General features: G+C 67.1%; 55 protein-coding genes and 1 riboswitch (2 of these 56 running past the window's edge). Of the genes, 27 read left to right on the top strand and 28 right to left on the bottom strand.

What is annotated here, in order from left to right; genetic code table 11:
* Positions 1–804, bottom strand: partial view of an AraC family transcriptional regulator gene (locus tag ACFWPH_RS31435; protein WP_378755862.1) — the 5' portion only. 129 nt of this gene lie to the left of the window's left edge; only the first 804 of its 933 coding nucleotides appear in the window; it begins with the start codon at positions 802–804; the stop codon falls past the left edge of the window.
* 121 nt (positions 805–925) lie between these two features.
* Between ACFWPH_RS31435 and ACFWPH_RS31430 the strand changes: the two genes are divergently transcribed.
* Positions 926–1,618 carry an NAD(P)H oxidoreductase gene (locus tag ACFWPH_RS31430; RefSeq protein WP_378755861.1) on the top strand — a complete coding sequence of 231 codons (693 nt, stop codon included), beginning with the start codon at positions 926–928 and terminating at the stop codon, positions 1,616–1,618.
* 43 nt (positions 1,619–1,661) lie between these two features.
* Here the strand turns inward: ACFWPH_RS31430 and ACFWPH_RS31425 are convergent, their stop codons facing one another.
* Positions 1,662–2,348 (bottom strand): TetR/AcrR family transcriptional regulator, encoded by a 687-nt coding sequence (locus ACFWPH_RS31425; RefSeq protein ID WP_378755860.1) that lies wholly within the window; start codon positions 2,346–2,348, stop codon positions 1,662–1,664.
* Between the two features lie 142 nt (positions 2,349–2,490).
* Here ACFWPH_RS31425 and ACFWPH_RS31420 point away from each other — a divergent pair, with 142 nt between their 5' ends.
* From ACFWPH_RS31420 to vph, 4 genes are all read left to right on the top strand, one after another.
* Entirely contained in the window at positions 2,491–3,582 is a 1,092-nt protein-coding gene (locus ACFWPH_RS31420) for a homogentisate 1,2-dioxygenase (protein ID WP_378755859.1), read from the top strand.
* Positions 3,583–3,681: 99 nt separating this feature from the next.
* Complete coding sequence (locus tag ACFWPH_RS31415) at positions 3,682–4,857, top strand: serine aminopeptidase domain-containing protein (RefSeq protein WP_378755858.1); 1,176 nt, start codon at positions 3,682–3,684, stop codon at positions 4,855–4,857.
* 12 nt (positions 4,858–4,869) lie between these two features.
* Complete coding sequence (locus ACFWPH_RS31410; RefSeq protein ID WP_378755857.1) at positions 4,870–6,081, top strand: CaiB/BaiF CoA transferase family protein; 1,212 nt, start codon at positions 4,870–4,872, stop codon at positions 6,079–6,081.
* A 79-nt stretch (positions 6,082–6,160) separates the two neighbouring features.
* A complete protein-coding gene (vph, locus tag ACFWPH_RS31405; RefSeq protein WP_378755879.1) occupies positions 6,161–7,024 on the top strand; it encodes a viomycin phosphotransferase in 864 nt (287 codons plus the stop codon).
* A gap of 163 nt (positions 7,025–7,187) precedes the next feature.
* Here vph and ACFWPH_RS31400 read toward each other — a convergent pair whose 3' ends face one another.
* Positions 7,188–8,360: an acyl-CoA dehydrogenase gene (locus ACFWPH_RS31400; protein WP_378755856.1), complete on the bottom strand. Its 1,173-nt coding sequence runs from the start codon at positions 8,358–8,360 to the stop codon at positions 7,188–7,190.
* Between the two features lie 129 nt (positions 8,361–8,489).
* On the opposite strand from ACFWPH_RS31400, the gene ACFWPH_RS31395 reads away from it, so the two are divergent.
* From ACFWPH_RS31395 to ACFWPH_RS31360, 8 genes are all read left to right on the top strand, one after another.
* A complete protein-coding gene (locus ACFWPH_RS31395; protein WP_378755855.1) occupies positions 8,490–9,272 on the top strand; it encodes a hypothetical protein in 783 nt (260 codons plus the stop codon).
* Between the two features lies 1 nt (position 9,273).
* Positions 9,274–10,371: a hypothetical protein gene (locus ACFWPH_RS31390; RefSeq protein ID WP_378755854.1), complete on the top strand. Its 1,098-nt coding sequence runs from the start codon at positions 9,274–9,276 to the stop codon at positions 10,369–10,371.
* A gap of 25 nt (positions 10,372–10,396) precedes the next feature.
* Positions 10,397–11,875 carry a hypothetical protein gene (locus ACFWPH_RS31385; protein ID WP_378755853.1) on the top strand — a complete coding sequence of 493 codons (1,479 nt, stop codon included), beginning with the start codon at positions 10,397–10,399 and terminating at the stop codon, positions 11,873–11,875.
* A gap of 76 nt (positions 11,876–11,951) precedes the next feature.
* Positions 11,952–13,250, top strand: coding sequence for an AAA domain-containing protein (locus ACFWPH_RS31380; RefSeq protein WP_378755852.1), 1,299 nt, complete (start codon positions 11,952–11,954; stop codon positions 13,248–13,250).
* A 126-nt stretch (positions 13,251–13,376) separates the two neighbouring features.
* Complete coding sequence (locus ACFWPH_RS31375) at positions 13,377–14,693, top strand: S8 family serine peptidase (protein ID WP_378755851.1); 1,317 nt, start codon at positions 13,377–13,379, stop codon at positions 14,691–14,693.
* A gap of 9 nt (positions 14,694–14,702) precedes the next feature.
* Positions 14,703–14,942: a hypothetical protein gene (locus tag ACFWPH_RS31370; RefSeq protein ID WP_378755850.1), complete on the top strand. Its 240-nt coding sequence runs from the start codon at positions 14,703–14,705 to the stop codon at positions 14,940–14,942.
* 101 nt (positions 14,943–15,043) lie between these two features.
* On the top strand, positions 15,044–16,933 hold the full coding sequence (locus ACFWPH_RS31365) for a protein kinase (RefSeq protein WP_378755848.1): 1,890 nt from the start codon (positions 15,044–15,046) through the stop codon (positions 16,931–16,933).
* Between the two features lie 404 nt (positions 16,934–17,337).
* On the top strand, positions 17,338–18,498 hold the full coding sequence (locus ACFWPH_RS31360; RefSeq protein ID WP_378755847.1) for an FAD-dependent oxidoreductase: 1,161 nt from the start codon (positions 17,338–17,340) through the stop codon (positions 18,496–18,498).
* Positions 18,499–18,581: 83 nt separating this feature from the next.
* Here the strand turns inward: ACFWPH_RS31360 and ACFWPH_RS31355 are convergent, their stop codons facing one another.
* The 9 genes from ACFWPH_RS31355 to ACFWPH_RS31315 form a co-directional block, all read right to left on the bottom strand.
* Positions 18,582–20,156, bottom strand: coding sequence for a polyamine aminopropyltransferase (locus tag ACFWPH_RS31355; protein ID WP_378755878.1), 1,575 nt, complete (start codon positions 20,154–20,156; stop codon positions 18,582–18,584).
* Between the two features lie 38 nt (positions 20,157–20,194).
* Entirely contained in the window at positions 20,195–20,620 is a 426-nt protein-coding gene (locus tag ACFWPH_RS31350) for a DUF350 domain-containing protein (protein WP_378755846.1), read from the bottom strand.
* Positions 20,621–20,661: 41 nt separating this feature from the next.
* Positions 20,662–21,087 (bottom strand): DUF4247 domain-containing protein, encoded by a 426-nt coding sequence (locus tag ACFWPH_RS31345; RefSeq protein ID WP_378755845.1) that lies wholly within the window; start codon positions 21,085–21,087, stop codon positions 20,662–20,664.
* A gap of 49 nt (positions 21,088–21,136) precedes the next feature.
* Positions 21,137–21,721, bottom strand: a complete 585-nt coding sequence (locus ACFWPH_RS31340; protein ID WP_378755844.1) for a DUF4178 domain-containing protein — start codon at positions 21,719–21,721, stop codon at positions 21,137–21,139.
* Positions 21,722–21,838: 117 nt separating this feature from the next.
* Entirely contained in the window at positions 21,839–24,172 is a 2,334-nt protein-coding gene (locus ACFWPH_RS31335; protein ID WP_378755843.1) for a hypothetical protein, read from the bottom strand.
* 105 nt (positions 24,173–24,277) lie between these two features.
* Entirely contained in the window at positions 24,278–24,595 is a 318-nt protein-coding gene (locus ACFWPH_RS31330) for a hypothetical protein (RefSeq protein WP_378755842.1), read from the bottom strand.
* A gap of 111 nt (positions 24,596–24,706) precedes the next feature.
* A complete protein-coding gene (locus ACFWPH_RS31325; protein ID WP_378755877.1) occupies positions 24,707–25,030 on the bottom strand; it encodes a hypothetical protein in 324 nt (107 codons plus the stop codon).
* Between the two features lie 52 nt (positions 25,031–25,082).
* Complete coding sequence (locus ACFWPH_RS31320) at positions 25,083–25,421, bottom strand: hypothetical protein (protein ID WP_378755841.1); 339 nt, start codon at positions 25,419–25,421, stop codon at positions 25,083–25,085.
* A gap of 197 nt (positions 25,422–25,618) precedes the next feature.
* A complete protein-coding gene (locus tag ACFWPH_RS31315) occupies positions 25,619–26,287 on the bottom strand; it encodes a class I SAM-dependent methyltransferase (protein WP_378755840.1) in 669 nt (222 codons plus the stop codon).
* 104 nt (positions 26,288–26,391) lie between these two features.
* Between ACFWPH_RS31315 and ACFWPH_RS31310 the strand changes: the two genes are divergently transcribed.
* Positions 26,392–26,937: a TetR/AcrR family transcriptional regulator gene (locus ACFWPH_RS31310; RefSeq protein ID WP_378755839.1), complete on the top strand. Its 546-nt coding sequence runs from the start codon at positions 26,392–26,394 to the stop codon at positions 26,935–26,937.
* A 47-nt stretch (positions 26,938–26,984) separates the two neighbouring features.
* Here ACFWPH_RS31310 and ACFWPH_RS31305 read toward each other — a convergent pair whose 3' ends face one another.
* Genes ACFWPH_RS31305 through ACFWPH_RS31290 form a run of 4 tightly spaced genes read right to left on the bottom strand, consistent with a single transcriptional unit; the run spans position 26,985 to position 30,725 of the window.
* The gene (locus ACFWPH_RS31305) at positions 26,985–27,929 is read right to left on the bottom strand and encodes an LLM class flavin-dependent oxidoreductase (RefSeq protein WP_378755838.1); all 945 of its coding nucleotides are present in this window, start codon (positions 27,927–27,929) and stop codon (positions 26,985–26,987) included.
* Entirely contained in the window at positions 27,926–28,681 is a 756-nt protein-coding gene (locus tag ACFWPH_RS31300; protein WP_378755837.1) for an ABC transporter ATP-binding protein, read from the bottom strand. Before ACFWPH_RS31300 ends, ACFWPH_RS31305 begins: the two co-directional genes overlap by 4 nt.
* Entirely contained in the window at positions 28,681–29,715 is a 1,035-nt protein-coding gene (locus ACFWPH_RS31295; protein ID WP_378755836.1) for a FecCD family ABC transporter permease, read from the bottom strand. Before ACFWPH_RS31295 ends, ACFWPH_RS31300 begins: the two co-directional genes overlap by 1 nt.
* On the bottom strand, positions 29,712–30,725 hold the full coding sequence (locus ACFWPH_RS31290) for an ABC transporter substrate-binding protein (protein WP_378755835.1): 1,014 nt from the start codon (positions 30,723–30,725) through the stop codon (positions 29,712–29,714). The genes ACFWPH_RS31295 and ACFWPH_RS31290 overlap by 4 nt, the downstream gene beginning before the upstream one ends.
* Positions 30,726–30,772: 47 nt before the next feature.
* A riboswitch (adenosylcobalamin (AdoCbl) riboswitch) is annotated at positions 30,773–30,850 on the bottom strand.
* A gap of 166 nt (positions 30,851–31,016) precedes the next feature.
* Here ACFWPH_RS31290 and ACFWPH_RS31285 point away from each other — a divergent pair.
* Entirely contained in the window at positions 31,017–31,214 is a 198-nt protein-coding gene (locus ACFWPH_RS31285; RefSeq protein ID WP_378755834.1) for a helix-hairpin-helix domain-containing protein, read from the top strand.
* A gap of 19 nt (positions 31,215–31,233) precedes the next feature.
* On the opposite strand, the gene ACFWPH_RS31280 is transcribed toward ACFWPH_RS31285, so the two are convergent.
* The 3 genes from ACFWPH_RS31280 to ACFWPH_RS31270 all read right to left on the bottom strand — a co-directional run bounded on the left by ACFWPH_RS31280 (position 31,234) and on the right by ACFWPH_RS31270 (position 33,004).
* Positions 31,234–31,539, bottom strand: coding sequence for a hypothetical protein (locus ACFWPH_RS31280; protein ID WP_378755833.1), 306 nt, complete (start codon positions 31,537–31,539; stop codon positions 31,234–31,236).
* Positions 31,540–31,738: 199 nt separating this feature from the next.
* Positions 31,739–31,954 carry a DUF4287 domain-containing protein gene (locus ACFWPH_RS31275; RefSeq protein ID WP_280415792.1) on the bottom strand — a complete coding sequence of 72 codons (216 nt, stop codon included), beginning with the start codon at positions 31,952–31,954 and terminating at the stop codon, positions 31,739–31,741.
* Between the two features lie 105 nt (positions 31,955–32,059).
* Positions 32,060–33,004 carry a helix-turn-helix transcriptional regulator gene (locus ACFWPH_RS31270; protein WP_378755832.1) on the bottom strand — a complete coding sequence of 315 codons (945 nt, stop codon included), beginning with the start codon at positions 33,002–33,004 and terminating at the stop codon, positions 32,060–32,062.
* Between the two features lie 93 nt (positions 33,005–33,097).
* Between ACFWPH_RS31270 and ACFWPH_RS31265 the strand changes: the two genes are divergently transcribed.
* The 3 genes from ACFWPH_RS31265 (at position 33,098) to ACFWPH_RS31255 (ending at position 35,972) form a co-directional block, all read left to right on the top strand.
* Positions 33,098–33,463, top strand: a complete 366-nt coding sequence (locus tag ACFWPH_RS31265) for a VOC family protein (protein ID WP_378755831.1) — start codon at positions 33,098–33,100, stop codon at positions 33,461–33,463.
* Between the two features lie 242 nt (positions 33,464–33,705).
* Complete coding sequence (locus ACFWPH_RS31260; RefSeq protein ID WP_378755830.1) at positions 33,706–35,184, top strand: ABC transporter substrate-binding protein/permease; 1,479 nt, start codon at positions 33,706–33,708, stop codon at positions 35,182–35,184.
* A complete protein-coding gene (locus tag ACFWPH_RS31255; protein ID WP_378755828.1) occupies positions 35,181–35,972 on the top strand; it encodes an amino acid ABC transporter ATP-binding protein in 792 nt (263 codons plus the stop codon). The genes ACFWPH_RS31260 and ACFWPH_RS31255 overlap by 4 nt, the downstream gene beginning before the upstream one ends.
* Positions 35,973–36,088: 116 nt before the next feature.
* Here the strand turns inward: ACFWPH_RS31255 and ACFWPH_RS31250 are convergent, their stop codons facing one another.
* From ACFWPH_RS31250 to glnA, 5 genes are all read right to left on the bottom strand, one after another.
* A complete protein-coding gene (locus tag ACFWPH_RS31250; protein ID WP_378755827.1) occupies positions 36,089–36,937 on the bottom strand; it encodes an alpha/beta fold hydrolase in 849 nt (282 codons plus the stop codon).
* Positions 36,934–37,668, bottom strand: coding sequence for a DUF899 domain-containing protein (locus ACFWPH_RS31245; protein ID WP_378755825.1), 735 nt, complete (start codon positions 37,666–37,668; stop codon positions 36,934–36,936). The genes ACFWPH_RS31250 and ACFWPH_RS31245 overlap by 4 nt, the downstream gene beginning before the upstream one ends.
* Before the next feature lie 151 nt (positions 37,669–37,819).
* On the bottom strand, positions 37,820–38,377 hold the full coding sequence (locus ACFWPH_RS31240) for a PIN domain-containing protein (RefSeq protein ID WP_378755824.1): 558 nt from the start codon (positions 38,375–38,377) through the stop codon (positions 37,820–37,822).
* Between the two features lies 1 nt (position 38,378).
* Positions 38,379–38,837, bottom strand: coding sequence for an excisionase family DNA-binding protein (locus tag ACFWPH_RS31235; RefSeq protein WP_378755823.1), 459 nt, complete (start codon positions 38,835–38,837; stop codon positions 38,379–38,381).
* Positions 38,838–39,081: 244 nt separating this feature from the next.
* Positions 39,082–40,518, bottom strand: coding sequence for a type I glutamate--ammonia ligase (glnA, locus tag ACFWPH_RS31230; RefSeq protein WP_378755822.1), 1,437 nt, complete (start codon positions 40,516–40,518; stop codon positions 39,082–39,084).
* A gap of 258 nt (positions 40,519–40,776) precedes the next feature.
* Here glnA and ACFWPH_RS31225 point away from each other — a divergent pair, with 258 nt between their 5' ends.
* Positions 40,777–41,307 (top strand): RDD family protein, encoded by a 531-nt coding sequence (locus ACFWPH_RS31225; RefSeq protein ID WP_378755821.1) that lies wholly within the window; start codon positions 40,777–40,779, stop codon positions 41,305–41,307.
* Between the two features lie 213 nt (positions 41,308–41,520).
* On the opposite strand, the gene ACFWPH_RS31220 is transcribed toward ACFWPH_RS31225, so the two are convergent.
* On the bottom strand, positions 41,521–42,255 hold the full coding sequence (locus ACFWPH_RS31220; protein ID WP_378755820.1) for a DUF4191 domain-containing protein: 735 nt from the start codon (positions 42,253–42,255) through the stop codon (positions 41,521–41,523).
* A 157-nt stretch (positions 42,256–42,412) separates the two neighbouring features.
* Here ACFWPH_RS31220 and ACFWPH_RS31215 point away from each other — a divergent pair, with 157 nt between their 5' ends.
* The 4 genes from ACFWPH_RS31215 (at position 42,413) to ACFWPH_RS31200 (ending at position 47,445) form a co-directional block, all read left to right on the top strand.
* Positions 42,413–43,831 (top strand): M20/M25/M40 family metallo-hydrolase, encoded by a 1,419-nt coding sequence (locus ACFWPH_RS31215; RefSeq protein WP_378755819.1) that lies wholly within the window; start codon positions 42,413–42,415, stop codon positions 43,829–43,831.
* A gap of 686 nt (positions 43,832–44,517) precedes the next feature.
* Positions 44,518–46,203 carry a sodium:solute symporter family protein gene (locus ACFWPH_RS31210; protein ID WP_378755818.1) on the top strand — a complete coding sequence of 562 codons (1,686 nt, stop codon included), beginning with the start codon at positions 44,518–44,520 and terminating at the stop codon, positions 46,201–46,203.
* Positions 46,200–46,328 carry a putative transporter small subunit gene (locus ACFWPH_RS31205; RefSeq protein WP_378755817.1) on the top strand — a complete coding sequence of 43 codons (129 nt, stop codon included), beginning with the start codon at positions 46,200–46,202 and terminating at the stop codon, positions 46,326–46,328. Before ACFWPH_RS31210 ends, ACFWPH_RS31205 begins: the two co-directional genes overlap by 4 nt.
* A 232-nt stretch (positions 46,329–46,560) precedes the next feature.
* Positions 46,561–47,445, top strand: a complete 885-nt coding sequence (locus ACFWPH_RS31200) for an alpha/beta hydrolase (RefSeq protein ID WP_378755816.1) — start codon at positions 46,561–46,563, stop codon at positions 47,443–47,445.
* A gap of 110 nt (positions 47,446–47,555) precedes the next feature.
* Here the strand turns inward: ACFWPH_RS31200 and ACFWPH_RS31195 are convergent, their stop codons facing one another.
* Positions 47,556–48,119 carry a TetR/AcrR family transcriptional regulator gene (locus ACFWPH_RS31195; RefSeq protein ID WP_378755814.1) on the bottom strand — a complete coding sequence of 188 codons (564 nt, stop codon included), beginning with the start codon at positions 48,117–48,119 and terminating at the stop codon, positions 47,556–47,558.
* Positions 48,106–49,632: an MFS transporter gene (locus ACFWPH_RS31190; protein WP_378755813.1), complete on the bottom strand. Its 1,527-nt coding sequence runs from the start codon at positions 49,630–49,632 to the stop codon at positions 48,106–48,108. The genes ACFWPH_RS31195 and ACFWPH_RS31190 overlap by 14 nt, the downstream gene beginning before the upstream one ends.
* A gap of 202 nt (positions 49,633–49,834) precedes the next feature.
* Here ACFWPH_RS31190 and ACFWPH_RS31185 point away from each other — a divergent pair, with 202 nt between their 5' ends.
* The 4 genes from ACFWPH_RS31185 to ACFWPH_RS31170 are packed head-to-tail and all read left to right on the top strand — an operon-like array spanning position 49,835 to position 54,934.
* Positions 49,835–51,508 (top strand): Mu transposase C-terminal domain-containing protein, encoded by a 1,674-nt coding sequence (locus ACFWPH_RS31185; RefSeq protein WP_378755812.1) that lies wholly within the window; start codon positions 49,835–49,837, stop codon positions 51,506–51,508.
* A complete protein-coding gene (locus tag ACFWPH_RS31180; protein ID WP_378755811.1) occupies positions 51,502–52,416 on the top strand; it encodes a TniB family NTP-binding protein in 915 nt (304 codons plus the stop codon). Before ACFWPH_RS31185 ends, ACFWPH_RS31180 begins: the two co-directional genes overlap by 7 nt.
* Positions 52,413–53,798: a TniQ family protein gene (locus ACFWPH_RS31175; RefSeq protein ID WP_378755810.1), complete on the top strand. Its 1,386-nt coding sequence runs from the start codon at positions 52,413–52,415 to the stop codon at positions 53,796–53,798. Before ACFWPH_RS31180 ends, ACFWPH_RS31175 begins: the two co-directional genes overlap by 4 nt.
* Positions 53,795–54,934, top strand: a complete 1,140-nt coding sequence (locus ACFWPH_RS31170; RefSeq protein WP_378755809.1) for a TniQ family protein — start codon at positions 53,795–53,797, stop codon at positions 54,932–54,934. Before ACFWPH_RS31175 ends, ACFWPH_RS31170 begins: the two co-directional genes overlap by 4 nt.
* On the opposite strand, the gene ACFWPH_RS31165 is transcribed toward ACFWPH_RS31170, so the two are convergent.
* Positions 54,931–56,020, bottom strand: partial view of a recombinase family protein gene (locus ACFWPH_RS31165; protein WP_378755808.1) — the 3' portion only. 218 nt of this gene lie beyond the right edge of the window; 1,090 of the gene's 1,308 nt are visible here — the last part of the coding sequence; its start codon lies beyond the right edge, outside the window; it ends in the stop codon at positions 54,931–54,933. The two genes, ACFWPH_RS31170 and ACFWPH_RS31165, sit on opposite strands and share 4 nt — an antisense overlap.

Below are 56,020 nucleotides of genomic sequence, written 5' to 3'. Positions count from 1 at the left end.
ATCGGCCAGGAGTTCTTCGGCTTCGTCCATCCGGCATTCGGTGAGGTAGGCCAGCGGTGACTGGCCCATGACATCGGTGAAGCGTTTGGCGAACAGCGCCCGGGACACACCGGCTTTCGATGCCAGGGTCGCCACCGTCCAGCCCGCGGCGGGGTGACTGTGCATAGCTTCCAGGGCGGGGCCGACCACCGGGTCGGCGGGGCCGCGGTACCACCCCGGTGCGTCGGTGTCCTGACCGTCGAACCAGTCGCGCAGGGTGCACACCAGTGCCCAGTCGAGCAGGCGGTCCATCATGGCCTGGGCGCCGGCGGGGCGGGCGGTCGCGTCGGCGGCGATGGAGGCCATCCAGGCGCAGGTCTCGGCATCGTCGGTGACCACCAGGACGGGCGGTAGCGCGCGCAGAAGGCGTTCGTGCCGGCGACCCGAGGCGCGATAGGCACCGACGATCAGGGCGGTTTCCCCTGCGGGATCGTTACCCCACTGCCCGTCGCCCAGGGCGGCTTCGCATACGGGGTCCCCGGTGAAGCAGGCGATCTCGTATTCGGCGTGCGGGAGCGCGACCGAATCGGCGCGGTCGGCGAGCAGGAAGGGTTCGCAACCGCGCACTATCGCGGTGTCCCCGGCGGTGATCCGGCGTTCGGTGCCGTCGGGCAGGAGCAGGGTGCCGCCGCCGCGCAGTACGGTCATCATCGTCAGGGGCGCGCGGTCGGCGAAGCGGATGGTCCACGGCGCCTCCAGGACCGCGTGGGTGAGTACGGCGCCTTCGGCCCGGATACCGCCCAGCAGTTTGCTCAATGGGTCCACACCGTGGAGCGTAGACGAATTCCTATCGAATGTGGATCTTCAGCCATAGATCGTCCAGCTGTTTCCGGGTGGAATGGAACCGACCGAACAGCCGAGAAATCGGATCACCCTGGAGGATTCCGTGCCACACACCCCGCCCGAGGACACCGCGACCGCTCGCACCGCACTGGTCGTCGTCGCCCACCCGCGACCCGATTCGCTGACCGCCCATATCGCCCGCCGAACCGCCCGCCGGCTCACCGACGCGGGCTACCGGATCGACCTGCTCGACCTGACCGCCGAGAAGTTCGATCCCCGGATGACCGACGCCGACCTGCCGGACTGGAACAACCGGGAAAAGGCCTACTCCCCCGAGGTCGAAGCCCATATGCGTCGCATCCTCGCCGCCGATGTGATCGTCGCGGTGTTCCCGGTGTACTGGATGCAGGTCCCGGCAATCCTCAAAGGCTGGATCGACCGGGTGTGGAATTACGGGTTCGCCTACGGTCGCAGCAAGCCCCGGCTGGCGGGTAAGCGGATGCTGTGGCTCGGCCTCGCCGGCGCGGCCGACGACGACGAGGTGGTCGGCCTGATGCAGCAGGCGCTGAGCGCCCAACTCGACGACGGTATCGCCTACTACTGCGGGCTGACGCATTCCTCGGTGGGGCTGCTGCCCGGCGCGGAGGAGAAACCGCAGCGGTTGGATGCCGACGGCAACTTGCTGCTGGATGAAGCCCTCACCGGCGCCGCGCGCGACGCTCATTACGCCGCGCTGGAGGCCAGGGCGACCGGTTTCGTCGACGATTTCCTCGCCGGCGACCGGGTCGCCGCCTGACCCCGGATCGCGCGACCGGCCTCGCCCCGGAGGTGCCGCGAAATCACGGCGACTCATCCGCTCGCGCGATCCGGGCTTCGATGCCCGCGACAATGGTGTCGGCGACCAGCCTCGCGTGCCGGCGCACCGCGGCTTTCCCGAGCGGGTCCGACGGGGACATCCGGGTCGCCAGCGGGAGGGCAGCGTACGGCGCCGTGGCACCGTGGGCGATGAGGAAGTGCAGCGAGCGCAGATCGTCGCGGCGCAGGATCTTGCGTTGCAGCAGCGGTTTCAGGGGTTCGGCGAGCAGGACCGATATCGGCTGGATGTGCCGGTCGTAGAGGTAGGTGAGGCGGGGGCTTTCGATTGCCGCTTCGGTGCTGATCAGGCGCACCACGTCGGGGTAGCCGGCCTGTAGTTCGAGGAACCGCACGATTCCGGCGTGGAATTCTTCCAGCGGGGACAGGTCGGTGCGTTCGGGGCGGATCTTCAGCAGGGTGACCGCGTGGGCGAAGATCCAGTCCGCGACCGCGTACCAGAGCGCCTCCTTCGATCCGAACCGCTGGTGGATCAGGTTGTGGCTCACGCCGAGTTCCCGGTTGATCGCCGCGACGGAAGCGCCGGTGAACCCGTCGCGGGCGAAAACCCGCAGCGCGGCCGCCAGGATCTCGTCCACCGAGGCGGGTGTTTCCCCGGCCGGGGGTCTACCCCGTCCCTTGCGCGGCCCCCGCGGCTCCGGTGCGATATCCATGGCCGCGATTATATTGACTGCAATCAATTTATCTGCGACTGTGAGCCCAGCCACTTCGCGCTACGGGGACAAGGGATCGCGGCGGCTCCGCCCGGCCCGCGCCCGCCTCCGCCGCAGCGCCCGACGAGGACTGGATGCTGCTATGGAATCCTTTGTGCACCTGCGGAAAGGCACTACTCCCGACCGGCTGCACGCCGATCTCGGCGGGCTCAAGGACGACGAGCTGGGGCGCGGCGGTTTCACCGGGCGTACCGCGCAGTTGTATCGGCGCAACGATCCGGTGAACTACACCGCGACCGGCCCGCTCGCCCCGGTGGATGTGCTCGCCGACGCACTGAAACCCACCGACTCGGCCGATGCCGCCGGGTCCCCGTTGCTACTGTTCTCCAACGCCGACTGCCGGATCTCGCTGAGCCGGCGCGCCCAGGAGATGCCGTTCTTCGTCCGTCACGTCGACGGCGACCTGCTCTCGTTCGTGCACAAGGGTTCCGGACTGCTGGAAACCGAATTCGGGCCCCTTCGCTACCGCGAAGGAGACTGGGTGTACGTGCCGAAGGCATGCACATTTCGGCAGGTGCCCGACAGCGAGACGACCCTGCTCATGGTCGAGGCGACCGAGGAGTTCCGCGTTCCGCCTGCGGGGCCGCTGGGCCGGCACTTCCCGTTCGACCCGAACCGGATGACGATCCCCGAGCCCGCTGCCATGGACGACGACGGGCGCGAAGCATACGAGGTACGCCTGATCCACGACGGTGGCCCGACCTCGCTGTTCTACTCGCATCATCCGCTGGATGTGGTGGGCTGGCAGGGCGACAATTTCCCGTTCACGTTCAATATCGCCGACTACAACGTGGTCCTCTCCGATACGGTGCACCTGCCCGCCACGGTGCATCTGTTCATGCAGGCCACCGGCGTATACGTGATGAACTTCCTGCCGAAACGGGCCGAATCGGCGCCGGGTACCGAAACGATTCCCTGGTATCACCGCAATGCCGACTACGACGAGATCGCGTTCTTCCACGGCGGCGATATGTACGGCGTGCCGATGCCGCCGGGGCTGATCTCGCATGCACCGCAGGGCGTGCACCACGGGGCGCCGGAGAAGATGCGGGAGCGGGCGCGCCGTAAGCGGGAGGAGATCAGCCATATCGGCTGGACCACGATCGCCGTCGATACCCGCCGGCGTCTCATCCCCTCCCCGGAAGTACTGGCGAACAACCTCGGCGCGCACTGATACCGCACCGGACCTCTCTCCTCCCGGCCGCAGTCGACCGTGCCCGTAACGCAGGCCCCGGCGGGAACTCTCGTATCGAAAGACGAAGGCAGGCACCCAATGTCGCACCATGTCGAACGCACCCCGTACGTGATCGCCTACGCGAACACCTCGGGCACCCGGGACGCCTACGGCGGCCTCACCGAAATGGTCACGCTCGATTCGATTCTGGTGAAACCGGCCGGCCTGGACTCGGAGACCGTGCTGGTGCTCATGCACCCGGTCTCCAGCGGCACCTACCTGCCGATCGTCACCTCGCTGGCCAAGGCCGGCCACCACATCATCGTCTGCAACAGCCGTTACCGGGGCGCCGATTCGGCACTGCTCATGGAGAAGGTAGTGCAGGATCTCGGCGAATGTATTCGTGACGCGAAGCAGCGGCTCGGCTACCGGAAGGTGGTGCTGGCGGGCTGGAGTGGCGGCGGATCGCTGTCGGTGTACTACCAGCAGCAGGCCCAGCATCCGACGGTGACCGCGAGCCCCTCCGGCGACGGCCCGGACCTCACCGAACTGGATCTGCCGCCCGCCGACGGGATCCTGCTCATGGCCGCCCATATCAGCCGCCACCACACACTCACCGAATGCATCGACCCGTCGATCCTCGACGAAGCCGACCCCACCCGGCGCGATCCGGAACTGGACCTCTACCACCCCGACAATCCCAACCAACCGCCGTACAGCCCCGAATTCGTGGCCCGGTTCCGCCAGGCGCAGCACGACCGCAACCGCCGGATCACGGCCTGGGTGAAGGAGAAACTGGCCACCATCCAGGCCTCCGAACGCCCGCAGGACGAATACTGTTTCGTCGTCCACGGCACGATGGCCGACCCCACAGTCCTCGACCCGGCGCTGGACCCCAACGACCGCACGCCGGGCGAGTCGTATCTCGGTGAACCGCAGGAAGTGAATATGGGCGCGTTCGGTCTCGCCCGGTTCAGCACGCTGCGCAGCTGGTTGTCGCAGTGGAGTATCGACGATGCCCGCGGTGACGCCGTGGCCTGCGGCCCGGATATCGCCGTGCCGGCACTGGTGCTCTACAACGCGGCCGACAATGTCTGCACCCCCTCGCACGCCCACCGCATCTACGAGGCCCTCGGCTGCACGGACAAGGAACTGCACGAGATCCCCGGCGCCAACCACTACTACCTGGGCCCGGACCAGCGCGAACCGCTGGCGAAAGCGATCGGCCTGGTCGACGGCTGGCTACGGGCCCGCGATCTCGGTCCAGCGGAATGAGATAATTCCGTGATGGACTCCGCGACAACCGGCGCATTGGACGGTATCCGCGTACTCGAGATCGGCACCCTGATCTCCGGGCCCTTCGCCGGGCGGCTACTCGGCGATATGGGCGCCGAGGTGATCAAACTGGAACCGCCGGACGCCCCCGACCCGCTGCGCACCTGGGGCCAGGCCGAACTCGACGGCCACCATTTCTTCTGGACCGTGCATGCCCGGAACAAGAAGGCCGTCACCCTGAACCTGCGCGAGGACGCCGGCCGCGATCTGTTCCTGGAGCTGGCGGAAAAATCCGACATCATCGTGGAGAACCTGCGGCCGGGGACGCTGGAACGGTGGGGTCTCGGTTACGACGTGCTTCGGGAACGTAATCGCGGCATCATCCTGGTGCGGGTGTCCGGTTACGGGCAGACCGGCCCGGACGCGCAGAAAGCCGGGTACGCCTCCGTCGCCGAAGCCACCAGCGGGCTGCGCCATATGAACGGTTTCCCCGGCGGCCCGCCCCCACGCCTGGCGCTGTCCCTCGGCGACAGCCTGGCCGGGATGTTCGCCGCGCAGGGCGCCCTGGCGGCGCTGTACCGCCGGACGGTCACCGGCGAGGGCCAGATCGTCGACGCCGCCCTCACCGAGGCCTGCCTGGCCGTCCAGGAATCCACCCTCCCCGACTACGACGTCGGCGGCGTGGTCCGCGGCCCCTCCGGCACCCGCCTGGAAGGGATCGCCCCATCGAATATCTACCGCACCGCCGAGGGCAGCTGGGTGGTGATCGCCGCCAACCAGGACACGGTCTTCCGCCGCTTGTGTGCGGCCATGGGACGTCCGGAACTCGCCACCGACGAACGTTTCGTCGACCACACGGCACGGGGTCGTCACCAGGACGAACTCGACAAGATCATCGGCGAGTGGGCGGTGCAGCGGCAGCCTCGGGAGATCATCGACCTGCTGAACGAAGCGGGTGTGATCAGCGGCCCGATCAACACGGTCGCCGAAGTGGTCACCGACCCGCAACTCAACGCCCGCGGGATGATCGCCGACCACTACGATGAGCGCATATCCCGGAATGTGAAGGGTCCGGGCGTGATTCCCGTCCTGTCGGCGACGCCGGGGACTATTCGCAATGCGGGCTCGGCGCGGCCGGGTCAGCACAACGAGGACGTCTACACCGGTTTACTCGGCAAGGCCGTCGACGAACTGGAAGTGTTGCGGGCGGGCGGCATCATCTAGTGTCGAGCAGCCCATCGGCCCACGAGCCCCGAACCACACCGCGCAGCAACACCACCCGACCGGACCTCGAGGACGCATGATGAACGTCCTTACGACGCATCATGTCCTATTGAGTCGCCTGCTACCTGACGACGAGCGCAACGGTCTTGTCCTGCGCCAAGGCCAATTCCACGATGTCGTCATCGGCTCTGATCGCGTGGTGTGCCTTCCCCGCAGTCGGGCAGCGGCCGCACGACTGCCCGAACGGGCGGACACTCTGCGCGCACTTGCCGGGCTCGACCTCGGCGTCCGCACACCTGAGCCGCTGACGCACGACGGAATCGACAGCACCGACGAGACGCCGTTCCTGCTGCTCAGCCGCGTTCCCGGGGAGCCGTTGGAAACCGCTGCGCTGGACGATTCTCATGTGGCCGGAACCGTAGCGGAGCAGTATGCGACACTGCTGGCCAGGTTCGTCCGTGCCGGCACAGACGAAAAAGTGCGAGCAATTCTGCCGCGCGCATCAGAAGGCCGATGGCGGCGGTTCGCGGAAGACGCCCGCGCAGAGTTGTTCGGGCTGATGTCGGACAGCGGGCGCCGTCGGGCCGAACAGGAACTCGCCGTGCTCGGCGGCCTGCCCGACATCACCCGAGCAGTGGTGCATGGTGACCTCGGGGCCGAGAACGTCCTGTGGAAGTGGGAACATGGCCTGCCGCAACTCGTCGGAGTGCTCGACTGGGACGATATCGCGCTGAGCGACCCGGCCGAGGACCTCGCAGCCATCGGCGCAAGCTACGGAAACGAGCTCCTGGACCGAGTGCTCACCCTGGGCAATTGGCCGGATAGCGGACTCGCCGGCCGCATCGCCGCGATCCGCGGCACATTCGCGCTACAACAAGCCCTGTACGCCGTACGCGACGGCGACGAAGAGGAACTGGCAGACGGCCTGAGTGACTACCGCTGAGGCATATCGGCAGAGTGCCGGCATGACCAGGCGCTGCGAGCGCTGCACCGGCGGCGGCAATGCCGGTGGCACCGATCCTGTGCGAATTCGTGGAGCGGGTCGTTTCCCAGCCGATGCACTTGCTGACCGGGCTGCCTGCCGGCCGACCCTGGTGAGACCGCGCTCAGAGGAGTGCGGTGCGGGGGGCTTTCAGGCCGAGGGCGGTCGCGCCGGCGAGTTCACAGGTGGTGTCGTAGTCGAAGACCACGTGGCCGCTCAGTACGTCCACATCGCGTTTCAGGCGTTGCATCGGGTGGTCGGTGAAGTGGACGCTCGCGCCGGAAGCGTGCAGGAGATCGGCGATGATCGTGCGGGATTCGCGGACGATATAGGCGGCGGCGAGGCGGGCCTGGGCGCGAACCGGGACCTGAACGGGGGTGCCGGCGTCGAGGAGGGATTCGATTTCGGTGACCGTATCGTCGAGCAGGCCGCGGAGGGCGCGTAACCGCACCCGCGCGTGGGCCAGGTGGGCTCGGGCCATGGGTTTGTCCTGCTGGCGGGCACCGCCTTCGTAGAGGAGGATGCGGCCTTCGAGGCGGTCGGCGTAGATATCGGTGGCTCGTTCGGCGGCGCCGAGGGCGGGCATCGAGGCAGCGAGCGCCAGGGCGGGGACCAGGGGCCAGCGGTAGGTCGTGGCGTCGTGCAGGGCGGCGCCGGGGGCCGATCCGCTGTTGATATCGAACGAGCGGACCAGCCGGTGGTCGCCGACGTGCGCGCCCTGGATCACGACATCGTTGGAGCCGGTGGCGCGCATACCTTCGGTATGCCATACGTCGTCGATCGTGATGTCGGCGGCGGGCAGCAACGCCAGGGCCGGGTAGAGGCCGTCGTCGGGACCGCACAGTGCGCCGACCATGATCCAGTTCCCGCCCATCACACCGGTGGCCCAGGACCAGCGACCGGACAGGGTGATACCCCCGTCGGCCGGGATCCCGCGACCGGTCGGCGCGAGCGGAGCGGGGCACAGGAACGGGCCGCTGCCGTACGCCTCGACCTGCGCTTGTTCGGGGAACAGGGCCAGTAGCCAGTTGTGCAGGGTGTAGAAGCCCAGCGTCCAGGCGCTGGAGACGCAGCCGTGCGCCATCCGGCGGATCGGGTCGAGGATGGCGGGGAATTTCTCCTCGCGGCCGCCGAATCGTTTCGGTACCAGATATTCGAGGAATCCGGAGGCGACCGCATCGGCGAGAGTCTGGTCCGGTAGGCGGCGCAATTGTTCTGCGGCCTGGGCTCTTTCGGCCAGCGCATCGACGAAGTTCTGGGTGATTCCGGGTGTGCTGTCCGGCTCGGCCGCAACCATGGTCGCGACCGTAACATACCCAAAAGTATGGAGTAGGCAGCTTCCGGAATCCGGTAATTCGACCGACATACCGCGGCAAATACTGGCATTTACTGGACTTCCCTGGAAACGCGCCCTAGATTCTCCTCCATGCCCACCGCCGAGGCGCTGGAACAGCGCATAGCCGAGCTGCGCACCCAGGTGCGCCGCGCCGCCGGGTCCGGTGACCGGACGGCGGCGCGTCGGTTGCGCGCCGAATTACGTACCGCCGAAGCAGAATGGGACGCAGCAGTTCTCGGAACACCCGGCCCCGCCGTGCCCCCGCGGCAGCAATCCGGCGCGGTGCCGGTGCGCGAACATGTGCACCGCGCGCTCACCCTGCTGTCGGTGCCGGCCGCCCCGAAACTCGTGCTGGCGGTGCACGAGGCGTTCTTCTCGGGCGACCTCGTCGCGGCCCGCCTCACCAGCCTGCGCCGGGACGAGGAGCGGTCCTTCCGCGCGGCCCCGTACGCCCGCCCGTACTACATCTGCGCGGCCCTCACGACGGATCTGCTGGCGCCGGCGCGGGGGCTGCTGGCGGTGAGCACCTGGCCGGCGGCGCAACGTATGGTCGGGCCGCTGAGTCCGCGAGTGGATCTGCTCACCGCCGCGACCCGGCTGGCCCGGCACCTGGCCGATCACGGCGATACCGCCGCGGGACAGCGGGTGCTGTGGCAGCTGGCGGTTTCCATCCCGGGCGCCACCGACGGGACCGCGATCGACCCGGATGTGGTGCTGGCGGCCGCGGAACGCGAACTCGAGGTGCACAGAGAAGACGACATACAGCAGCGGGCCGACGCCGCGGAGCGGGCACAGCGGCAACTGGCGGACCCCGCGGCGCAATTGTTCGGCACACGGCTGGCCGTGGCCGGACGGCGAAGGAACGAGGCCTGAGATGACGCTTGCGCAGAATTCCCTGACCGACCGCCTGGACGAGCTGCGCGGCGCGGCCCCGGCCAGCCGGCACAATGCCCGCACCATCGCGGCGCTCACCGCGAATCCGGGGTGCGCGCGCCGGGCGCTGCTGGACGCCGCGGCCGTGGACAAAACGGTGATCGCCCGCGAACTGGGGTTCCCGCCGCAGTTCGGCCAGTCGCCGTTCGCGATCACCCGCGGCAATTCGTTCGAGGCGATGGTGAAATCGCACGGTTGCGCCGAACTGCTCCGGCTGCTGCGTGAAGAACTGGGACTGAGCATTCCGGAAGTCGGCTACCACGATCTGGCGACCGTGGGCGATAACGCCACCAACTCCATCCGCTACCAGCGCACGAAACAGCTACTGGGGCAAGCGCTGAGCTCGGGGCAGGGCACGCTGTTCGACCATCCGATGCTGCGCCTGGAGATCGCCGGCGCCACCGCCTATCTGGAACCCGATGTGGTGGCGTTGCAGATCGGCGGAAAGTTCTACGTCGTGGAAATCAAATCGTTCGCCATCGTCGACGGCCAGGCCGATCCCGCCCAGGTGGCCTCGGCGGCACGGCAATCGGCGGTATACGTGCTGGCGATGCGGGAACTATTGCGCGAGCTGGGATATTCACCCGACGATGTGGCGCACGAATCGATCCTGGTGGCCGCGCGAGATTTCACGAACCGGCCGGTCGCGGCGAAACTCGATCTGCGTAAACAGCTCGCGGTGATCGGGCGGCAGCTGTCGCGGCTCACCACCATCGACTCCCTGCTGGATCTGGTGCCCGCCGGCGCCTCGTTCACACCGGGTGAGGGGCTGTCGGATACCGTCTCGGCGATTCCGTCCCGGTACGCGCCGGAATGTATGTCCAGCTGTGAGCTCGCATTCGCCTGCCGCGCCGAGGCCCGGGCACAGGGGTCGGTGGATACGCTGGGCCGCGGGGTCTGCGACGATCTCGGCGGGATCGACAACCTGGACACCGTGCTGGCGCTCGCCGAGGGCACCCTCGACCCCGCCCCGGAGCACGCCGATATCGCGGAGATGCTGCGCCAGGCACAGACACTGCGCCTCGAGGTCGCGGGATGAGCGGGTCGAGCCCGGAGGCGGCAGTATGAGCGTGCTGAGCGCGCTGGCCAAGGCGACCGCGGCGCGGACCGGCCGGGCCGAGCCCATTGCCGCCCGGCGGCATTACCACCTCGCGGACCGTCCGCTGGTGCTTGTTCCGTTGCGGCTGGCCGGTGAGGCCGCGGCGCCGCTGGCGGTGATGCTCGGTTCGGCGCCGGAGGATTCGACGGTGCTGCTCGTGGCGCAGCCGCGCGACCGGATTCTGCGCCTGCGTTTCATCGAACAGCTGGCCGACCGTGTGCTGCCCTATATTTCGGCGTTCTGCGAGGACGCCGAGGAGCTGACGGTCAAATCGACCGGCGAAACCTATCTGCGCTATCTGGATGCCCCGCAGCTGCTGGTGCCCAATCTCGGTGGTGTGCAGTTCCTGCGGCTGCTGGGGCGTTCGGTGCGGTTCCATCGCACCGAGGGTGAGAACGCCGTCCCGGAATCGCTGCCGCTGCTGGGTCGCTGGCTCACCTGGTTCGGTGACCGCTCGGATTTTCCGGGATCCAGTGTGTGCCTGGCGATGACCTCGGTGCTCACCGCGCATTGGGCGTCGGGCCAGTCGGCGCTGGAGGATGCGAACCTGGCCGCCCTGCTCGGCTGGATCGACCCGCCCGCCGGGCTCACCGGCGCACAGGCCGCCGCCCTCGCCGAGGATCCGCTCGCCTCACCGCCCGCCGGGCCCGCCACCGATCCCGGATTCGACAACGAAGAGCTGGCACCGCTGATCGCCGCCTACGACAGTGCGGAACACGAGTGGGCGAAAGTCATTGCCACCGAACGACTCGAGCAGGCGTTGCGTGGCCAGCTGGAACCCACCTGGCGGCTGATGTGGCGGGCGGTGGAGCTGCTGCGTGAACTACCCGAGGGCGCGAGCGTGGACCGGCGCTGGACCGACGATCGGTCGGCGTTCTCCTGGTTCGTCTCCGATATCCCGGAGGGTTATCCGCAGGCCCGCCGCGACTCCGCCGTCTCGGCGACCCGGCGGCTGCTCAAACAGGAACAGGCACTCGACACCTTCCAGGCGCAGCGGGCGTTCGACGATCCGCGCGTGCTGATCGAATACCGGCTCGTCGGCGAGGCGTTCCAGGGCACGGTCACCGACTGTGAGCCGCAGCGGCGGGCGAAACCGAAGTCGCGGGAGGTACCGCGGCCTTACGTCTGGGTGCATACCACCGATCCGTTCCGCGGCCGCGTCGGCGAAACCCTCTTCCGGATCGACCGGCCCGCGCAGAAAGCCGAAGTGGTCGCGGTCGAAGACGATGTGGTCCAGCTGGAGCTGGTGAGCGGGATGGGTCAGGGCAAGAATCCGGCCGTGGGCAGCGTGCCCGAAGAGGGCGACCCGATCGGTTTCGCCCGCTTCTCCCCCAGCGGATTCGGCGGGCCGCCCGCCAAACTCCCGCCGCGCGAGGAGACACCGTGGACGCACGGCGGCCCCCCGCCCGACCCGTCGGCCGAACACCAGGAGGAGTGGTCTTGAACGAGCGACGGCGGGGGAACCATCAGCACAGCGCGCACGTGCGCACGAGGGAACCGAGCGCAAACGAGGCGCAGTCATGAGTACTGCCGACGCGGTGATCGGCGCGATTCTCACCGATCTCGACAACACCGCGCACCGGGCGCTGGTGGTGGATTCACCGCCCGGCGCCGGGAAGTCCACGCTGGTGGTGCGCGCGGCCCGGCAGCTGGCGGCCGCCGACGACGAGCAGCGGATGATCGTCGCGCAGACCAACGAACAGGTCGACGACCTCATCGATCGCCTCGCCACGGCCGATCCCGAACTGCGGATCGGGCGCCTGTCCGCCGGCGACTACCGGCCCAGTGCCCGGATCGACCGCGCGAACGTGGATGTCGCGAACCGCCCGGCCGACCTGGAGCGCTGCGCGATCGTGATCGGCACGGCCGCGAAATGGGCCACCCTGGACGAGGGCCGCTGGTCGTACGCGATCGTCGACGAGGCGTACCAGATGCGTTCGGATATGTTGCTGCGTATCGCGAACCGGTTCGACCGTGGACTGTTCGTGGGAGATCCCGGTCAGCTCGACCCCTTCGCCACGGTCGATTCCGACCGCTGGGCGGGCCTGTCCTGGGATCCGACCATGAGTGCGGTCGCGGTGATGCTCAACCACAACGACGGTATCCCCGTGCACACACTGCCGGTGTCGTGGCGGCTACCGCCCTCAGCGGCGTCGGTGGTCTCCGCCGCGTTCTACCCCTTCGCCCCGTTCCAGGCCGGGACCCGGCCGGAGCAGCGGCGGATGGAATTCGGCACCCGCGGTCTGCGGGGTCCGGTGGACGAGGTGCTGGACGAGGCCGCGGTCCACGGCTGGGCCTATTACGAACTGCCCGCCCGGCACACCCTGCGCACCGATGCCGAAGCGGTGGCCGCCATCGCCGACCTCACCTGCCGGTTGCTGGAACGCGGGGGTATCGCCCATTCCGAACAGGGCACCCGGGAGATCGACGCGACCCGGATCGCCGTCGGCACCGCGCACCGCGACCAGGCCCAGGCGGTGCGGGACGCGCTGGCTGCGACGATCGCCGCCGAGGTCACCGTCGATACGGCGAACCGGCTGCAGGGCCGCGAATACGATGTCACGGTCATCCTGCATCCGCTCTCGGGCCGCCGCGATGCCGGCGCGTTTCACCTGGAAGCCGGGCGGTTGTGTGTACTGGCGTCGCGGCACAGGCACGCGTGTATCGTCGTGGGCCGCCGCGGGATCGACGAACTCCTGGACGCGCACCCGTCGGCCGAACCCGTCTATCTGGGTGTGCCGGTGAAATTCCCCGACGGCTGGGAGGCCAACCAGGCCGTGCTCAGCCGGTTGGCGGCCCACCGCATCCAGGCTCGCTGAAGAAGGACTCGCAACAGCGGCAGCGGGCGAATCCGGAAACCGGCGGGAGACAACCGCGCCGCGGGACGATCGGCCGGGGTTGCGCTCCGATTGCCATGTCCGCGGTAGCGAGGCACCATTGCGGGCATGCGAGTCGTGATCGAGCTCCGCCCCGCCCCCGAACAACTCTCCGCCGCAACCGGTTCGGCTACCGGGATTTCCGCCACCGATCTCGCCGGCGAACTCCCCGGGTTCGCGCTGGACTCCGGATTCGCCCCGGTGGCCCTGCCGCCGGGCGCGCGGGCGGTGGGCGATACGGCGCAGCAGGGAACCGGCTCGTATCTGGTGCGCGGGGAGATCCCCGACGGTGATCGCGCCGCCCGCGAGGCGCTCGCCGGCGCCGCGGGCGTGGCCGGTATCTTCTCGGATCCGGTGATCGAACCGGTGCTCACCTGCGGTGACGACGGCGCGGTGGGTGACTGGAACAAGGTTGCCGAGCTGCTGGGTCGCGCGGAACTCACCGCGGCCGGGCTCACCGGCGAGGGTGTCGCGGTGGCCGTACTCGATTCCGGGATCAACGCGGGGAAGGTGCGGGAGGCGAGCGGCGGCGAGATCACCGTCGATACCGCACGCAGCTGGAATCCGGCCGGAGTAACCGGTAAGGCCGGTGAATTCGCCGTGGGGCACGGCACCATGTGCGCTTTCGACGCGCTGATCGCGGCCCCGCGCGCGACCTTCCTCGATATCCCGCTGCTGCAGAGTTCCCGGACCGGTGGCAGTGAGATGGACGGTCTGCTCTCCGATGCCCTGGCCGCTTTCGCGCATCTGCGCACCGTGCTCACCCAGCAGCCGGAGGATCGCCGCGCTCTGGTGATCAGCAACAGCTGGGGTGCGTTCTCACCGCAATGGGATTTCCCGGTGGGCGATCCCGGCAACTATTCCGATAATCCCGGCCATCCCTTCAATGTCATCGTCGGATCGCTGGATGCCGCGGGCGCCGATATTCTCTTCGCCGCCGGTAACTGCGGACGGGACTGCCCGGACGGGCGCTGCGCCTACCCCGAGCGGCCGATCACCGGGGCCAATTCCCATCCGAATGTCCTGTCCGTGGCCGGTGTCGATACCGGCGGTCAGCGGGTGGGGTATTCGTCGCAGGGGCCCGGCCGGCTGGCCGACCGCAAACCCGATATCTGCTCCTACACCCATTTCCTCGGTTCCACCGCCTTCGGTGCGGATACACCCGATACCGGGACCTCCGCGGCGTGCCCGGTGCTGGCCGGGGTGGTCGCGGCATTCCGGACGAGATGGCCGGCCACACAGATCCCGTCGGCCCGGCTGCGCGAACTGCTGCACGGCACCGCGGCCGACCGGGGTGGTGCGGGATTCGATCACGATCACGGATACGGGATCGCCGAACCCCGCGCCCTGCTCGCCGAACTCCAGAAAACGGCCGCCCGGGCGTAATCTGGTCTCATGCCGCTGCTCACCGTCGATCTGCCACCGGGCTCGGTGCTGGCCGACGCATTGCGTGCGCTGGACCTCGCCAAGGACGAGGTCGACTGCGAATACGGGCTCATCGCGCTCGACCCCGACGCCGGTCGTTTCGCGTTGCGGGTCGGCGCCGCGGCCGCCGCCCGGCTGACCGGCTCGGCGGCCCGGGTGTTCGCCGATCCGGCTATCGAATCCAGCACCCCCGACGAACCCCCCGAATAACCGAAATATCCCGAATAACCAGCTATTTCACCGATTTTCACGGGCCGACCCCGCACATATGGGGTGCTGTGAACGGTCACAGGATGTGGTATCCGTTGCTCGTGGAAGGAACACCGTTCGGTCGCTACCGGCTGCTCGATCTACTCGGGGCCGGAGCCATGGGGGAAGTACACCGCGCCTACGACACCGGAACCGACCGGCTGGTGGCGGTGAAGGTCCTCGCGCGGGAGTTCGCCCACGACGCGCTGTACCGCAAACGCTTCCAGCGCGAAGCCCAGGTCGCCGCGCGGCTGGCCGAACCGCATATCGTGCCGATTCACGATTTCGGCGAGATCGACGGCCGGCTGTTCCTGGATATGCGACTGGTGCAGGCACCCAATCTGGCGGAGCTGCTCGCGGAGCGGGATCGGTTGGAAGCCGGCGAAGCGGTGGAGGTGATCGCGCAGATCGCCGCGGCGCTCGATGCGGCGCATGCCGAAGGACTCGTGCACCGGGATGTGAAACCGTCCAATATCCTCGTCACCCCGAAGGGTTTCGCCTATCTGATCGACTTCGGGATCGCGCGCAGCGACGAGGACACCACCGTCACCACCACAGGCGCGGTGATCGGCACCTTCGCCTATATGGCCCCGGAACGGCTCGCGGACGACGAATCGGACACTCGTTCGGATGTGTACTCGCTGGCCTGTGTTCTCTACGAATGCCTGGTGGGGGCCAAGCCCTACCGCGGCGAGAGTATGCAACGGCAGATTGCCGCGCACCTCAACGACGAACCGCCGCTGCCGTCGAATGCCGGTGTGCCGCGACCGTTCGATGCCGTGATCGCCAAGGGTATGGCCAAGTACCCCAGAGACCGCTACGAAACGGCCGGTGAACTGGCAGCCGCCGCCCGGGCAGCGCTGTGGGAACCACCGACGGAAGAGTCACCGGTTCCCGCCGCCGCACCGGTTCCCGCCACCACAGCACCGGCATCGGTTCCGGCCACCCCAGATTCGGAGACTCGAGACCCGCATACTTCTCCCCCTGGCACGCCGGTAAGCCCCGCGGAACCGACTCCGGTGCCGACGGCGAACCCGGCTCCGATCACTACGCGGGACCCCACCCCGATCACTACTCCGGACCCCACCCCGATCGCGTTTTCGAACCCCACTCCGATCGCGTTTGCGGACCCCACTCCGGTTGCGACTCCGGAATCCAGGCCGGGCGCCGCTCCGACTCCGCGGCCACCGTGGCGGGCGATTATCGTGATGTCCGTGCTGGCGCTCGCCGTCGCCGGGACATCGGCGCTGGCCCTCACCCGGGACAACAGCACACTCGTCACCGAAACCCCTGAGAAGGCTCCCCCGGCATTGAGTTCGACCATCCGCCGGCCGGCCCCGTCCACACCTGGTCCGGTGCCCCCTGGACCGCCGCCCGCCCTCGCGCCGCCGGTGTCGGTCACGGAATCGGTGCCGGTCACGCCGGTGGTGCCCGGCGGTCCGGTCGCGGACCCCCCGCCGGTGTGGACCGAACCCCAACCACAACCCAGCGGGCCCCCGCCACCACCACCGGTCACCACGACTCCGTCGCCACCGGTCACCACCACAACCGCCGAACCCACTGAATCCGAAACCACAACTCCGGAAACGACCACGCCGGTCACAACCACGCCGGAGACGACGACTCCGGAAACCACGGTGACCACGACCGAAGAAGAGGGTGAGGAAGTAGCGGAAGACGGCAGCGCCGACGCCACCGGCAGCACCATCGCGACCTCGTCCCCAATCGGGCCCACAGACGGCACCGCTATCTCTCCCTCGGGCGGATCAGCTACGGATACCACCGCGTCCTCGTCCACCGGGACTGCGGTCGATACCACCGCCCCTTCGTCTACCACCGGAGTCACGGAGGGCACCACCCCACCGGCCAACGGCACCGGCCAGGGACCCGCCCCGGCCTCATCCACCGACCCCGTCACCGCGGCCCCGCCCACGGCAGCCGATCCCGGCTGACTCCGGGATCAGTATTTCGGACATGCTCCCGACCCGGTGCTCCTCCCACGAACCCGGCGATGTACCCGCACTGGGTCCCCGGTCTACGGTCTTGCCGGACCACGCATATGTCCGCGGGACCCATCGAGCAACTCAGGTATGGGCGCAGTGGAGCCGACGGTGCAGCGGCCCGGGTCCGCGCACAGCCGCGGGCGGAACTCTTGGCGGTTCATCAGCGGCACTGCCGACCGAATATTCCGATCCGCGGGCGGGAATCGGGCATCGGATACCGCGGATGGCTCGGCACGAAGCTGTCCACCTGCTCCGCGGCGACTCGAACGAGTCGAATCACACAGCGCTCACCCGCTGCGCCCGCGCCATAATCGAGCCAGGACGGGCAACGGTGCCCGATACGGGAGGTGGGGATGACCGGCGAATCCAGCAGACAGCAACACCGGGCGGTCGTGGTCGGGGCAGGTATCGCGGGGCTCACCGCGGCTGTCGCGCTGCGGCAGCGCGGCTGGCAGGTAGAAGTCCTCGAACGAGCCGGCGAGGTGGGGCCGGCGGGGTCCGGGTTGAGTCTGTGGCCCAACGGTTTACGAGGACTGGATACGGTAGGCATCGGAGCGGCAGTCCGGGAACAGGCACTGTCGGCCACCGAAGCGGGGATGCGTGACCCGTCCGGCCGGTGGCTGGCACGGACCGATATCTCCGGAGTCCGCGACCGCTACGGCGATCTGGTGATGATCCATCGGACCGACCTGTTCGAGATCCTGCGCGACGCGCTCGGGGACGAACCCGTCCGGCTCGGCGCGGCAGTGGACGCCGTGGATATCACCGACAACGGGGTCCGGGTCCGGCACAATCTCGGTACTTCCGAGGCGGATCTGGTGTTCGGTGCCGACGGCATCAACAGCACTGTCCGGGCCCTGCACTGGCCCGGTGCCGCGCCACCGGAGTACGCGGGTTACACCGCCTGGCGGTCCATCGTCCGGCCCCGTACGCCCGTCACTTCCGGCGGCGAAACCGTCGGGCGTGGGGACCGTTTCGGTATGGCCCCGCTGCGGGACGGCCGGGTGTACTTCTACGGCTCTGCCACCATGCCCGCGGGTGCCGACAGCCCGGGCGGCGAACTCGCCGAGCTGCGCCGGCGTTTCGCCGACTGGCACGATCCGATCCCGGATCTGCTGGCCGCGACCGATCCGGCGACACTGCTGCGGCACGATATCTACGAACTGCCACGGCTCGACAGCTATGTGCGCGGGCCTGTCGCCCTGCTCGGGGATGCCGCCCATGCCATGACACCGAACCTGGGGCAGGGCGCGAATCTGGCCATCGAGGACGCGGTCACCGTGGCGGCACTGCTCGACCGGCACCGGGATATCCCGTCCGCCCTCGCCGAATACGACCGGCTCCGGCGGGCGCGGGTCGAACCGCTGCAGCGGTTGTCACGCTGGATGGGAACCGCGCTCCAGGCGTCCTGGGCCCCGGCGGTGGTGATACGCGATGCGGTCATGCGATTGACGCCCACGGGCCCGGCGCTGCGCGGCTTGGCACCCGTGCTGAATTGGCAACCGCCCAACTGAGTTCTCGTGCGGGGCTCCGCTCCTTCGAGCCTCAGCCGGGCCGGCGCATCGAAGGCCGGCTGGACACCGTCGGCGCCCGGGTCCTACACCCATTCCTTGCGCGCCAGGTCCAGGATTACCGGGTGCATCAAGGTGGAGGGTTGCTCGCCGGTATCGCGGCGGTCGGGCGCGAAAACCTTGGCCGCCTGCAGACTCGTCCGGTCGATCGACCGCAGCGGAGCCGGTGGGTCCAGACGCAGTTCGGGGTTCGGGTCGCGAGTGGCGAGCAGGAAACCCCAATCGCCGAAGCTCGGCACATCCACGTGATAAGGCAGCACCGTCAGCCCTGACGTACGAACCGTCGCCGCGATACACCAGTAGGAGTGCGGGGCGAAGAACGGTGAACCCGCCTGCACCACCATGGTGGCTTCCGGGGCCAGCACCCGGGCGGCCATGGCGTAGAACTCGGTGGAGTAGAGCTTGGCGATGGAGGTCTGATCCGGGTCGGGCAGGTCGATGATCACCGCGTCGTATTCCTGATGGGCGGTGCGCAACCAGGTGAAGGCGTCGGCGGTGACCGTCCGGACGCGGGGGTCGGCGAAGGAGTTCCGGTTGAGTTCGGTGAGCCGCGGGTCGGTGCGGGCGAGGTCGATCATGACCGGATCCAGTTCGACCAGGGTAACGGTACGGACGTCCGGGTATTTCAGGATCTCGCGCAGGGCGAGCCCGTCGCCGCCGCCGATGACCAGGACGTTCTCCCGGTTTCCGGCGAGCGCGGGATGCACCATCGCCTCGTGGTAGCGGTACTCGTCGACCGAGGAGAACTGCAGATCGCCGTTGAGGAACAACCGGGTGTCGCGGGTGCCGAACGGTGAGGCCGATTCGGTGAGCACGATCTTCTGGTATTCGGTCTGGTGCTGCCACACGATCGGTGCCGCGAACAATGCCTGCTGGGCGGTGGCTTCGAACCGGTCGGCGTAGATATAGCTGCCGATCAGGACACCCGCAACGAGCACGGTGACCATGCCGAAGGTCGCTTTGACCAGATGCGATAGATCCGCGCGGAACCAGATGAACACCAGCGCCAGCCCGGCCAGCGCGTTCACCACACCCACGATGAGGCTGCCGCGAATCTGCCCGAACACCGGCAGCAGCAGGAACGGGAACGCCAGACCACCGAGTAGCGCGCCCACATAATCGGCCGCGAACAGATCGGCGACCGCGCTGCCCGCCTCCTGTTTGCGGATACGCTGCAGCAGTTCCATCAGTAACGGAATCTCGGCACCCACCAGGGCACCGATCACGCAGGAGGCCACCACCAGCGCCGCGGTGTAGAGGTTGAGCCAGGCGTAGGCGGCGTACAGGCCCAGCACCGACAACCCGCCGACCAGCGCCAGCGCGATCTCGACCGCCAGGAACGCCGGCGCCGCCAGATGCCGCAGCGGTTTCGCGGCCAGCGCACCGATCCCCATCGCACACACCATCACGCTCAGCGTGATCGAGGCCTGCGTGGCGGTATCACCGATCAGATAGCTGCCCAGTGTCACCAGGGACAGTTCGTACACCAAACCGCAGGCGGCGCAGACGAAAACGGTGATCAGCAAGGCGATCCGAGGGAATCTCCCGGGGACTCCCGGCGGCTGTACCGCGGAGTCGGCTGCCGCGCCGCCGGGTTCCACCGGCGGCTGTTCGGCTGTCAGAGTGCTCGCCGACACCTTTACGTGAGTGCGGAGGCGACCACGGCCGCGACCGCGATATGCACCGCGGCGCTCACCCACACCCCGGGATGCAGTTCGTGTTCGTTCACCACACCTCGAAATTCGCCCGGTGTGGCGAATTCCAGTACCAGGAACGCCAGGCCCATCGCGACCAGGCCGATGATCCCGTAGACCGCGCTCGAGATCAGCGCCTGCCCGATCGCACCACCGGAGGTCCAGATCGCGGTGGCGACGATGATGCCGACACCGAGCATGTTCGCGGCCACCAGCAGGGCGGCGTTGCGGTTGCGCTCCACCCAGATCTGGTGGCGCAGGTTACCGGGTGTGAGCACATCCACCAGGACGAACCCGAGCACCATCAGCACGATGCCGAGGCCGGAGTAGGCGGCCGCGGCACCGGCGTCCGCGGGCAGGTCTTGGAGCATTGTTTCCTCCTGGAAGGGGTCGATAGGTCGCGCGGCGGAGCCTATTTTCCGTCGCCGGAACCGCCACCGCGGAAGCCGCTGTTATCGCTGGGCCAGCCGAAGACACTGACAAAGGCGTGGTGGCGCCGGTAACCGTTGCGGTAGTCGTCGACCAGGATCTTCGATCCGGAACCGTACGGGGAGATCGCGATGATGTCGTCGCGGTACTGCAGGAACGTCGTCGGTCCACTCGAACGCCGGTCCAGCGGCCGCGCTGCCTTGGTGATCTCGTCGGCGACCGCACCCGGCTGTTTGCTCGCGGTATAGGCCCGGCCGTTGTTCTTCTCGTCGAGATTCGCGGCACGGGTGTAATGGGAGGTGATGTAGGAGCGCGCGCCATCACCGTCGTCGTCGTCGGAGCCACATCCGGACAGCACACAGGCGAGGATCGCGCAGACAGCAGCGACCACCCACGATTTACGACTCACAGAAAACCTTCCCCCGTCTGGTACCCAGCCCGTCCGGTAATGCAGCTACTCAAGACGGCGACTGTGGATAGATCATAATCGCACTTCGGTACAGGAGCTGCCCGATTGCCGCTTCCTTCTTCCCCGAATCCCCGAAATCCTCGAACGACAGGCGAGTTCCGTCCTCGGCGCGATAGTCGTAGTAGGCCACCGTCCCGGACGGAGTGAGCCCGGTGGTCGCCTCCCCGATATAGCGGGCGGTACCCGACTCCTCCAGCCGGAACCGTTTCCCGTCGTGCTCGAGCTCGTCACCACCGGGCGCCGGGATACCCGGCGTCTCCGTCCACAGCACCAGCTCGAGCTCGGGATCCTCCTCCACCGACAGCCATTTACGGATGCCCTTGGCGTTGTCCAGCAGATGCTCACTCCACTGGTAGCCGCCCTCCTTCAGCCGCAACGAACCGCGCACGGTGTAGGTCTCGCCGAAGATATCGGCGATATCGCCGGCCTTCAGCGCCCGCGGGTCACCGCGCAGGGCATCGGAGTCCTGGTCGGCGAACGGGTCGACCGGTCCGGGTGGCGCGGCAGGCGCACTCCGGCGCTGTATGAGCAGGTATGCCACGATGCCCGCCAAGACGAGTACCACGATCAACACGACGATCCACAATGCGGTGATGGCTGCCTCCCTCCGGCGATCTCAGCGGAGAGTAGCATTCCCACCTCCCGCACGCCGGTCACCGCGTCCAGCTACCCCACGATGACCGGCAACCGCCTACGTCTGCTCGGGTCCCTGGATCGGTGGCGGCTCGGGCGGCTGCGATGCAGTGATCTTCGGCTCCGGCATCTCCGTGGGCGCCTCGGGAATCTGCATATTCGTGCCACCGGCGGCATCCAGGCCGGTCGGATGGAAGTAGTTCTGGAACTTCCCGTACTGGGGATTGTCCAGATTGCTCTGATTCAGCGGCACCAACTGGCCGTTCTCCAGATAGTGCGGCCCGTTACCGTTGTCGACGACAACCGCGCTGTGGTTCTCCCACGCGATCACATCACCCGTCCGCAGGGCCGATACATCGACCACCTGCCAAGGATGCTCGACGGTCTGCTCCCCGGGTGTCCCGGCATAAGCGGTGCCCGCATCAATCGCAGGATTACCCTGCTGCCGGGTGAGGGCATCGGAAACACCCTGCGGAACCTTGATCTTCGTCTCCGGGTCACCGGGCATCGGCCAGTCCACAGTGGCGCCGGGAGTACTGACTATCGGCGGAGCCCCGGTATCGGTCGGCGCAGCGACGGCCGGCTGAGCGGTGGCAACGCCCGGGTCGGCGGTGACGGGCACGCCCGGAGACTGCTGCGGCGGACCGGGAACCTGCCGATCCTGGTCGCGGCGCGGGTCGTCATCGTCCTTGCCCTTGTCCTCGCCCTTCTCGCCCCCGCCCAACGGGCCCTGGCCGCCCATGGCGTTGGCCAGCAGCGGCGCCATCATCATCGTGGACGGGTCCATACCGGCCTGCTGCGGCTGAGCCGGCGCCTGAGCCTGCGTAGCACCGCCACCCGCATTTCCGGTGTCGCCGTTGATGTACTCCATCACCCGGTCCTCGAGACTCGAGGGTTTGTCCTCCTCGCCCCCACCGAGCAGATCCTCCGTGGCCGAACCTTCCGGCGTGGAATCAGAGCCTCCCAGGATATTCGAGAAATCGTCGCCCAATGCCGCGAGTTCCGCGTCGGGATCAGCACTCGGATCGGTATCGGTGTCGGCACCTGCATCAGGATCGCTACCCGAGTCGAACTCGCTGTCGCCGCCGTTGTTTCCGCCGCCGTTGTTTCCGCCGCCGTTGTTTCCGCCGCCGTTGTTTCCGCCGCCGTCGTCGCCACCACCGTCGTCGCCACCACCGTCGTCGCCACCACCGTCGTCGCCACCACCGTCGTCGCCACCACCGTCTTCGGGCGGCTTCTCCGATTCCGGATCATTCCCAGCGTGCCATTTACCGTCATCGACACGTTTCGCCCACTCGGGGTCATCCTCGGCGAGGCTTTCCGCATCCTTGACGTACATATCCACCCGAGCGGTGCAGTCGAGCACTCCGCGTCGTATTATCTCGTAGAGTTCTAATTCTTCGACGACATGCTGTATTCCGACCTCAGTTAGTTTCGGGTCGTCGTCTTTGACTTCCCCATTTTTCTGCTCTTCGCCTTCGGTGAGACCACTCTTACCGGACCCGACCAACTGCTCGGCCCACTCGTCATCATCGTCGTCCTCACTGAACTTGTAACTACCCACAAGACTGAGGGCCATTGCCTCGTTGATGTCCTGAACTTTGTCGAATACGTCCTGGTACGCTTCCAAGTTGTAACGATCGATTTTGACTACCATACCGTCGAACCTTGCGTCGATATCACGCCAGTCGTCCAGCAGGTCCCCCATACGGCCGTTCGCCTCCATCTCGGCCACTGCCGAATCCCCTTCGGCAGCCAGATTGGTGCTGAATTCCTCATCGAGGTTATCGTCCAAGTGCTTGTCGTCACCCTTGGGGTCCAGGAGGTATTCCGGCTTGTTGATATCTCCTGTACCCAACTGACGGCTCAACCACTTCAACTGTAGATTTGCGAGGTCGATCGCATCTATTAAATCACCCGAAGGGCCTACACCGATGCTACTCGTGGGTTTTTGGATCTTCAGCGGGAAATCTTCATATGACGCATAAACCCAATCGCCCTTATCGTTCTCCGCATAAATATCGCTGGATTTTTTGTGCTCGTAATTATCGCCGAAAGTTTCGGTTATCGATACCGGGTCGTCGTCCTCTTGCCGCTCGTCACCAGCAGTATACGTGTCGGTATTGACGTCAGGAGTATCCGGATTGTTATCGGCGTCTGTGTACTCGCTACTTTCTTCTTTATTATAGGCCTTGCCATCTTTTGTAACCAGATATTCTGATTCACCCGCGTCGAAAGTATCGACGACAACCCTCTGACCGGACCATGGGTCGATCTGACAGAGGGTGACCTTGCCGCCGACTTCGTCTTGCTCGTAGAAGTATCCCGATTCAGGTTGCGAATCCGGTGTTTCGCGCTCACCGTCATCTGTATATACGTAATACTCTGTCACAAGCCCCCCTCAGAATTGAGGATTCCGCTGGTTTCCACCCTCCGGCCATCCCGTAAAAGCCGGATTCCGAGCACCACATCTCGCAGTGTCATGCGCGTGACGTACTCATACGTCGTCCGTTACGCGATTCACCCTTACCTCGCCGTCGCCATCGCCATTCTCGAAATCAACGGCTCCGCGATACCCGGAATCGCCCGATTCTTCAATTCCGTCCGCAAAGAATGTCAGGTTCCTCCGGCGGTTCTCGCGTCTTTCACGTACATTTTCCACAGCGCCATACGCACCGAAGCCGGCGGCCATGAGCAGTTGCTCCGGATAGTCGGCGTCCCCCTCGGCATGGGCGCGAACGCCAGGTGTCACCCGATGTTTTCCTCCGGCACGGTGGCGTACATCGTCCGGAGTTTGATCGAAGCGTGCCGCCATCTGCTGAAGCCTTCCTTCTCGCGTTCGCAGATCAATTGTCCTGTATCCCCACTGTCGGGGAGCCGACGCGACGAGACCTGGAGACCAGTGAGTAGCGGTGCCGGATCAGTGCTACTCGCCGAACTCCGCCGCCTCCGCACGACGGTAGTCCGCTTCGCTCGGCAGCCCACGTGCCTCCACCGCGTGGGGCAACATTCCATCGTCGAGCAGTGCCTGACGCCGCCCTACCTCGGACTTCATACGCGCAAGACGGGCAAGCCGCAGGATCTCGGTAGCCAGCCATTCATCGGACTCGTCGAGTACTTCATCACTCAGGTGTAATCCGACGATGATTCCCGACATGCTGCACGCCACACCGACCGTGTAATCGGGGTTGAAAACCTCGAAAAAGCGCTGACCATGCGAGAAATAACCTGGTGATACAACTACTTCCATGGCACTCACCGCCGGCATCCAACGCCCGGCGAGCCGGACAGTCGACGCCCGGCTAGCGCAGCCGCCGCGGCACCCATGGCACTTCGGGTATATCGGGCAAGTCGGTTTCCGCTATGGCGAGTTTGTGCCGCCGTGCCGCGTCCAGCGTACTTTCGTTGATGGCAGCCATGATGTCGACAGCCAGTTCTCGGCTGCCGGCCGAGTGTGCGACTGTGCCGGGCGCGATGTACAGGTCGGTCAGTCGAAATATCCCGTCCACTTCCGGGATCACCCGGCCACTCGGAGAGGGCCGTCGGACCCGAATCCCCTGCACCCGCTCCAGCATATCTGCGAGGGCATGGCCGAGGGCGCGCCCCTGCGCAAGCACCTCGACGGTCTCCGGGTGCCTCATTCCACCCCCTCGGAAGACTGCGGAACTCGCTGCTGGCCGGACGAGGCCAACCCTCGGATCGCTACTACCGAAGCTCGCACCGTGCCAGCGCGCGACATCAACAGCGACAACACTCCTCCTTCGGCCTGTCGGACCCACCCAATCTTCCACAACAGACCGCAGTTATCACTGTTGGGAAGTTTTCGGAGGGCTCCGCGCTAGTTCGGCTTCGTACCCATCGCAACCCCGGTCATATGACGATTCCGGCAGTAGCCGAGGCCCGTGAATCCGGCTGCACTCAACAGCGGTGTGTAGCGCCGGATGTCGATGGCCTCGAAAGGGTCAGTGCCGTGCCGCGAATCCGCAGACCGGCCGAACAGGAAGCGCATCCACGGTGTCGGGCGGGCATCGGCGAGCAGCAACCGCCCACCCGGCCGCAACACCCGCCACATCTCGGCGATCGCCGCCTCCCGGTGTTCCTCCGGAATGTGATGCATAACGAAAGTGCACGTCACCACGTCGACGGAAGCATCGGGCAGCGGCAGTTCCTGGGCCGGGGCCCGGAGGTAGCGGTGGTTCGGGCGGGTGTCACGGCGGGTGTTGTAGTCGATGGCGGTGGCGGAGGGGTCGATACCGGCCGCACTGCCCCGCGGCCCGACCCGCGTTCCCAGTGCGCGAACGAGTTTCCCTGGACCACAACCGATATCGACGACATCGTCGCCGGGTTCGGCACCACTCGCCCGGACCAGTTCGGCGAGCAACCGGCGATGCCGGCCGAGGAACCATACGGTGGTGAACAGGTTGTATCGCCGCATGCCCTCGATGACCAGGCCGGTATCGGGTGCGTCGACGAACATCGGGCTGCGGGTGTGCTGATCTGATGTCATGGGTCGATCGTCGCCACCGCGGCCGCCGTCGACCAGAATCATATATGCCCGTTCTGTCCGTTACCGGACAGGTCGGGCGAAACTGTCCACCGAGGATGACCTATATGAGCACCCCTGATCGCAGGGTCCGGCGCACCCGGGAGACTCTGCACCGCGCCCTCATCGAGCTGATGATGCAGCGCGCCTACGACCGCATCAGCGTGAGCGATGTGATCGCGCGGGCGGATATCGGGCGTTCCACGTTCTACGCCCACTACCGGGACAAAGACGATTTGCTCGTGGTGAGTTGCGGTGAACATCTGCGCCAGGAGATCGCCCGCTCGTCCGACCGCGGCCGCTGGGCACCGGTCCGGGTGATGATCGGCCTGGCCGCGCGTTATCCGCAGGTATACGAACCGTTGATCGGGCCCAAGGCCTCGGCGACGGCCCTGCGTGGGTATCGCAGCAGTGTGGCCGCCATCCTGCGCGAACATCTCGACGAGCAGTCCGGCCCTCGCGCCGACGACCTCACCGTCACCACACTGTCCTGGGCACTTGTCGGCCTGCTCACCACGGTCACCGACCGCACGAACCCGGTCGCACCGGAACTCGCCTGGCGCCACTTCGAGGCGATCTGTCGCGGCACGCCCCCGTTTCCCGAAGGCACCTGAATACGGTTCAGCGAACGGATGAATCCCGGGCCCGGCTCGGGAAACGGTCAGCTACCCGAGTGGAACAGGGATGCCGACTGCTGCCGCACCCGCTCAGCGATCAGTTCGAGACTCGCAGTCGCGGCTCTCGGCACCAACGAGAGCGGTCGGGTATGGACCAGGATATGGTCGAGCAGCCCGCAGGCCGGATCATCGCGGAGCGCGGTCACGACCTCGTCCGGGTTTCCGATCAGCACACTGGGTGGCGCCTTCCGCGCCCGGCGCGACTGTTGTTCCCACTCGCGGAGCCGCTGCGCGAACTCAGGGTCGGTAGTGGCGATGATCGGCCGCGACACCGCGACGCGCGCACCTCGGCCGGCCCCTGCCCGGTATCTGCGAATCAAGTCCGCAACCCGGGAATCTTCTGCCCGTGGCCCGTGTCCGTCGACCGCGCGCCGGCCCACGATCAACCCCAGCTTTCGCTCGACGGCGGCGCGTACCCCGTCATCACTTCCCGTGGTGACCCACATCCGGTCCCGTAACCCCAGCGTCGAAGGTACGACCGCCGACCGCCTGTCGCTGCCGATACCACGCACTGCCCCCTCGGAAACCGCATCGACCGTCGCCCACAACTGGTCGCGCCGCCGCTCGTGGTCGAGACCCCAGGCCTGCGACGCCTGCAGTGAGGATCCGCTGCCGAAGCCGAGCTCCAGGCGGCCACCGCTCAGGACATCCAGCACCGCAGCATCTTCCAGCAGCCGCCGTGGCTCCTCGAAGGAGGCTGCGATCGAGGCAGTACCCAGCCGGATACGTTCTGTGTGCTGCGCGACCGCCGCCAGCAGGATCAACGGGCTGGGCACCGCCCCACCCTGATGCCCGAAGCGGTGCTGGGCAACCCAGAACGAGTCGTAACCCAGCGATTCCGCCACCCGGGCCGATTCGACGGCGTGGGCTATGGACTCGGAAGCGGTCACGCCCGTGTCGACATGGGTGAGCACACCCCAGCCGCTCACCGCAGCACCACCAGCGGCGTCCCGTCCACCGGATGCGCGACAATATCCGCCTGCACTCCGTACACCTCCGACAGCAGGTCCGGGGTCAGGATCTCGGCGGGAGTGCCGATCCCCCAGAGCTTTCCGTGGTCCAGTACCGCGATCCGATCGAACCAGCGGCCGGCCAGCTGCAGATCGTGAAGCGCGACCACCGCGGTGCCGGAGTGGTCGCGGACCGATTCCATCAGCGCGCGCTGGTGGCGCAGATCCAGATGATTGGTCGGTTCGTCGAACAGCAGCACCGGCGCCCGGCCGGCGAATGCCTGCGCGACCATGGTGCGTTGGCGTTCACCACCGGACAGCGTCGCGAACGCAGTGTTCGCGCGCTCCTCGAGGTCGACTGTCCGCAGACTTTCGATCACGACGGCGCGATCGTGCGCCGTGTCGAGATCGAACATCCGCTTGTGCACGGCGCGGCCGAGCAGGACGACGTCGGAAACAGTGAGCGGGAAATCGGCGAGATGCTGCTGGGTGACCACACCGGTCCGCTGCCCCACCGCACGTACCGGCGAACGCCATACATCCAGGCCGTCGAGCAGCACGGAACCGGCAACCGGCCGGCAGGCGCGATAGGCGGTGCGCAACAGCGTGGATTTGCCGCTACCGTTCGGCCCGACCAGCGCGACCCGCTCGCCGTCGGCGATATCCAGGCTGACCGTATCGACGAGGGTCGCGGCACCGGCCCGCACAGTCACCCGATCGAATCGAAGCATCAGCGACTCCCCGTGCGCCGCAGCAGCCAGACGAAGAACGGGCCGCCGACCAGCGCCGTCACGATCCCCACCGGGATCTCCTCCGGAATCATCACGGTCCGCGCGGCCAGGTCGGCAGCGATGGTGAACATCGCGCCTACCAGCACCGCAACCGGCAACACCCGGCGATGATCGGAACCGACCAGCATTCGCGCGATATGCGGAATCATCAAACCCACGAAGCCGATGACGCCGCTCACCGCGACAAGTGCCCCGGTGAGTACCGCGCACAGCACGATCAGCCCGAAACGTAACCTGCGCACATCCAGGCCGAGCGCGGTGGCGCCTTCTTCGCCGGCGAGCATCACGTTGAGGTTGCGCGCCAGCGGAACCAGCACCGCGCACGAGACGACGAGCACAATCGCCGGTACCACGAGCCGGTCCCAGCGCGCGCCGCCGAACCCGCCGAGGGTCCACTGCAACACCTGCGCCGCCAGGCTTTCATCGGGCGATGTCAACACCATCAGTGAGGTGAGCGCGCTGAGCACGGCGGATACCGCGGTGCCCGCCAATACCAGCCTGGCCGGCTCCACACTGCCGCGCCGACCCGCGACCGCAAGGACAACGAATATCGCCGCCAGTGCGCCGAGGAACGCCGCGAGCGGCAGCAGAACCGCCGGCGTTCCGAGACCGAACCGGAGCACTGTCACCGCACCCACTGCCGCACCGGAGGAGACGCCGAGAACTCCCGGGCCAGCCAGCGGATTGCGGACTACCGCCTGAATGGTGGTACCTGCCAACGCCAGACCGGCGCCGACTACACCTGCGAGCAGCACCCGGGGTACTCGGGTGTCTGCGATGATCAGGTCCTGGGAGCGGGTCCAGTCCGGTTCCACCAGGCCCGGGCCCGTGATCCGGTGCGCGAGGATCCGCACCGCTGTCGCCGCGTCGATTCCCACCGAACCCACCAGGATGCCGGCGATCGCTACGACGACCAGCAGCACTCCGGCGGCCACCGCGACCACCGTGAGCCGGGTGCGCCGGTACCCGATCACCGGAACGCGTCGGGATGCAGTTGCCGCGCCACATGTTCGACGCCGTCGATCGAGTACGGTCCGGGCTGCAGCTGCGACAGCGTGATCGTCGCGAATTTCCGGTCCCGAATGGCGGGGGTGTCGGCGATGGCCGGGACTCCTTCGAGGGTGGCCACCTTCGATTCGACCGACGGTGACCGGTACTCCGGGGTGGTTCCCTCCTCCCGGACCACGATCACGTCCGGAGCCCGTTCGGCGACCTGCTCCCACGACACGTTCATCCAGCGCTCGGGCATATCGGCAAAAACATTCACGCCACCGGCCGCCTCGATCAGCGCGGTGGCCATACTGTTTCCTCCGGTTGTGGCCGCGCTGTCGGTCCCCGAGGCATACAGGAACACCCGTACCGGTTCCCGATTCCCGAGCCGGCCGCGCACCGCGTCCAGCCGGGCGCGCAGCGCATCGACCGAGGCAACCGCTCGATCCGGCACCCCGAATATCTTGCCGATCACTGTGATCTCGGTGAAGATATCGTCGAGCCGCACCGGGCCGGTGGCGCATCCCTCCGGATTGAGGTGGGTCTTGATGCCCAGCTCACCGAGTTGCTCGCGGGTGTGACCGTTCTTCTCGCTGAATCCGTCCGGGTAGCCGGAATAGACGAAATCCGGTTCGGTGGCGATCAGTTGCTCCATCGTCGGCTGCTCCGAGGACAGGACCGGGACCCGCTGATACGCGTCGGTGTATGCGGGGGCGATATCGCGGCCCCGCATATAGGCGGTACCCGCCATCCGATCGGCGAGCCCGAGCTCGAGCATCGTTTCGGTGGCGTTCGAGGTGAGGGTGACGGCCCGCTTCGGCGGTGCGGTGTATTCGGTGGTGATACCGCAGTTACCGGCGTCCACGAAGTGAACGGCCGTCCCCGGGCTCTCGGTCGCCGGCACCGCCTCACCGCAGGCAGCGAGCGTGGGCATCGCACAGACCGAGACGGCCGCCACGGCCAGTCTGCGCAGCAGTGGGTTCTTCCGGAACACAGCGATCCTTTCCGAGGTCACACGCCTCGAACCGGAGCCGGACAGCTGAGCGACCTGACTTACGGCACCGAGTCGATGCCGATCACAGTGGCGGGACCGCGCCGGATTCACACCGGACTTCCACCCATGGTTGCTGCCGGGTTGGATGGGACCGGATGATCTTACCGAGTACCGAACTGGACGGTCGAGCGGCAACCCGGCAATCCAGCCCCGCCGGCGAAGTGGGGGGCCCGGATCGAATTCCCGTTCCCGATCACCACCGGCCGGCCCGACCTGGAATACTGACCACGCGTGAGTGCTGCGCAGGACCGTGGCCCGGTCTTCGACGGCGTGAAGATCGGCCGCCCCGCGACCGGTGCGCTGATCGACGCGGGCTACCGGACCCTCGCCGACCTACCGGAGCCCCTCGACGAACTGCTCGCACTGCACGGTGTGGGCCCGCGGGCGGTGCGGTTGCTGGATGCGGCGCGGCGCGGCGAACCCGGCTGATATCCGTTACCCGGGCCGGTCAGTCGCAGGAGTGGCGGCCGAGGTCGGGCCAGGGTGGGCGGCGCAGGATCGCGAGGCTGGTGATCACGGCCGCGAACAGGCCGATCAGCTCGCCCAGTAACGCGATGCGGTTGATATCCACCGCCGGAACCCATGTCGCGGCGCCGTCGCGGACGACGAAAACCCCGGCGGGCCGCATCACCGGGCTGATCACCCCGCGGCGGGCGACGGTGATGACTATCGCGCCGTCGGCGGTCTCGAACGGTTCACCGTAGACCGGTGCGGGTTCGGCCGCCGTGAATCCCAGTCGCTCCCGAATCGCCATGCCGTCGCCCCAATCCCTCGTGACCGGTCTCTGCCGCCACTCTCGTGCCGGTGCGGCGAAGCCTACGGCCCGACCCGCCCGCACGACGGGATTTCGCGCCGCCGCACTCAGCGGCGGCGGCGTCGTTCGGCATGATCCGCGGCGGGCAGGCACCCCTCGTGCGCTTCGGCCGACCCGCCCGGCAGGCTGCCCACAACCCTCAGGCGGCCCATTTCTCGGGATGCAGATGATGCTGGGTGAGTGCGTTGGCATGCCCGTGGCCGAAACCGTGCTCGGTCTTCAGGAATTCGACGAGCTCTTTGTGCGACGACAGCCCGGAATCACGCAGGGCGGCCTTCCACTCCTCGATACTGCGGCCGTACTTCGCCTCGATGGACGGGAAGTAGGACGCGGGGCCTTTCGGCTGTGCGGCCATAGTCGGTCTCCTTGTTCCATACAACGTTCCTCGCATAGGACGGGTCATCGGGCGGAAACTCGTCGGCGATCGAGCTGTGACCCCGACCACATACATCACCGGCTTTCACTGGTACTGCCGGAGCATCGCTGCCGCCAGCTCGCGGATCCGTTCACGCGCCTGCGGCGGGCCGGTCACCAGGAAATCGTCGGCGAACTGCAGAAGTTGCCGCACATCCTCGACGACCCGGCACGCCACACCGATACGCACCCGCCCGCCCGTTTCCGCAGACAGGACCGTCAACCGGGTGCCGAGGATACGTTTCGCGCGTTCCAGCTGACCGGCGGTCAGTTCACCCTCGATCCGGACGGCTCCCGCGGTTTCCCAGCTCGCCGACAGTTCCGCGGCCACCGCCTGCAAGGTCGCCCCGGGCCGCAGTCGCCGGGGCGTGCGCAACGGGCGCCAGCCGGCGACCCGTTCCAGCGAATACAGGCGCGGCCGGGAGGAATGGTCGGCCACGAGATACCAGCGGCCACCCTTGGCCAGCAGACCGTAGGGGTCGACGATCTGCCAGGCCGGCTCGGTCTCGTTCGACCGGCGGTAGTTCACCCGTAACCGGACACCGCGCCGCAGATCACCCAGCAGTTCCGCGGGCCCGATCCCCGCACCGGGCGGCCCGAACCAGGGCCGGTTGTCCGTCGTGACCACCGCATGCGCCGGCAGCAAATTCTCCGGCCGCATCCGCCCCGGCGCCACCTTGCTCCTGGCCCGCCGGCTGTCGGACCCACCACCGAGCTGATCGCGCTGCGCATCGTCGAGCCCGGACAATGCGAGATGGTCGCGTTCGGCCGGGGTGAGCCGGGCGAGGTCCAGGGCACCGCCGGGTAGCAGCGTCACCCCGCCCCCTCTCCCCCGCCGGACCAGTATCGGGAACCCGGCGTCCTGCAGCCATTGCACGTCCCGGAACACCGTCCGCACCGATATGCCCAGTTCGGCAGCCAGATCGGTGGTGGTGACGATTTCCCGGGACTGCAGGGCGATCAGCAGGGAAAAGAAGCGATCCGGCGTCATACCCGAACATTCTTCCGAAAACCTGCCGGATCCTGTCAGGTATGGCAGCGAATCTCGTCTTGTCCACAACAACGGCAAGAGGAGAACACCCCCATGACCACACCGAACATGTTCATCGTGTACGTCCGCGACGCGGCCGCCGCCGCCCGCTTCTACGGCGACCTGTTCGAGATGAAGCCCGTATTCGAAACCCCGCGCTTCATCGCGTTCGACCTCGGCGGCGGCATCCAGCTCGCCGTGTGGAGTGGTGTCGAGGAGGGCTTCTCCTTCACCGGCCCACGCACCAGCGAACTCTGCCTGGCCCTGCCCGGCGGGCCCGAGGAGATCGACAACCACTTCCGGAAGTGGGTCGACAAGGGTGTCGATGTGATCGCCGAGCCCTACGACGAGGTCTTCGGCCGCACCTTCGTAGTCGCCGACCCCGACGGCAATCTGATCCGCGTCGCCCCGGTGGACTGAGACGCCCGAGTGCGGGGCGGTACTCCTGCCCCGCACACCGCGGGCGGTGCCCGGCGGAAAGATCGTTGCACCCACCGGGTCTCCGCACCGGCACCCGCCCCGCCGGTCGGCCATCGGGATGCCCACCGGTACGGAGCGGCCTGCGCCGTATCGCAAGAGGCGACCGGGCCCGCGTTCCGATTCGCACTACGATCTTTCTCCAGTGCCGGTTTCCGGTTCCGGCCGATGCGAGAGGGTCGCCGATGCGACACGTACTCAGAGGCGTGGTGCTGTCTCTGCTACTGGTGCTCGCCGGGGCTACGCACGCAGGCGTAGCGATGGCGCAGGACCCGGATCGACCGGTGGTGAAGGTCGGTACCGAAGGCACCTATCCACCGTTCTCGTTCCACGACCCAGGCGACCGGCAACTCACCGGCTACGACATCGAGGTGGTCCGGGCGATTGCCGACCGGGCCGGTTGGGAACTCGAATTCGTCGAAACACAGTGGGACGCGATCTTTCCCGCCCTGGACTCCGGGCGGATCGATCTCATCGCCAACCAGGTATCGATCAACGACGAGCGCCGGGCGAAGTACGGGCTGTCCGATCCCTACACCTACTCCCGCGGCGTGATCGTCCGGCGCACGGGCGACGAACAGATCCGGACACTGGACGATCTGGCCGGGCGCACCACCGCGCAGTCGAGTACCAGCAACTGGGCACAGGTCGCCCGCGACGCCGGCGCGAACGTCGAAGCGGTCGAAGGGTTCGCACAGGCGGCGGCGTTGCTCACCCAGGGACGCGTCGACGCGATCGTCAACGACAACATCGCCGTGCTCGACTACCTGGCCAGTACCGGGTCCACGGACATCGAGATCGCCGGCGATGCCGGAGCGGAGACCAGTGAGCAGGTCCTCGCCTTCCGGAAGGGCGACGCCGCATTGCTCGACCAGGCGAACCGGGCACTCGCCGCGCTGGCGGCGGACGGGACACTCGCCGCCATCTCACAGAAGTATTTCCGGGCCGATGTCTCGGTACCCGATGGCGGGACCGCCGACCTGTCCGAGGGGCGCGGCCCCCGGAGCACCTGGGATGTGTTGCGCGGGGCGGCGTGGCCGATGTTCGTCGGACTGGTGAAGGTGACGGTTCCGCTGACCGCACTGAGTTTCGCTATCGGTCTCGTGCTCGCGCTACTGGTCGCGCTGGCGCGGATATCGTCCTATCGCCTCCTCGCCGCACCTGCCCGCGCCTTCATCTCCATCATTCGCGGCACACCGCTGCTCGTGCAGCTGTTCATCGTCTTCTACGGGCTTCCGCAGATCGGGTTGAAGTTCGATCCGTTCCTCGCTGCGGTGATCGCGTTCAGTCTCAATGTGGCCGGTTATGCGGCCGAAGTGATCCGGTCGGCGATTCTTGCGGTACCGAAGGGGCAGTTCGAGGCGGCGGCAACGGTCGGTCTCGGGTATGCGCAGACACTGCGCCGCATCGTTCTCCCGCAGGCGACCAGGACAGCAGTGCCACCGCTGTCCAACGCCTTGCTCTCACTGCTCAAGGACACATCGCTGGGCTCGGTGGTGCTGCTGACCGAACTGTTCCGTGAGGCCCAGCTCGCGGCGGCCGAGAGCAACGACTTCCTCGCCTTGTACACGTTCGCCGCGCTGTACTACTGGGTGATCTGCGCGGCCCTCTCCGCCGCGCAGAAACGACTGGAGTCCCGACTCGACAGGTTTGTGGCCAAATGACCGACACCACTGAGCACGACACCGAGCCCGCCCGGATACGGGTCCGAGGCCTCGAAAAGTCCTTCGGCGAGCGGCAGGTGCTGCGCGGCCTCGACTTCGAGTCTCGGCGCGGCACTTCGACCGTCCTGCTGGGGCCCTCGGGTTCGGGCAAGACAACCGTGCTGCGCTCCCTCAATGCACTGGATATCCCGGAGCGCGGGATCATCGGCATAGACGATGTCGAGATCGACTTCGCCCGGCTACCCCGTGGCCGTGCGGGGCGCCGGGAAGCGAGCCGGCTCCGCGCCCAGAGCGGGATGGTCTTCCAGTCCCACAACCTCTTCCCGCACCGCACGGTGCTGGAAAACATCATCGAAGGCCCCGTCGTCGCCCAGCAGCGGCCCCGGGAAGAGGCCGTCGCCGCAGCCGAGACTCTGCTGGAGCAGGTGGGGCTCGGTGACCGTGCGGACGCCTACCCCTTCCAGCTTTCCGGAGGCCAGCAGCAGCGCGTCGGGATCGCCCGCGCCCTGGCCCTGAAACCCCGCGTTGTGCTGTTCGACGAACCGACCTCGTCGCTGGACCCCGAACTGGTCGGCGAGGTGCTCGCGGTGATCAAAGACCTCGCCAACCAGGACTGGACGATGGTGATCGTCACCCACGAAATCCGCTTCGCCCAGCAGGTAGCCGATCAGGTCCTGTTCCTCGACGAGGGCGCCATCGTCGAGCACGGCCCGGCCGACCAGGTTATCGGCGAGCCCCGGGAGGAACGAACACGCCGATTCCTGAAACGCGTACTCGACCCGGGATAGGTTGTCCGTACGGCAGCGATATTCGACGCAGCCGTACGGTTTCGCAAGCCACCGGGGGCAGGTGGCCGCTCGCTCGTGCAGCCACCGCAACGAGAATCGTTCGCGTGCGTAATCCTTCAGAAGAGTTCAGGTGTCGTCGGGGGCACATCGTCGAGGAACGAACGCACCATCGGCACCAGTGCCGCCGACTCCCCGCTGATACCGATATGCGAGGTCGCGGGCAGAATCACCAACCGCGCAGCCGGTGCCTTGTGCAACATCCCCGATGCTGCCGCCTGCTCGTCACCGCCCCCGCGCAGCATGAACATCTGCAACGCATGCTCCGGTTTCACGCCGTCCGCATCACCGACTATCACCATCGTCTTCGCAGAAATCGAACGCATCTGCGCGTCGCTGATGTTCTGGTCTTCGATATTCAGCACTTTCATCTTTTCGATGTAGGTGTCGAAAGCCGTGGGATCCGGTGTGTGCTCCCTGAAGGCCTTCTCGACAGCTGTACCGGCGAACGCTGTCGCGTCGAGACCCGCGATGACCTCCGGTACCGAGGGGTACCAGCCGTCCCTGCGGAAGGTGGCCGACATCGAAACCAGCTTGTCCACGAGTGCCGGGTGGCGGAGCGCGAGCTGCAGCGCGACCCCGCCACCTTGCGAGTAGCCCATGACATCCGCGCGCTCGATATCCAAGGCGCGCAGCAATTCCGCCGCATCGTCGGCGAATTGCTCGTACGACATCGCCCGCGAAGTATCCGGGGTACGGCCGTGCCCTTGCTGGTCGAAGACGATCACCGCCCGCTCACCCGCGAAACCGGATACCCACGACGTCATCGAGTCGGTGGCCATGAACGCGCCGGGTATCAGCAGCAGCGGCGTGGTTTTCGAACTGCCGAGATCACCGTGCACTTCGTAATACAGGCTCAGGCCATTGATCGGCAGGTGACCACTGCGCGAAGGGTTCGGTGCCGTCATTTCGAGCTATCCGTCGCGTCCCGGGAAGCGGTGACCCCCGCATCCGGACCGTACAGCCGGGCAACGTCAGGAGAGTCGAGCCACTTGGAGTAGGTCGGCGATTTCGGCCATCCGTCGGGTGAATCCTGCCATTCCTCCTGACGACCCCACGGCAAGAGATCGACCAACGCGAACGTGTAGCTGAGCTGCTCGGTACCGCGGCCGTTGGTGTGCCAGGTGCGGTAGACCTTGTCGCCGTCGCGGAGAAAGACGTTCACCGCGAAACCGCCGCCGGGCGGTGCGTCCACATCCGCGCCGAACGAACTCTCCGACGACGAATACCAGTCCATCCTGTTGCCGACCTTCGCCTTGTAGGCCAGCGCCTCGTCGATGGGTCCGTTGGTGACGATGACGAAGCGGGCATCGTAGTTGTCGAGCCAGCCCAACCGGACATACTGCGACGTGAGCCCGGTACAGCCGCCGCACTGCCACTCCGCACCATCGGACCACATATGGTTGTAGACGATGAGCTGAGAGCGCCCGTCGAATATGTCGACCAGCCGGATAGGACCGTCCGGTCCGATCAGTGTGTAGTCCGGGAGCTCGACCATCGGCAACCTGCGCCGTTGCGCGGCGATCGCATCCAGTTCACGAGTGGCGGCCTTCTCCCGCTTCCGCAGGTCGTCGAGCGCGGTCTGCCATGTCTGCCGGTCGACGATCGGCGGCAGCGCGCCGGCGGTGTGCTCGGTCATATTTTCTCCCAGAGTTCGGAAATCTGCTCTGGAAGTGATGACCGGAGCCGCACACAGAAATCATCGCTCTCCCGGCGTCCACGAGAATCTTCCGCCCCATACTCGCTTTGTTGAAAAACAGTGGGACGCATTCTTCCCGCCTTGGATCCCGTCAGCGCCCCGAACGGAGAGCAGCAACCGATTCCAGCATTCCCGCTCGATCGAGTGCATCTAGCACGTCCTCGGCGGTTTCCGGAGGGTGGCGCCGCGAATCCGCAATCTGCTGGACACACGCCCACACTCGCCGATCGTCGATGCTGATCTGCTCGAGAAGGAAGTCGTCGGGACTCTTGGCCTCCACGTTCCACGGGTTCAAGCTTTCCAGTGGAAAGTCGGAGAGATTCCACGTGACGATCGTCGACGCGTGGCATTTTATCGCAGCGGCCAATACATGCCGATCATCTGGATCTGGGAGCTTCAGCCCCTCGATCAGTGGTTCGTAGCCCGTAACCAAGCTGTCCGGAACCGCCGCATTCATCAGTACCCGCAGCCGGTCGAGCTTCGCTCGTTGAATCTCCGGGCGGCGCACAGCCAGACTCTCCAGCGCCTCGTCGAGGATTCGTTCAGTCCACTTCGCCTGCACCAAACGGGATCGGGCAACCCGTATCAACATGTCCCGCAGGGTGTTGCCGTAGAGAACGTTGGCGTCGTAGACGACCACGCAAGCCATGTCAGATACCCAGTTCCTGACCCAACTCGGAGAGCTCGTCGGCCGCGGCGCGCCCGGACTCTTCGAGCCGGCGCTGGTAGGCACGAAGGTCGTCGAACCTGACGCGCCGATGAGTGCCCACCAGCCGGAACGGAACCTCACCCGATTCCAGGAGACCGACCAGATAGGGCCGCGAAACGTTCAGCATGTCCGCCGCCTGTTGCGTGGTCAGTTCCGCGTCGGAGGGCACGATGGTGACGCCCCGGCCACTCGCCGCTTCCGCCAGCACGAAGGCAAGCAGATCGACCACAGTGCGTGGCACCACCAAGGCATCATCGCTGCCGACCTCCCGGCCGACCGAAATGATGTCCTCGTCGGGATGCCGAGCAAGATAGTCGCGAATGCGGCGCATAGCCCGCGCAGCGACCTCGGCATCGATCGCACCCGGCTCTATCCGTTTCGCAGTATGTACACCCGTCATGACTTACCTCCATGAACAGCCTAGCAATAAACGAAATAAACGAAACGCATGTCCATGCGATGGTGTGGCCGGACTGAAGTTCTCCGATGTGCTCCCACCTGATCTCACGCCTGCAACCAGGGGATACAAACGAGTCCACCCGCCGAGTGATCTTGCGATCACCGAGCGGGTGGACTCGAAACCTTCTACTGCATATCCACTGCATACCGGAAGCCCGGAGCAGAGGTAGAACCGCAGGTCAGGATCACACGTCGAAGTACAGCTCGAACTCGTAGGGGTGCGGGCGCAGGTTCACGGGGGCGATTTCCTGCTCACGCTTGATGTTGATCCAGGTTTCGATCAGGTCCTCGGTGAAGACATTGCCTTCGGTGAGGTACTCGTGGTCGGCCTCGAGGCGGTCGATCACCGACGACAGGCTGGTGGGGGCCTGCGGGATGTTCTTGGCCTCCTCCGGCGGGAGCTCGTAGAGGTCCTTGTCGACCGGGGCCAGCGGCTCGATCTTCTTCTTGATGCCGTCCAGGCCGGCCATCAGCATGGCGGCGAAGGCCAGGTACGGGTTGCCCGAGGAGTCCGGCGCGCGGAACTCGATGCGCTTGGCCTTCGGGTTGTTGCCGGTGACCGGGATGCGGACCGCGGCGGAGCGGTTGCGCTGCGAGTACACCAGGTTGATCGGGGCCTCGTAGCCGGGGACCAGGCGGTGATAGGAGTTCACGGTGGGGTTGGTGAACGCCAGCAGCGACGGGGCGTGGTGCAGGATGCCGCCGATGTAGTGGCGGGCCAGGTCCGACAGTCCGGCGTAACCGGCCTCGTCGTGGAACAGCGGCTTGCCGTCCTTCCACAGCGACTGGTGGGCGTGCATACCCGAGCCGTTGTCGCCGAAGAGCGGCTTCGGCATGAAGGTGACGGTCTTGCCCTCGGCCCAGGCGGTGTTCTTGACGATGTACTTGAACAGCTGCAGATCGTCGGCCGCGGCCAGCATGGTGTTGAACTTGTAGTTGATCTCGGCCTGACCGGCGGTGCCGACCTCGTGGTGGCCGCGCTCCAGCTCGAACCCGGCGTTCTGCAGGTTGGTGGAGATCTTGTCGCGCAGGTCGACGTAGTGGTCGTAGGGGGCCACGGGGAAATAGCCGCCCTTGTTACGGACCTTGTAGCCGCGGTTGGGGCTGCCGTCGGGGTTGGTCGCCGCGCCGGTGTTCCAGGAACCGGAGATGGACTCGACCTGATAGAAGGCGCCGTTCATCTGCGAGTCGTAGCGGACCGAGTCGAAGATGTAGAACTCGGCCTCGGCGCCGAAGAACGCGGTATCGGCGATACCGGTGGAGCGCAGGTACTCCTCGGCCTTGCGCGCGATATTGCGCGGGTCGCGGGAGTAGGCCTCGCGGGTGAACGGGTCGTGCACGAAGAAGTTCATGTTGAGCGTCTTCGCCGCCCGGAACGGGTCGATCTGCGCGGTGCTGAAATCGGGCAGCAGCAGCATGTCGGACTCGTCGATGGACTGGAATCCCCGCACCGAGGAGCCGTCGAACGCGAGGCCCTCCTCGGCGAGGTCGGCGGTGAACGCCTTCGCCGGGATGGAGAAGTGCTGCTGTACACCGGGCAGATCGCTGAACCGGATATCGACGTATTCGACATCCTGATCCGCCATGTACTTGATGACCTCGTCGGCCGTGCTGAACGTCACTTAGCTCTCCTTACGGATAGATCCCAGCCAGTATCGAGTGCGGGGCGTCGCGATCCGACGGTATGGACAGGGTGTTTCCCGGCCGTCAAGGGTTTGTTTCGCCAGTGTTACACGTGCCGCACGGCACGTGTCGTCGGCCACGCCACGGACATTACCGCGCCCCATACCGTCCGGACAGGCCCGCCGGACCGGCACGCAGGCCGTTGTGCTCGGCGACCGCCCGATATGCCGGAAACGGCGAGGCCTATCCTGGGGTTCATGGCACGTGCTACCGGATCCTGGCTCACCGGCCCCACCGAGACACCGGGCGATCCGGAACCGAGCGAATACGCGGGCGAACATATCGGGCTGCCCCGGTCCGGCGCGGGATCGCTGGTCGGGATGGCCCGCCGGATCACGGCGATGGCCGTCGACTGGGTGATCGCCATGGGGATCGCGGCGCTGATCGTGCGACCCAACCCGGATCGGATCATCGCCGAGACCGAACTGCCGGCGGGCGTCGCCGAGCCGACAGCGTTCGAGGCCGTATCGGGGGCATTGAGCACCCCGACGTGGCTGGTGTGGATGGCGATCGGCCTGGTCGCGGTGGCGCTCTTCGGTTTCACCCCGGGGCAGTACTTCCTGCGGTTGCGGGTTATCCGGATCGACGCACCGGTGCGGGTAGGTTTCCTGCGCGCGCTGGCCCGGCAGGTCCTGCTGACCTTCGTGGTGCCGGCACTGTTCACCGACGGCGACGGGCGCGGTATGCACGACCGCGCCACCGGCACCGCAGTAGTCCGCACGCGCTGAGCTGTATCTATGGCGCCGCCTCCGGCGGCGCGGGGTTCGGGGCCCCTGAGGTCTCGTTCTTCACTCCGCCGCTCCTCCGCTTCGCTCCCCCGCTCTGTCGCTCCAGAACGAGACGGGCCCCGAACCATGCTGGTGAACAGTCCGGGCAGGTACAGCGGAGATGTGCCGGGTCGGCGATCCGGCGAGCCATAGGACGGCGAGCGGATTACCTACTTACCTGCGGCGGATGGTGCGTTGCATACCGCGCATCTTGGCGTTCGTCGGCATCGGGCCCTTCGGCATCGCCGGGCCGCCGCGGGCGCTGAGGGCGCTGAGCCGGCCTTCGATCTGGTCCATCCGCTTGGTGTCGATATTGCGGGGCAGCTTGGTGAGGTAGCGCTGCAGTTCCTTGAGCGGAACCTGGCCTTCCTCGTTGCCGACCGTCACGTCGTAGATGGGGGTGTCGCCGACGAGCCGGGCGGTGCGCTTCTTCTCCTGCGCGAGCAGCGTCCGCAGCCGCTGGGGCGAGCCCTCGGCCACGAAGATCACGCCGGGCAGCCCGATCACCCGGTGCACGGCGTCGAGTTGGGTGGTGGCGGCGACACCGTTGCTGACCCGCCATTTGCCCTGCAGGTTGTCCAGCACCCAGGCGGCGGCTCCGGCCTGGCCCTCGGCCTTGCCGTAGACGGTTTTCTGTACGCGCCGGCCGAAGATGATGAAGGCGAACAGCACACCCAGCAGCAGGCCCAGGGGCAGCAGGAACCACTGCACATCGAACAGGAAACCGATCCCGAACAGCACCAGCGTGGTGATCACCACGGCGCCGATCAACAGCGGCAGCAGCAGTTTGTCCTCTTTGCGCTGCATCTGGAACGCCTGCCAGATCTGCTGACGACGTTCCTTCGACTGCTGTTTGCGCGCCGCTTTCGCCGCGGCCTTCGCCTCTTTGTCGGGCTTGCCTGCTGCCATGACTCCTACAATAATGCCCGCACCCGAGCCGCCGGTCACGGGACGGGCAAGCCATCCGCGCCGGTCGCGGCATCCGCCCGCCCACCACCGGATCAGCGGCGGCGGGTCGTACCGGCTTTGCCGGGACGCCGGCCGGCCGGGCGAGGACAATACAGGGATGTCCACCAACCTCGAGGCCCGTCCGTCGTCCGGCGACCCGGTCGACGACGCCACCGCGGAACGGCTCGCGGTGGCGCTGCGCTGTGTCACCGTGTCGCGCGAGGAGGTCGCCGCATCCGATGCGGGGCACGACTCGGCCGAGGCGCAGACCTCGCTCGATACGGAGTTCCGCCGGCTCGGCGCCCACCTGGAAGGGTCCTTCCCGCGGGTGCATGCCGAACTGGAATTGGAGAAGTTCGGGCACAGCCGGCTCTACACCTGGCGCGGGGTCGACGACACCCGGACCGCCGCCCTGCTGCTGGCGCACCAGGATGTGGTCCCGGCGGACGAACCCGCCCGCTGGACCCACCCGCCGTTCGCGGGTGTGGTGGACGAGGAGTTCATCTGGGGTCGCGGCGCGATCGACGACAAGAGCCGGGTGCTGGCGATCCTGGAGGCCGCCGAAGCCGCGCTGACCGCGGGGCTTCGGCCACGGCATACCGTCCACTTTGCCTTCGGCCACGACGAGGAAGTTTTCGGCGATACCGGTGCGGTGCAGATGGCGGACCGGTTGCGTCGCCGCGGCGTGCGGGCGGATCTGCTGCTGGACGAGGGCGGCGTGATCACCGACGGGATCGTCCGGAATGTCCGGGTGCCGGTGGCCACCATCATGGTCGGCGAGAAGGGTTATGCCACGGTCCGGCTGTCGGTCACCGATTCGGGCGGGCATTCGTCCATGCCGGGACGGCAGACGGCGATCGGGCGGCTGGCCCGGGCGGTGAGCCGGATACAGGACCATCCGATGCCGCTGCGGATAACACCCGTGGTCACCGATATGCTCGCCCGCCTGCGACCGCATCTGCCCGCGGCCGAACGCCGCCTATTGGGATTCGCCGGGGCGGCGGCGCCGGTGGTCGCCCGCATCCTGGCCGCGACCCCGCAGACCGAATCGCTGGTGCGCACCACCACCGCGCCGACGGTGATCCGGGGCGGGGTGGAGGCGAATGTGCTGCCGCAGCAGGCGGAGGCGCTGATCAATTTCCGGATCCTGCCCGGCGACACTGTGGAGTCGGTGCTGGCGCACTGCCGCCGGACGGTGCGTGACGCACAGGTGTCGATCGAACTGGTGGGGATGTCGGCCGAACCCTCCCCCGCGCCCACGCCGGGACCACAGTTCGACCTGATCGCCGAACTCACCCGGCAGGTGGCGCCGGAGGCCGCCGTGACCACCGGATTGGTGCCGGGTGCCACCGATTCCCGGCACTACGACGATCTGGCCGCGACCCGCTGCAATTTCGCGCCGATCCAGCTCACCGCCGCGGATCTGGAGCGGATTCACGGAAACGACGAGCGGCTGTCGCGGGTGAACTACGCCCGGCTGATCGACTTCAACCGGCGCCTGTTCACCGCGCTCGCCGAGCCGGATCGGACGCGCTGACACGGCGGGCGAAGTCCGCGCCGGGCGATGATCCTGATCGGCCGACCAGGCCATCGGATAAGCTCACCCGCATGAGTGCGGGTGTTTCGAGTCGAAATTCTGTGGTTCGGGGCACCCTGGTAGCGAAATCGCCATCGCGATAGCCATTCCGACGATCGCCGCCGTCTCGGTGCGCGGTAGCCAGACTGCGCTACCGTCCACCGCCTCCAAATCGGATGGATTCACCTCCGGGGCCGATCCCGGAGAGTCCGCCGCTGCCTGACTGATTCCACACAGCGCAGCGGCACGGCCGCGCACAGATTTCTGTGGACTTCACACCACCTGGCGATCCGTCGCTGTGCCAGGCCTTTCGCGGCAGCCACTGCCTTCTGCCCATCGGGATGTCCGGATGCCACGCGTCCGGACATCCCTTGCAGGGCCTGACTCGGCTGCGCCTGCCACCGGACAGGCGGCAGCTCTGCGTCCGATATCCGATTGATTCCACCGGCCGACGATGCGCGCCGCCGAGCGGCGCGCATCGTGCGGTCAGCACACACCGCAGGAAAGGAGAGCTGTGGATTTCGCACAGCGCATGACCGGCCGGACCGGCCGCGTCGTTCCGCCCGATTGACGCGGCGTTCGAATCCGACTGTCCGCTCGTCCCGCTTCGCGGTGGGCCGAGTCCATGACGAGAAAGTGAGAACGCTGTGGGCGAGCTACAACGCCTATCGGGGCCCGTCGTGGTCCTGCTCATCCTGCTGTTCTTCGGTGGCAGCTTGTACATATCCATCCGGATCAGCAGGAAGAAGGAGAACGCCGACGGGTATATGACCGGTGGCGGCCGCATCGGATTCGGTATTTCCGCCGCCTCGATGACAGCCACGTGGATCTGGGCGTCATCGATGTACGCATCGGCCACCTCCGGCTACACCTACGGCATCTCCGGTCCCATCCATTACGGGTTATGGGGCGCGCTGATGATCCTGCTGATCTATCCGTTCGGGCGCCGGATCCGCCAGGTCGCACCGCGTGCGCACACCATCGCGGAGGTCATGTACGCCCGGCACGGCCGATCCAGCCAGCTCATGCTCGCCGGGTCGAATGTGATCGGCAGTTTGATCAGCCTGACCTCTAACCTGATCGCGGGCGGTGCGCTCATCGGCATGCTCACCCCGTTCACCTTCAGCCAGGGCATCGTGGCGATCGCGGCCGGGATTCTGCTGTACACGCTCTGGTCGGGGTTCCGCGCTTCGGTGCTGACCGACTTCGTCCAGGTGCTTGCCATGCTCGGCGCGGTCGTGATCATCATTCCGGTGGTCTTCTTCGCCGCGGGTGGCCCCGGCCTGTTCGAGACCGGAGCAGCCAACCTGACCCCGCAGCAGGGCGATTTCTTCTCCTCCGATGCGTTCTTCAACCAAGGCGCCCCCTATATCGCGGCGGTGCTGGCCTACGCCATCGGTAACCAGACGATCGCGCAGCGGCTGTTCGCGGTGCGGGAGGATTTGATCAAGAAGACGTTCGTCACCGCGACCGTCGGCTACGGCGCCACGATCATAGGGATCGGCATGCTCGGTGTCATCGCCCTGTACGCGGGCATCGAACCGATGGACGGCGATATCAACAACCTGATACCGCAGATGGCGGCGACGTATCTGAGCCCGCTGCTGCTGTGCCTGTTCTTCGTGATGATCATCGGTTCGCTCTCCTCGACGGCCGACGCCGACCTCACCGCGCTCGCGTCCATCACGATGGCCGATATCTACGGCCACAATGTGGCGGGGAAGAAACATGCCGATCCGCGCACGATGATCCTCATCGGCCGGATCACCATGATCGTCGCCATCGCGGCGGCGCTCTACTTCGCCGGTTCACAGCTGAACATCCTCGATCTGCTCGTTTTCGTGGGGGCGATGTGGGGAGCGCTGGTATTCCCGGTGATCGCGAGCTTCTACTGGAATCGGGTCACCAATCTCGCCTTCAGCGCGGCGGTGGTCCTGGGCCTGGCCGCGTTCATCCCCGTCCGTTTTTCCTGGGTGGACCTGTCGGGCGGTCTCGGCATCGTCTCCGATGTCTGGTCGACAATCGGTATCGGCGTCGTGCTCGGGCTGATGGCGTTCGGGTTCTTCGGCACCCGGGCGGCCCTCGTCGCGGGCACGGTCACGACCCTCGCGGCCGCGCCGTTCACCATCGGGTTCCTGCACACCTACCCCGTGCTGTCCGGGTCGCTGGTGGCCTATTCCGTGAGCACGGTGACCTGCGTTGTGCTGACCTTGCCGGCCAAACGTGAGTTCGATTTCGCGCTCATCAAACAGCGCACAGGCGATTTCGACGCCCCGCCGGTGGAAAAAACGCAGCCGGAAACGCTGGACCCGGCCGGAAAGGAAACCGTATGACCGCCCTGCTCACCCTGTATGTGCTGATCTGGCCGCTGATCGTCGCGGGCGTGCTGTTCGTCATCGTGCGCGCCTTCGTCCGGGAGTGGCGTGAGGCCAAAGCAGAAGGCCGCGACATCATCTAGTCCGGCCGGCGGACCAGCAGGCCGCGAGGAGCCGGCTGCTGCGGATCCGCGGAAACGACGAGCCCCTGCCCCGGGTGAACTAGGCTCGGCTGATCGAATTCGACCGCAGCCTGTGCACGGCGTTCATAGAGCCGGGACAGGGGCGCTGAGGGGCCGGGAACCGAGAGGGCGGAAACCTCCACCGGCGCCTCGGCTTCCGCGGACCGTATGTACCGGCTGTGAGGGAGGACCAGTGACCGGCGACCAGAGCATCCGCACCGAGCGCGGGAAATTCGACCATGCGGGTCACCGGCTCGCCCGCCGGTCCTGGCTGCCGGAGGCACCGGTACGCGGGGTGATCGTGCTCGTCCACGGGGTGGCCGAACATTCGGGTCGATACGACTACGTCGGCCGGACGCTGGCCGCGGCCGGGTTCGCGGTCCATGCCCTCGACCATGTGGGCCACGGCGAATCCGCACGGATCGGCGCGCCGGCCAATCTCGGTTCGATCGACGATGCCGCGGACAAGGTGGCGGCCCTGCTCGAGCTTGTCCGCGCCGAGAATCCCGGGGTGCCCGCGTTCGTGATCGGACATTCGATGGGCGCGCTGATCACCCTGTACCTGGCCACCCGGGCGCCGCTGAACGTCGCGGGTGTGGTGGTCTCGGCGCCGCCGCTGCTCATCGACGCCGGGAACCCGGTGCAGCGCCTGCTGGCGCCGGTACTCACCCGCCTCGCCCCGAATCTGGGTGTGCTGGCCTTGGATTCGTCGCAGATCAGCCGCGACCCGGACGTGGTCACCGCCTACGACAACGATCCGCTCGTCTTTCGCGGCAAACTGCCCGCCCGCACGGCCACCGAGATCCTGACCTCCGCCGGGCAGGTCCTCGACCGGCTGCCGCAGTTGCGCGTACCGGCCCTGGCGATGCACGGAACCGCCGATGCCATCGCCGCCCCGGCGAGTACCGACCGGATCGAACAACACGCAGGCACCACGGATCTCACGGTCCGCCGCTACGACGGCCTGTACCACGAGATCTTCAACGAACCCGAACGCGATCAGGTTCTTGCCGATGTCGTCACCTGGCTGACCGACCGGCTGCCCGAGGTCGGCGAACCGGCCGACGGAGGAGTGTGATCCGCAACCCCGGTGTGCGGGTCGTACACACGCGGGACGAGACGGTGCCGGGTTCGTGTACGCCGCGGCGGCCGAACTGCACCGCTACGTGTTGTCCGCTCGGGCAGAGGTCAGGGCTCCTCCGTCATTGCCAGTAGCTCCGCGCGCGCCGCGGCAAGATCCGCACCGGTCAAGTAGGGGCTGGACCGTGCGACCGCGAGTCCGTCCGCGGCGTATCGGATGATCAGAACACGCGCTCGGGGCAGACCGTCCGCGTCGAAAGCGGCGTTCAGCTTTTCGGCGTCCCGGGTGTACAGCGATTCGACCTCGGACAGGTTGCCGAGCGCGGCGCTCAATGCGATCGGGTCGAGAATGGTCCCGTAGAGGTCGCCGCCGCCGGTCATCGCACGGATATAGCCCCGGGTGAACTTTCCCGGCCTGTTCTCGGACAGGTCGATACGGGCGTGGACCTCGGCCCAGCAGCGGTCGATGGTGTGTTCGACCACCCCGGACAGCAGCTCCGCGCGGCTCGGAAAATGATGCCGGAGACCGCTTTGGGTCACGTTCGCGGCCTTCGCGATTGCGGCGAGACTGGCCTTGGATCCATGCTCGGCGAACAACTGCTCGGCCGCGTCGAGGATCGCCCGGCGCGTGCGTTCTTTGTCTCGCGTGGCAGCCGGTTCAGTGCGGGTCATCAGCTTTTCCCTCGACATTCCGTGGCGAGGGGATCACCCGCCAGGCCACTACCGCCGAGACGACGAGAAGCCCCGCGGCAAGCAACGATGTGGTTTGCACCGCGTCGGCGAACGCGGAGCGGGCATGCTCGACGACCGCCGTATCGGTGACGGTGTCGACTGTTACGGCGAGGGACTGCTCGGCCGCCGCCGCGTCGGCACCAGCGGTCCCCGCGGGCAGGTCGAGGTGCGAGCGGTACATCGCCAGATGGACCGAGCCGAGAACCGCGATCCCCAAGGCAACTCCGAGTTCGTAGGCGGTTTCCGCGATGGCCGATGCGGCGCCCGCGCGTTCTTTCGGTACTGCCGAGACCACCGCGTCCGTCGACAACGTCATCGCCACACCGACACCCAGCCCGACGACGACCAGTGCGATACCGAGTCCCCAATAGGTGGTCTGGGAGGTGGTCAGGCCGATCCCTGCCAGACCGATCGCTCCGACCCCCAGCCCCAGCCCGATCGCCCGTCCGGCACCCAGCCGCGCCGACAGCACGGCGACGAAAGCGATGACCGCCATCGACGCCAGAGTTGTCGGTAGTTCGGCCAGCCCGGCCTGCAACGGTCCGTACTGACGAACCAGTTGCAGATACTGGGAGAAGAAGAACAGCAGGCCCACGAACGCGAAGATCGCCAAACCGTTGGCGGCCACCGCGCCCGAGAACGCGGGCAGCCGGAACAGGCTGATATCGAGCAGTGGATCGGTGAGCTGCTTTTGGCGGCGTAGGAAAACCCATCCGGCGGCCAGGCCGAGCAGTACGCAGACCGGGATCGTCCAGTCCCATCCGCTGCCGACCCAATGCTTCACGGAATACACCAGGGGCACGATCGCCACGATCGACAGTAGGGAGGACAGCAGATCGATCGGAGTGGTGGCACTTCCGCGGGATTCGGGGATCAGAATCGGTCCCGCGATCAGGACCAGCGCCATGATGGGCAGGTTGATCAGGAATACCGAGCCCCACCAGAAGTTTTCGAGCAGCACCCCACCGACCAGGGGCCCCAGTGCCGCGCCGGCCGTCGCGCCCATCGACCAGAACGCGATCGCGGTGGTGCGTTGTTTCGGATCGGCGAACATCGCCCGGACGATCGACAATGTCGAGGGCATCAGCGTCGCCCCGGCCACGCCGAGGAGCACTCGTGCGGCGATGAGGGTTTCCGGATTCGGCGCGAACGCGGAGATCACCGAGGCGATACCGAACGCCGCCGACCCGATGAGCAACAGCCGTTTCCGGCCGATGCGGTCGGCCAGGTTGCCCATTGTGATGAGCAGGCCCGCCAGCACGAACGAGTAGATATCCCCGATCCACAGCAGCTGCGTGGCGGTAGGTGAGATATCGGCGGTCAATGCCGGCACCGCCAGGTAGAGCACGGTGGCATCGACGGCGAGCAGCGTGACGACCAGCACCAGCACGCCCAGTGCCGCCCATTCCCGGCGGCCGGCGCGGAGCGAGGTGTCCAGGGGTTCGGTAGTCACAGAACCACTGTAACCGCCCGAATAAGTTGTTGAAGCGCTCGAGTGAGCTTTTACACTCGAGGTGTCATTGTTCGAAGTCGTGTTCAGTGCTGACCTGCGGGTTCGGTTCCGGTTGAAGAGGACTTCGATCATCGGCGTGCCTCGAACTCGGGTTCAGTAGCGTGCTTTTCGCTCGTACTCGTCTTCAGTAAGGGATCGCGGGATGGTCGGGGATTCGTCGGTGGCTGATCGGGGTGTGTTGACCGCGCAGGAGGCGCGCTGGCAGGTGGCGGTGCGACGGGCGGAGGTGATCGGCGCTCTGGCGAGGTTGGATCGGGTGAGCGTGGCCGCTGCCGATGAGGCCGCCGTCGAGTTGGGGGTGACGCAGCGGCAGGTGTATGTGCTGGTGAAGCGGTGGCGGGCCGGTGAGGGGGTGGCGTCGGATCTGCTGCCGCGCCGGTCGTCGGGTGGTCGGGGTGGTGAGCGGTTGCCCGATGCGGTGGAGGAGATTGTGCGGACGGTGTTGCGGGCGCGGTATCTGACCCGGCAGCGGCGGTCGGTGGCGGTGATATGCCGGGAGATTGATCGGGAGTGCAAGGTGCGCGGGTTGCGGCCGCCGTCGCGGTCGGCGGTGCAGCGTCGGATCGGGAGGCTGGATCCGGTGAAGGCCGTGGCGGCGCGGGAGGGTCAGGGCGCGGCCCGGTCCCGCAGGCCCGTCGGCGGGATGGCGCCGCCGGTGACGGGGGTGTTGGAGCGGGTGCAGATCGATCACACTCCGGCGGATGTGATTGTGGTCGATGAGCATCACCGGTTGCCGATCGGGCGTCCGTATGTGACGGCGGCGATCGACGAGGCCACCAAGTGCGTGCCGGGGTTCGTGCTCACTTTGGAGGCGCCGTCGGCGACGTCGGTGGGACTGTGTTTGGCGCATATGGCGATCGTTAAACGCGCGTGGCTGGAGCGGATCGGTATTCAGGCGGTGTGGCCGATGAGCGGCAAACCGGCTCAGCTGTATACCGACAACGCGGCGGAGTTCAAGAGTGAGGCCCTGCGGCGGGGTTGTGACCAGCACGGCATCGCGATCGACTACCGGCCGCTTGGCGCCCCGCATTACGGCGGGATCGTGGAACGCCTGGTCGGGACGATGATGCGGATGGTCCACGAATTACCGGGTACGACGTTTTCCGACACTCGCGAGCGCGGCGACTACGACAGCGACGCGAAAGCCGTTCTCACCCTGGCCGAGTTGCAACGCTGGATGGCCCTATCCGTGGCTTGCTATCACGGTGAACCCCATGACGGTTTGGGTGGGCGGACCCCGGGCGGGATGTGGGCGGAAAAGGTGGCCGAGCAGGGTGCGCCGCCGACGGTGACGAACGAGACGGCATTTCTGGTCGATTTCCTGCCGGTGGAGCGCAGATCGTTGCGGCGCACCGGGTTTGTGCTCGATCACGTGCAGTACTACAGCGACGCTTTGAAGCCGTTGATCGCGCGGCGCGAGCAGTTGGGGAAGGTGGTATTGCGCCGCGACCCGCGCGATATCTCCCGGATCTGGGCACTGCATCCGGAAACCGGCGAATATCTGGAGGTACCGTACCGGACGTGGTCGCGGCCGGCGATCTCCCTGTGGGAGCAGCGGGCGGCGGTGGCCCGGTTGCGGGAGTTCGGTCGCGCCGAGATCGATGAGAACGCGCTGTTCGCGATGGTCGAGCAGATGCGCCACATCACCGAGAACGCGACCGCGACCAGCCGGCGAGCGCGACGCAACACCGAACGCCGCCGAGCGACCCCGGCACGCAGCCGTGCCCAGACCCTGCTACCAGCACCACCGCCACCGGCGGTGTCACCGGGTGCCCCTGTGGTGGTGGCGCCGTTCGAGGTGATCGAGCAATGGTGAGTATCGGAGAACCCCTCGACCTGTCGCATCTGCATCCGTCGGCGCAGCGACCGGCGATGCTGCCGGATGCCGAACGGATCCAGTACGTGCGGGCGGACCGGTGGATCGGCTACACCCGCGCGACCGAGGCGTTGGCCAGGCTGGAGGGCCTGCTGAGCATGCCTGGCAAGCAGCGGATGCCGAACCTGCTGATCATCGGCGCAACGAACAACGGCAAGTCGATGATCATCGAGAAATTCCGCCGCGGTCACCCGCCGGCCTCGCATGCCGATCGGGAAGAGATCCCGGTGCTGACCATGCAAATGCCCTCGGAGCCGTCGGTGTCGCGGTTCTATGTCGCGGTGCTGGCCGCCCTCGGCGCGCCGATCCGGCCGAGGGCACCGCGCCTGGCCGAGTTGGAACAGTTGGTGCTGCGCCTGTTGCGGACCTGCGGGGTGCGGGTGCTGGTGATCGACGAACTGCACAATGTGCTCGCCGGGCGGGGAGGCACGCGCCGGGAGTTTTTGAACGTGCTGCGGTTTCTGGGCAACGAGCTGCGGATTCCGCTGGTCGGTGTCGGTACCCGGGACGCCTATCTGGCGATCCGTTCCGATCCGCAGCTGGAGAACCGGTTCGCGCCGTTCACGTTGCCGCTGTGGGAGCCCGGCGACGAGGCGTGCGCGTTGCTGGCGAGTTTCGCGGCGTCGTTCCCGCTGCGGCAGTCGTCGGCGATCGCGACCGAGGAGATGGCGTCGTACCTGCTCACCCGGTGTGAGGGCACGATCGGGGAGCTGACCGCGCTGCTGTCGGACGCGGCGATCGCGGCGATCGAATCCGGGGAGGAGACGATCAACCAGCGCACCTTGCTGCTCGCGTCGTATGCGGGGCCGACCGAGCGGCGGCGGATGTTCGAACGCGAGCTGGCGTGAGCCCGGCGCCGCCGCGGCGCTGGCCGGTGCACCCGCGCCCGGGTGCGTTGGAGTCGCTGTCGTCGTGGCTGGACCGGCTCGCCCGCATCTACCAGGTGCCGGTGGCCGATCTGCTCGGCCCGAATCTCGGTGTGCTGGTCGGCATCCGCAATGTTCTCGACGAAGATCCGCCGCCGGCGGTGTTCACCGCGCTGGCCGAGCGCACCGGTGTGCCGGCGGGGCAGGTGCGGGCGATGACGCTGCCCGGGTGGGTGCCGTGGCTGTTCGACGCCTACCCGTTGACCGAACGCGACGCCACCGACGGGTTCTACACCTATGTCCGCCAGTATTCGGTGTTGCTGGCACCGGGAGAGGCGCCGCGTTTCGAGATGACCAGTCGCCGCCGCTGGCGGGGCCCTTGGATTCCGCAACGCCCGTTGCGGCGATCGTGCCCGCAGTGTTCGACCGGGCCCGACCCGGCCCGCGCGCTGGTCTGGCAGTTGCCGCTCACGGTGAGCTGCCTCGAACACCGCTGCCGGCTGGCGCCCGACACCGAGACCTTCGCAGCCGAGATCGCGGATCTGCCCCACAGGCAGGTTCCGGTCGGTGACCCAGTGGCGAGGCTGGACGGCTACACCCGTCAAGCCCTCCTCGATGCCTCGGTGGGGTTGCCGGGCCGCGCCGTGCACGCCGGGGTGTGGTTTCGGATGCTGCGTTGTCTGCTCGACGAACTCAGCCTCGCCGGTTCCAGTATTTCCCGCAGATCGCAGCAGCTTCTCAAGCAGATCTGGGACGCGACCGGTGAACCGGTGCGGGCCGGGATGGCGGTGTGGCAGCCGTACGAGAGTTTGGAATGGCCCATCCAGGAAAAGCTGCTGACCGCCGCCGCGACAGCCCTATCCCTGGCCGTCGACCGGCGCATCCAACCCCGGGGGACTCTGGCCGGGTTGCTGGCCGAACCGCGCCCGCTGCCCGTTTACGACGGCGACTCACCGTGGCCACCGGCACCCGACCCGGCCGAACGGGCCCGGCGGAAGGCCGTGCGGGCGATGAACGCCTGGTACGCGCGGGCCCGCATCGATGCCGACGCCGCCCGCTCGATGCTGCGGCTGCTGACCGAGTTCGATGCGACACCGGCGCACGCCACCCGGCACCGCGACGTGCTGATCGGTGAAGGCATCCCCGCGCGATTCCTGCGCGACGATCTGCTGAGGTACCCCGGCCGGCGCACCCCCGAGGAAACTGAAACCCTGCTGGTGGCCGAAGGGTTCGATCCCGGCGAGGTGGCCTATGCGCTGGACCGGTGCGTCGACGAGACGATAGCGCTGTGGGACGTGCCCGAGGTGGGCGTGCTGATCGACAACGACGAACTCAGCCAGATCCGCACCCGCCTGGAGTTGTGAGGGTGCCCCGGTGGCCGATACACCCGCAACCGGGCCCGATCGAATCGTTGTCGTCGTGGGTCGGTCGGCTCGCCACGGTCTACCAGCTGCCGGTGAAAGTGCTGTTGGCGGACCTGTGCGCCGATTCCGGGCTGAACATGCGCCTGGTCACCACGAACTTTCCGCCGCCGGCGCTGCTGGACGCGCTCGCCGACCGCACCGGCGTCCCGGTGCCCCGGCTGGCGACGATGACCCTGTCCGGATGGGTGCCGTGGCTGTTCGAGAAACTGTGGCCGCGCGATTTCGAGCAGCAACAGCTGTTCGACAACTACGTGGGGCGCCACTCGGTGCTGCTGCTGCCCGGCACCATCGACCGCGACATCGCCCGCCGCGCCAAATCCCGATGGGACGCGCCCTGGCTGCCCTACCCGCGCAGACCCCAGACCTGCCCGGTCTGCGCCACCGACCCGGACTCCGGCCGCGCCCTGGTATGGGATCTGCCACTGATGCTCAGCTGCGTCGAGCACCGCTGCCGCCTCGAACGCATCGCCGCGGTCGCCAATGGTGACGCCCCGGTGGTCACTGTGGACGAGACAGTCACCACGATGGACGGCTACACCCACCAAGCACTCACCACCGGACTGGTGCGACTACCAGGCCGCACCGTGCACGCCGGGGTGTGGTTTCGGCTGCTGCGATGCCTGCTCGAAGAACTCTGCGTGTCCCGCCTGGCGTGCAGCGCCCGCACGGGCGCGGTCCTGGAAGCCATCTGGGACACGATCGACCTTCCGATGCACGGCCGGCTCACGATGCTGGAGCCGTATGAGTGCTTGGACTCCGAGGACGCCGAGACACTGCTGCGTGGTGCCGCATCGGCGCTGGCTCTGGCCGCCGAGCGGTCCATTCCGGCGGTCGGGGAACTCGGATCCGCGCTCGCCCCAGTGCCCTACCGGCCCGCGCTGCCCGGAGATCCCCCGGTGCGACGCTACGCGCCGTCGCGGCGCGATCTGCTGAATCCGCCCCGCTGGTGGCCCGCCGCACCGGTGCGGGCCGGGCCACCACGGGACTGGTCGCAGGTCGCTCGACGTTATGCGCTCGAGCGGGGGTTCCCGGCGTGGGTCTTCGGTGGGCTCACCGACGAACCCGGATTCGACTAGTTGTCGGGGTGATCCGGGCAGACCGGCCCGGCGTCGGTGCTTCGCCAGCGGCGCACCGCCAGCCAGCGCCGGACCAGTGCCGGGATGTCGCCGGTGTCGCGGAGTTCGGTGGCGTAGACGCCGGTGAGCAAGGGGCCGCCGTAGTCGCAGGCCGCGCACTCGATGTCGGCGATCGGGACGTCGCGGGGTCGGCACCGGTGGCAGTGGCGGGCCTCGATGAGGCCGCCGTCGTCGGCCGGTTCGAGCCAGACGACCTTGATGTCTTCGAGGAGTCGTCCGCGTTCGGAGGTCTCGTGGGCGGTGTAGCCGCAGGTGTCGTTCGGGCAGACCGTGGGTGGTTCGGGCAGGTTCATGCGAGCGGTCTGCTTGAGCCGCCACACCAGATTCGGCCGCTCGCGAGCGAACTCGCGTGTGCTGGTGCCGGCTTCGGCGTGTTCGCTGGCGGTGTTGTCGTCGGCCGCGGGTAGAGGCGGGATCGGATCCGGTTCGGGTGCGAGGCCACCGAGATCGAACAGGCCGTTCGGCGCCGCCTCCGCCATCACTGCGCTGGTACCGCCCGGGGAAACAGGTCGCCCGTCAACGGGGTCACCGGCGGGGACGCCGAGGGTTTGCGGTGTGGTGGTGGCGGTTTCGGTGATGGTCGGCACGACATCGGGCGCAGGGTCTGCCGTGTCGATCACGGTGGTGGTCGGTGCGCTGGTTGTTTGGGGTGGGTCGGCGGGTCCGGAGTGGGGTCGGGTGCCGATGCTGTTCTTGTCGAGGTGGCCGTAGAGGGTGCCGCGTTTGACGCCGAGGATGTCGGCGATCTGCTGCACTGTGTGGCGGCCCTCGTCATAGAGCCGTTGGGCCTGTTCGACCTGGTGGGCGGTGAGTTTCGGACGGCGGCCGCCTGTGCGGCCGCGTGCGCGGGCGGCGTCGAGGCCGTCGCGGGTGTTGGCCAGTATCAGTTCCCGCTGCAACTCCGCCAGCACGCTGAGCATGCCGAACATGGCGCGACCTTCGGCGGAGTCGGTGTCGATGCCCTGCTCGACAACCTTCAACCCGATACCGCGCTCCCGCAGATCGGCGCCGAGGGTGATCAGGTGC

It is taken from the genome of Nocardia sp. NPDC058499 (assembly GCF_042719915.1).
Classification (GTDB): Bacteria; Actinomycetota; Actinomycetes; order Mycobacteriales; family Mycobacteriaceae; genus Nocardia.
The sequence above is the reverse complement of the archived record's forward strand: the minus strand, read 5'-3'. Positions and strand labels throughout refer to the sequence as shown.

Excerpts from the sequence above, each read along its gene's own strand:
- ACFWPH_RS31425 (WP_378755860.1), bottom strand. The coding sequence starts at position 2,348 with ATGGATATCGCACCGGAGCCGCGGGGGCCGCGCAAGGGACGGGGTAGA.
- ACFWPH_RS31420 (WP_378755859.1), top strand. The coding sequence starts at position 2,491 with ATGGAATCCTTTGTGCACCTGCGGAAAGGCACTACTCCCGACCGGCTG.
- ACFWPH_RS31415 (WP_378755858.1), top strand. The coding sequence starts at position 3,682 with ATGTCGCACCATGTCGAACGCACCCCGTACGTGATCGCCTACGCGAAC.
- ACFWPH_RS31410 (WP_378755857.1), top strand. The coding sequence starts at position 4,870 with ATGGACTCCGCGACAACCGGCGCATTGGACGGTATCCGCGTACTCGAG.
- vph (WP_378755879.1), top strand. The coding sequence starts at position 6,161 with ATGAACGTCCTTACGACGCATCATGTCCTATTGAGTCGCCTGCTACCT.
- ACFWPH_RS31400 (WP_378755856.1), bottom strand. The coding sequence starts at position 8,360 with ATGGTTGCGGCCGAGCCGGACAGCACACCCGGAATCACCCAGAACTTC.
- ACFWPH_RS31395 (WP_378755855.1), top strand. The coding sequence starts at position 8,490 with ATGCCCACCGCCGAGGCGCTGGAACAGCGCATAGCCGAGCTGCGCACC.
- ACFWPH_RS31390 (WP_378755854.1), top strand. The coding sequence starts at position 9,274 with ATGACGCTTGCGCAGAATTCCCTGACCGACCGCCTGGACGAGCTGCGC.
- ACFWPH_RS31385 (WP_378755853.1), top strand. The coding sequence starts at position 10,397 with ATGAGCGTGCTGAGCGCGCTGGCCAAGGCGACCGCGGCGCGGACCGGC.
- ACFWPH_RS31380 (WP_378755852.1), top strand. The coding sequence starts at position 11,952 with ATGAGTACTGCCGACGCGGTGATCGGCGCGATTCTCACCGATCTCGAC.
- ACFWPH_RS31375 (WP_378755851.1), top strand. The coding sequence starts at position 13,377 with ATGCGAGTCGTGATCGAGCTCCGCCCCGCCCCCGAACAACTCTCCGCC.
- ACFWPH_RS31370 (WP_378755850.1), top strand. The coding sequence starts at position 14,703 with ATGCCGCTGCTCACCGTCGATCTGCCACCGGGCTCGGTGCTGGCCGAC.
- ACFWPH_RS31360 (WP_378755847.1), top strand. The coding sequence starts at position 17,338 with ATGACCGGCGAATCCAGCAGACAGCAACACCGGGCGGTCGTGGTCGGG.
- ACFWPH_RS31350 (WP_378755846.1), bottom strand. The coding sequence starts at position 20,620 with ATGCTCCAAGACCTGCCCGCGGACGCCGGTGCCGCGGCCGCCTACTCC.
- ACFWPH_RS31330 (WP_378755842.1), bottom strand. The coding sequence starts at position 24,595 with ATGGCGGCACGCTTCGATCAAACTCCGGACGATGTACGCCACCGTGCC.
- ACFWPH_RS31325 (WP_378755877.1), bottom strand. The coding sequence starts at position 25,030 with ATGGAAGTAGTTGTATCACCAGGTTATTTCTCGCATGGTCAGCGCTTT.
- ACFWPH_RS31320 (WP_378755841.1), bottom strand. The coding sequence starts at position 25,421 with ATGAGGCACCCGGAGACCGTCGAGGTGCTTGCGCAGGGGCGCGCCCTC.
- ACFWPH_RS31315 (WP_378755840.1), bottom strand. The coding sequence starts at position 26,287 with ATGACATCAGATCAGCACACCCGCAGCCCGATGTTCGTCGACGCACCC.
- ACFWPH_RS31310 (WP_378755839.1), top strand. The coding sequence starts at position 26,392 with ATGAGCACCCCTGATCGCAGGGTCCGGCGCACCCGGGAGACTCTGCAC.
- ACFWPH_RS31300 (WP_378755837.1), bottom strand. The coding sequence starts at position 28,681 with ATGCTTCGATTCGATCGGGTGACTGTGCGGGCCGGTGCCGCGACCCTC.
- ACFWPH_RS31280 (WP_378755833.1), bottom strand. The coding sequence starts at position 31,539 with ATGGCGATTCGGGAGCGACTGGGATTCACGGCGGCCGAACCCGCACCG.
- ACFWPH_RS31275 (WP_280415792.1), bottom strand. The coding sequence starts at position 31,954 with ATGGCCGCACAGCCGAAAGGCCCCGCGTCCTACTTCCCGTCCATCGAG.
- ACFWPH_RS31270 (WP_378755832.1), bottom strand. The coding sequence starts at position 33,004 with ATGACGCCGGATCGCTTCTTTTCCCTGCTGATCGCCCTGCAGTCCCGG.
- ACFWPH_RS31265 (WP_378755831.1), top strand. The coding sequence starts at position 33,098 with ATGACCACACCGAACATGTTCATCGTGTACGTCCGCGACGCGGCCGCC.
- ACFWPH_RS31260 (WP_378755830.1), top strand. The coding sequence starts at position 33,706 with ATGCGACACGTACTCAGAGGCGTGGTGCTGTCTCTGCTACTGGTGCTC.
- ACFWPH_RS31255 (WP_378755828.1), top strand. The coding sequence starts at position 35,181 with ATGACCGACACCACTGAGCACGACACCGAGCCCGCCCGGATACGGGTC.
- ACFWPH_RS31250 (WP_378755827.1), bottom strand. The coding sequence starts at position 36,937 with ATGACGGCACCGAACCCTTCGCGCAGTGGTCACCTGCCGATCAATGGC.
- ACFWPH_RS31245 (WP_378755825.1), bottom strand. The coding sequence starts at position 37,668 with ATGACCGAGCACACCGCCGGCGCGCTGCCGCCGATCGTCGACCGGCAG.
- ACFWPH_RS31240 (WP_378755824.1), bottom strand. The coding sequence starts at position 38,377 with ATGGCTTGCGTGGTCGTCTACGACGCCAACGTTCTCTACGGCAACACC.
- ACFWPH_RS31235 (WP_378755823.1), bottom strand. The coding sequence starts at position 38,837 with ATGACGGGTGTACATACTGCGAAACGGATAGAGCCGGGTGCGATCGAT.
- ACFWPH_RS31225 (WP_378755821.1), top strand. The coding sequence starts at position 40,777 with ATGGCACGTGCTACCGGATCCTGGCTCACCGGCCCCACCGAGACACCG.
- ACFWPH_RS31220 (WP_378755820.1), bottom strand. The coding sequence starts at position 42,255 with ATGGCAGCAGGCAAGCCCGACAAAGAGGCGAAGGCCGCGGCGAAAGCG.
- ACFWPH_RS31215 (WP_378755819.1), top strand. The coding sequence starts at position 42,413 with ATGTCCACCAACCTCGAGGCCCGTCCGTCGTCCGGCGACCCGGTCGAC.
- ACFWPH_RS31205 (WP_378755817.1), top strand. The coding sequence starts at position 46,200 with ATGACCGCCCTGCTCACCCTGTATGTGCTGATCTGGCCGCTGATCGTC.
- ACFWPH_RS31195 (WP_378755814.1), bottom strand. The coding sequence starts at position 48,119 with ATGACCCGCACTGAACCGGCTGCCACGCGAGACAAAGAACGCACGCGC.
- ACFWPH_RS31185 (WP_378755812.1), top strand. The coding sequence starts at position 49,835 with ATGGTCGGGGATTCGTCGGTGGCTGATCGGGGTGTGTTGACCGCGCAG.
- ACFWPH_RS31180 (WP_378755811.1), top strand. The coding sequence starts at position 51,502 with ATGGTGAGTATCGGAGAACCCCTCGACCTGTCGCATCTGCATCCGTCG.